This is a genomic window from Janibacter sp. HTCC2649 (assembly GCF_000152705.1).
Lineage (GTDB): Bacteria > Actinomycetota > Actinomycetes > Actinomycetales > Dermatophilaceae > Knoellia.
Map to the genome: position 1 here is coordinate 1,211,649 of NZ_CH672413.1, position 57,671 is coordinate 1,269,319.

Consider the following 57,671-nt stretch of genomic DNA (forward strand, 5'->3'; position numbering starts at 1 on the left):
CGGAGCTGGAGCACGCGGCATACCCGGATGCGCGGGAACGGGCGCGAGGGTTCCTCGACGTCGCCGACCCGGCCAGCCCACTCGTCGAGGCGGAGCAGCCCGACGTCGCCGCCGGCGAGCTGGCCGGCCGGATCCTGCTCGACGTCGCCGCCGACAATCGCCCCACCGGCGTCGTCGCGCAGTCAGATCTCTTGGCAGCAGGCGTGATTCGCGCCGCAGAGGGACTCGGACTGCGCGTCCCCGAGGACGTCTCCGTCACCGGGTTCGACGGCGTCGACCTCCCCTGGCTCGACCGTCAGCTGACGACGATCGACCAACCCGGCGAGGCCAAGGGCCGCCTCCTCGGCGACCTCACCCGTCGCGCCCTCGCCGGCGAGTCACCGCGGAGCGAGCCGTTCGACGTCTCGCTCCGCGTCGGTGACACGACCTCAGGACCCGCCTGACACCTCGGCCAGCTTGGCGAGCGTGTCGTCGAGCTGCGACTGCGAGACGAGCGGGAACTTCACCTTCTGCAGGATCTCCTTGTCGGTGACCTTGGACCAGTCGTAGGTGTGGGTCACGAGCGTCTGGTCGGGACCCTGCTGCTCCAGGCGCCAGACCCATTCCCAGCCGAACGGTTCGGTGCCGGCCGGGGTGGTCTGCCATGCCAGCAGCGAGTTCTCGTCGTAGCCGGTCACGTGGTTGTCGGTCTGGTAGTCGCCGCCCATGTGGTCGCCGGCCATGTTCATCGTGAACACCTCGCCGACCTTCTGGATGCGGTCGGCCTGTGCGACGGACCGGACGAAGCCCGAACCATCAAGGGCTGGGTGCCGCTCAGGGTTGCTGAGCACGTCGAAGATCGCCTGGGCAGGCGCGTCGATCGTGCGCGAAACAGTGATCTGCATGTCGTTGCTCATGCCTCCACCCTCATCACGGATCGCGCCCAGAAGCAAACCCTGACCTGCGAAAACGGCGTATGCCGGGTGCTCACCTCGCGGTGAGCACCCGGCATACGGGGTGGTTCTGGGGTGAAGCGTCAGGCCTTGGCGGGCTCTTCGGTCTCGGTCTCGACGGCCTCGTCGGAGAGCTCCTCGACGTCGGCCTCGTCCTCGAGCTCGGGCTCGACGACCTCGGCCTGGGGAACGAGCTCGTTGAGGTCGATCGACTTGCCGGCGGTGTCGGTGACGACCGCCTTCTCGAGAACGGCGGCCAGCGCCTTGCGGCGGGAGACCTCCTGGACCATGGCCGGGACCTGGCCCTGCTGGTCGATGGCCTGGGCGAACTGGTTCGGGTCCATGCCGTACTGCTGCGCGCTCATGATGAGGTACTCGATGAGTTCGGGCTGCTCGACCTCGATCTCGAGCTTCTCGGCGAGAGCGTCGAGCAGGAACTGGCCCTTGAGCGCCTTGCGGGTGCTCTCGTCGACCTCGGCGCGGTGGGTGTCGTCCTCGAGACGGCCCTCGCCCTCGAGGTGGCTGTTGACCTCGGCCTCGACGATGCCCTCGGGCACGGCGACCTCGGTGACCTCGAGAAGGTGCTCGAGGACCTTGTCACGGGCCTGGACGCCCTGCTCGAACTTCTTGGCCTGCTCGGCCTGCGTGACGATGTCGGCGCGAAGCTCCTCGAGCGTGTCGAACTGCGAGGCGAGCTGGGCGAAGTCGTCGTCGAGCTCGGGGAGCTCGCGGACCTTGACGGACTGGACGGTGACGGTGCAGTCGGCGTCCTGGCCCTCGTTGTCGCCACCGGCGAGCGGAGCGGTGAAGGTCTTGGTGTCGCCGGCGCTGGCGCCGATCACGGCGTCGTCGAGGCCCTCGAGCATGTTGCCCGAGCCAACCTCGTAGGTGACGCCCTCGACGCTGTCGATGTCCTCACCGTCGATGACGGCCTTGAGGTCGATGGACAGGACGTCGCCGGTCTCGACGGCGCGCTCGACGGCCGTGAGGGTGCCAAAGCGCTGACGGAGCGAGGTGAGGCGCTCCTCGATGTCCTCGTCCGTCGCCTTGACCTCGTCGACCTCCACGGCGATGCCGTCGAGCTCGGGGAGCTCGATCTCGGGGCGCACGTCGGTCTCGACGGTGAACTCGAGGTCCTGGCCGTCCTCGAGCGGGACTGCGGTGACGTCGACGTCGGGCGAGCCGATGGCCTTGATGCCCTCGTTGTCGACGGCCTCCGCGAAGAAGCGCGGGAGGGCCTCGTTGACGGCCTCCTGCACGACGGCGCCACGGCCGACGCGCTGGTCGATGATGCGAGCGGGAACCTTGCCCTTGCGGAATCCGGGGATCTGGATCTGCGATCCGATCGTCTGGTACGCCGCGTCGAGGTCAGACTTCAACTCGTCGAACGGCACCTCGACGATGAGCTTCACCCGGGTCGGGCTGAGGGTCTCGACGGCACTCTTCACTTCAGGCACTCCACAAGGTGTTGGGATCACGGGATGATTGCAAGGCCTGCGCCTCGCGGGTGAGATCAGGATCGGCGCGTCAGAACACGGCATACCGAAGAAATCACACTCGCGAACATGCTAACGGCACTCGCCACGTGGGCCGAATCGTCTCCTCGTAACGGCCCATGGCGACCTTTGCCGCAGGTAGCGTCCCCGGAGCGGCCCGAACGGGCCAGCGACCCTCGAGGAGATCATCCATGTCACGACGTCTCATCCGTCCTGCGCTCGGCGTCATCGCGCTCGCAGCGTCCACCTTTGCCGTTTCTGCTCCCGCCACCGTGAGCGCAGCCTCGGCTCCCTCCCCCGCCGTCGCCGCCTGCGACCCCGCCGGTTCGACCTCGGCTGCCCGCGTCCGCGATGACGCGAAGGGCGCCAAGGAGCCCGAGCTCTACAGCAAGAACGAGGCCAACGCGTACGGCGTCATCAAGGACAGCCCGACGATGGCCGACGGCTCGGTGACGATCCCGACCATCTTCCACGTCGTCTCCAAGGCCCAGCTCGACGCGGCCGGCGAGGCCCGGATGACGAAGATGATCACCGACCAGGTCCAGGTCCTCAACGACTCCTACTCGGGCGCCACGGCCGCCGACGCTGCCAACACCCCATTCCGCTTCGACCTCACGAAGACCACGTGGACGGTCAACCCGGTCTGGAACACGGTCACCCCGGGCAAGGTCGAGCGCGACATGAAGAAGGCGCTCTACGAAGGCGACTCCAAGACCCTCAACGTCTACGTCGCGGACATCGGTGACGGCCTCCTCGGTTGGGCCTACTTCCCCAAGGGCTACAACAACGGTCGCGACTTCATCGACGGCGTCGTCATGCTCGATGAGTCCATGCCCGGTGGCACCGCTGGCAAGTACTCCCTCGGCGACACCCTCACCCACGAGGTCGGCCACTGGCTGATGCTCGACCACACCTTCAACAAGGGCTGTTCGGCCGCTGGCGACTACGTGGCCGACACCCCCCGCGAGGCGCAGCCGCAGTTCAACTGCCCGGTCGGCGCCGACACGTGCACCGCTCCGGGCCTGGACCCGATCCACAACTTCATGGACTACTCGCAGGACTCGTGCATGAACATGTTCACGAAGGGTCAGGCCGAGCGCATGAGTGACGCCTGGCTCGCGTTCCGCGCCTGACGGCTCGGGAACACCCAGACACAGGAAAAGGTATGCCGCCCGCTCTCCGTGAGCGGGCGGCATACCTTTCGTTGGAGCGGGCGACGAGAATCGAACTCGCGTAGTCAGTTTGGAAGACTGGGGCTCTACCATTGAGCTACGCCCGCGCGCTCGTCAGCCGTCGACCTCGATCGACTGGTTCGGAGCAGGCACAAGACTAATGGCCTCGTCCGCGGGATCCGAAATCGGCCCGCATGTTCACGTGTCGCGGACGTTGATCCGCGGTCGGATACAGTGCGGACGAACGGGCTGTAGCGCAGCTTGGTAGCGCGCTTCGTTTGGGACGAAGATGTCGCAGGTTCAAATCCTGTCAGCCCGACTTCTGCCCGTCTCTCGGGCCGCTGGAACCCCCGAGCTCACCGGCTCGGGGGTTTCCTGCTCCCTACGCCTTGGTCAGGGCGAACTCGTGGATGCTGCGGCCGGCCCGAAGCCCCTTCGCCTCGAAGCCGTGTCGCGGTCGCCAGGACGGCCGCTCTCCCTCGGTGACCTGCCACCCACCGTGGTGAGCGACCTGCTGACGGACGTGGGCGGCATACACCTCGTGGTCCGTGGCGATGCGCAGCACGCCACCGGGCTCGAGCCGATCGGCGACCAGGGTGAGCGTGTGCTGCTGCACGAACCGGCGCTTGGCGTGCTTGCCCTTGGGCCACGGGTCCGGGAAGAACAGGTGCACGCCGGCGAGGGAGCCGCTCGGGATGCGGTCCTTGAGGAGCTCCATGGCGTCGTCGACCTCGACCCAGAGGTTGGTGAGCTCGAGGGATTCGGCGTCGGAGAGCATGCGGGCGACTCCGGGCACGTGCACCTCGGCAACGATGAGGTCGTGCTCCGGGTGGGAAGAGGCGTAGGCGACCGCCGCGGCGCCGTAGCCGGAACCGACTTCCAGCACCACCGGCGCGGTGCGGCCGAACCAGAGCTGCGGGTCCAGCGGTCCCTCCGCCGGGATGTCGTGCGCGGGCAGGAGTCGCTCCATCCGCTCCTCGGTCAGGGGCGTCTTGCGCCACCGAGGGGTGTATGAGCGGACGCCCTCACGGGGCGAGTGATCGAGGGTCGAGCGAGTGGGAGACACTCATTGAGGCTAACTCGGGTCGATCGAGGCCTTCGCCACGAACCTGCCAATCGGCTGATTTCGTCGGCGTGGTGCTGCTACGGTCCCGGATGGGTGTGCTATCCACCAACAACTTTGTCATGCCCTCGTGCACCCGGCGTGAAGGCGCCAGCCTCAGAAGGGAAGCCCCGTGACCGAGCCGGTGACGGCTGAGGAGACTCCGCCACACGACATCCCCTGGTACTCCATCGACGAGTGGTCGCTGCGACGCAAACTCGCGTTGGCCCTCGCGATCCCGGTCCTGTTGGCAGCGACCTTCGGTGGCCTGCGCGTCACCAGTGCCACGAGCGAGGCGCAGTCCTTCTCACGCCTGGAGTCCAAGGTCGCCGTGCTCCAACCGGCGGTCCGCCTCGTCGACAGCTCGTCGGCGGTCGCCGTCGCCGGACGATCCACGGACGAGGCAGCCGTCAACCGGGCCCGGGCCACCTTGGACACGGCCGTGAAGGACGTTCGCAGCGTCATGCGCACGGCGGGACTCTCCGACGAACAGGTGACCGCGCTCGACCAGGCGGTGGCATCAGCGCAGACAGTGCGCAACTCGACTGCCACCGTGCCCGCCGAAACCGTCGCTGACCAGTTCGCCGAGGTGGTGGCACCTGTGACGGTCGTGCTGGGCGAGCTCACCTCGGAGACCTCCGACACCCGACTCACCTCGGTGCGTGACGTCCTCGCCGGACAGCTGGCCCTGACGAAGCAGCGGCTCCTCACGGCGAAGACCGGTGCCACCGTTGATCAGATCGCCCTCGGCAACGCCATCGGCGAGGAGGCGACCGCGATTGCCTCCCTCGCAGGCAACCTCGGGGCCAATGACACGTTCGTGGATGCCCTCCTGACAGGCAACGAGCTCCGCCTCGCCGCCGCCCCCACCGTCTCGCAAGGCACGGCAGCGCTCCCCCGCGAACGGGAAGCCGTGAGCGTCTACACGACTCTCGCCAAGCAGATCAACGGCCAGGTCGTCGACACCATGCGTGAGAAGGCCAGCGAAGGTCGGCGGGCAGCCATCCGCGACGCCGTCGCCACGATCGGTCTGCTCGTCGCCGCGATCGCCCTGGCGCTCGCCGTCGCCCGCCTCCTGCTCGACCCCATCACCCGGGTGCGCCTCGGCGCCCTCGACGTGGCGCATGAACGCCTGCCGACCGCGCTGCGTCAGATCCGGGCCGGCGAGGAGCCAGCTGCGATCGAACCGCTGCCGGTCCACACCGGCGAAGAGGTCGGCCAGCTCGCCCGCGCCGTCGACGTCCTCCACGCCGAAGCCATCTTCCTCGCGACCCAGCAGGCACGACTGCGTGAGCAGGTGAGCGCCATGTTCGAGACGCTCTCCCGCCGCAGCACCTCCCTCATCAACCAGCAGCTCGGCCTCATCGAGAACCTCGAACGCGACGAGGACGACCCGCGTCGCCTCGAGAACCTCTTCCGACTCGACCACCTCGCCGCCCGGATCCGACGCAACGGCGAGAGCCTGCTCGTCCTCGCCGGAGCGGCGCCCCGCAGCGGCGCAGGGCAGGACCTCCCGCTCGGTGACGTCGTGCGCGCGGCGGTGTCCGAGGTGCAGGACTACCAGCGCGTGCGCCTGGCCGTCAGCGACCTCGTCATCCAGGCCGGCGCGGCGCCCAACCTCATCCACCTCTTCGCCGAGCTCATCGACAACGCCCTGTCCTACTCACCCCCGGACAGCACCGTCACCGTCGCCAGCGTCCGCGGCGTGGACGGCGGCACGCTCGTCGAGGTCAGCGACGACGGCCTGGGCATGACGCCCGAGGCAGTCGCGAGCGCCAACGAGTCACTCGTCACCGGTGGCGAGGTCACGACCGAGACCGCCCGACGCATGGGCCTTTACGTGGTCGGACAGCTGGCCATCCGCCACGACGTCACCGTCCGGATCCGGCCCAACCCCGAGTCCACCGGCACCATCGTCTCGGTCTTCCTCCCGGCAGCCCTGCTCGCGTCCGGCCGAGGAGCAACCACTGCGCCGGCAGCGAAGACGGGCGAGGTCAGCACGGCGGACGTGGCGGGCAGGGCGGGCGTGGAAGGCACCGCCGAGGGCGCCGACCCGGCATACACCGGGTCCGCGACGCCGATGGGTTCCGGTCTGCCACGGCTGGGGAACCTGACCGCCGTTCCCAACCTCGACTCGACGATCGATGAGCGCTCCCAGCAGGGCGGTCTGGGCGGGGCTGCTTCCACCGCGACCCCGACGACCCTCCCGCACATGAGCGTGGTTCCTCCGGTGGCCCCGCAGGCGCCGCGCGCAACGGGATCCGGGTTGCCCCGACGGCAGCCCGGTGCGGCCGGTGGACCCGGGTCCACCCCTCCGCGACCCGCCTGGGCCAACGGCTCCAGTGCTTCCTCGTCCGGCGCGCCGAGCGCGCCCGACGCGCCCACGCCCAGTGCCACTCCTGACCCCACGCGAGAGCCGGAGACGGCATCCCCCGCCGCCCTCCACGACCCGGCCGAGCAGCAGGAGACGAGCGGCGAACCCGTTGTGTCACGCCAGCCCCAGTCCATCCGTGACCTTGTCCCGGCACCGGTCGCGGAGACGCCGATCTTCCGCCAGCTGCAGACGAGCTGGCTGTCCGACACCGACAATGCCGACCTGCCCTGGGCTTCCGACGAGATCGACCAGGGGTGGCAGGCAGCCGAGCGCGCCGTCTCGGCCGAATCCGCCGGCCGGTCCCGATCCGGCCTGCCGATGCGCCGCCCGGGCTCGACGCTCGTGCCGGGTCAGGTCGGGCAGGGCGCCAACAGCGCCGTCGCCCGTGACCCCGAGGCGATCCGCGCCCACCTCAACCGCCATCTCGCGGGAGTGCGGCGCGGGCGGGCCAGCAGCGGCACCGGCGACGCCCAGGGCACGAACGAGTCCAGATCCGCGAGCAACTCCGGGTCAACACTGCTGGATGAGGAGAGGGACCGATCATGAGCGACTCCACCCCCGGAGCCCCGCGACGCAACCTCGACTGGGTCGTGTCCAAGTTCGTCGACGACGTCGCCGGTGCCACCCACGCGATCCTCGTCTCCGCAGACGGTCTCCTCGTTGCCGGAAGCGCCCGGCTCCCTGCCGACCGTGCCGAGCAGATGGCGGCCGTCTCGTCGGGACTCGCGAGCCTGGCGACGGGCGCCGCGCAGCTCTTCGACGGCGGGACGGTGATGCAGACGGTCATCGAGATGGAGCAGGGCTACCTCCTGCTCATGAGCGTCGGCGACGGGTCGAACCTCGCCGTCCTCACGTCCGGGGCCGCCGACATCGGCCAGATCGGCTACGAGATGGCCCTCCTGGTGCAGCGTGTCGGGCCGATGATCCAGGCCGAGGCCCGCGGCACCCGCACCTACTGATCGAACTGACCTGAGTGAACTGACCTGAGTGAACTGACGAGGATCTGAGATGGCCCACCACCGCGACGAGGACGAGCACGTGCCGACTGCCGGCATCGTGCGTCCCTATGCGCTGACCTCTGGACGGACGCAGTCATCGGTGCACCTGCCCGTCGAGGCGATGGTCCAGCAGCTGCCCCGTGCCCACCAGCGCGAGTGGGCCGGACACGACCAGCTCGACCGGATCGTCCTGGCCTGCGAGGAGCGCACGTCGGTGGCCGAGATCGCCGCGAAGGTCGGACTCCCCCTGGGCGTCGTCCGGGTCCTGCTGGGCGACCTCATCGAGGACGGTTACCTCGAGACCGCCGCCGTCACCCTCACGGACTCCTCGACTCTCAGCGAGCGCAAGGACCTCATCGAAAGGACCCTCCGTGGACTTCGGGCCATCTAGCGCGTCCACGGGCGCCGCCTCGACCAAGATCGTCGTCGCTGGCGGCTTCGGGGTCGGCAAGACCACCCTCGTCGGCGCCGTGTCCGAGATCGTGCCGCTGCGCACAGAGGCGCTGGTCACCAAGGAGTCCACTGGGGTCGACGACCTCGCGAACACGCCGCTGAAGTCGACGACCACGGTGGCCATGGACTTCGGTCGCATCACCCTCGGCGACGACCTGGTCCTCTATCTGTTCGGCACTCCGGGGCAGCGTCGGTTCTGGTTCATGTGGGACGACCTGGTGCGTGGCGCGATCGGCGCCGTCATCCTGGTGGACACCCAGCGGCTCGACGAGGCGTTCGCCGCCGTCGACTATTTCGAGGCCAAGGGGTTGCCGTTCATCGTCGCCGTCAACGAGTTCGACGGTGCGCAGCGCTTCCACGTCGAGGACGTGCGTGAGGCGCTGGCGCTGCCTCCCAGCATCCCCGTACTCGCCATCGACGCGCGCGATCGTGAGTCGGCGAAGGCTGCGTTGGTCCGAGTGACCGAGTACGCACTCGACCAGATCATCGGCGGCCGAGAGTCCGCACCCGCCTCGCACTACTGAGGCCCCAAACCACTTCGTGCCCCGCACGGACACACCCACATCCACTTCGTGCCCCGCACGGACACACCCACATCCACTTCGTGCCCCGCACGGACACACCCTCCGATGTCCGTGCGGGGCACGAAGACGCCCGACCCCCTCCACACCCAGACCGATGTCCGTGCGGGGCACGAAGACGCCCAACCCCCTCCACACCCAGACCGATGTCCGTGCGGGGCACGAAGACGCCCAACCCCCTCCACACCCAGACCGAGGTCCGTGCGGGGCACGAAGACGCCCAACCTCCCCCATACCCAGACCGAGGTCCGTGCGGGGCAGCAAGCCGGTTGAGGGTCCGTAGGCCTCAGGAGCGGACGATGACGAACACGGCGCGGTCGTCGGCCTCGCCGGAGCGAGCGGACGAGACGACGGCGTCGGCGACGGAGTCACCACGTCGGATCATCGCCTCGGAGGCTGCACCGAGCATGCGGTCGGTGCCCTCGGACAGGTCGTGACCGCGCGACTCGATGATGCCGTCGGAGTAGATCATCAGCGCGTCGCCCATGGACAACGTGCCGTGGGTGCGGGCGAAGGTGACTCCCTGCATGATGCCCAGCACCGGACCGCGGCCACCCTCGAGGATGTCCCAGTTCCCGGTGCCGAACGAGTAGCGCACGGGCGCGGGGTGGCCGGCGTTGCCAACCGAGAACTCGCCGGTGTCGAGGTTGATGTCGACGTGGACAGCGGTCGCGAAGCCTTCCTCCCAGCCCTGGCGCACCAGGTAGCGGTTGGCCTCGCACAGGAAGTTGACCGGGGACAGCGAGCCGAGGAGGGCGCCGAGCGCACCGGAGAGGAGCAGCGAGCGCGTCCCGGCCTCACGACCCTTGCCGCTGACATCGACCAGCGCAACCTCGAGGTGGCGGCCGCCATGGGTCCGCTCGGCCACCATGAAGTCGCCCGAGAAGCCCTCGCCATAGGCGGACCGCACGGCCGACTCCGCGGTCCAGCCGTCGGGCAGTCCGGGGAGACGGGCGGAGCGGGCGATCCGGTCGCGCAGCTCGACGAAGAGGTTCTCGCCGTGGAACCCGATGGAGCCGACCCGGACCCGGGAGGACGCGACGATGACCATCATGGCCATGATCGCGAACATCGACGAGACGATGAGGGTCCTGGCCATCGCGGTGCCCGACAGCCGCGGGATGGTCATCGCGATCCCGATGCCGATGACGATGTAGAGACCCACGAGATGGCGGTGCGGCAGGTAGAGCCCGCTGAGCAGGATCAGTGGCGCCAACGTCGCAATCGGAACTCGGGTCGGCCAGCTCATGACGAGCACCACGAAGGTCAGGGCGATGAGGGCGAGGACCGCGAAGACGATGCGGTCCCGACGTGGTCCCGACGCGGCGACAGTGCCGCCAAGGCGACGCGTGAGCGTCGTCGGAGCCCTGCGTGCGAGAACGTCCGTAGCCACCAGCTTTACTCCTGTCGTGGACTGCGTGCGAATCACACTAACCCACGAGTAGCCACCGGCGAAAGGAGTCGGGAGAAAGCGCGTCAGGGCAGATCAGGCAGGGTTTTGGTGTCCTCGTAGGCGCTCACCATGTCGATCCGGCGCTGGTGCCGTTCCTCACCCGAGAAGGGGGTCGCGAGGAAGGTGCGCACCATGGAGCGCGCCTCCTCGACGGTGTTCATGCGGCCCCCGATGGAGATGACCTGGGCGTTGTTGTGTTCGCGCGCAAGCTGGGCCAGCTCGTCGTTGTAGCAGAGCGCGGCCCGCACACCGGCGACCTTGTTGGCGGCCATCTGCTCACCGTTGCCCGAGCCGCCGAGGACGACACCGAGCGAGCCCTCGTCGGTGGCGACGGCCTCGGCCGCGCGCAGCACGAAGACGGGGTAGTCATCGAGCGGGTCGAGGTCGAAGGGACCGTGGTTGGTCACCTCGTGCCCTTCGGTCCCGAGGAACGCGATGAGGTCCTGCTGCAGCTCGTATGCCGCGTGGTCGCCGCCGATGTGAACGCGCATGTCTGGTCGTGCTCCTGTGTGTCGGTGGGTCAGTCGAACTGCGGGCCGGCGGTGCGGCTGCGCTTGATCTCGAAGAAGCCGGGCGTGCCCGCGACGAGCACGGTGCCGTCCCAGAGCTTGCCCGCGGCCTCACCCTTGGGTGCCGGGGTGACGACGGGGCCGAAGAAGGAGACGCCGTCGACGGAGATGACCGGCGTGCCGACGTCGTCACCGACGAGATCCAGAGCCTTCTGGGTCGAGGCGCGCATCTGCGGGTCGTACTCGTCCGTGGCGGCGAACTTCGCGAGGTCGGCGGGGAGCCCGGCCTTCTCGAGGCCCTTGGCGATCGCCTCGTCGAAGTCCTCGACACCACCGGGGTGGATCGCGGTCCCGATGGCGTCGTAGAGCGGCTTGACGACCTCTTGGCCGTGCAGCTCGCGCGCCGCGGTGACGACCCGGGCGGGACCCCACCCTCGGTCCATGAGCTCGCGGTACTGCGGCGGGAGCTCCCGGCCCTCGTTGAGCACCGCGAGGCTGAAGGGATGCCACGTCACATCGACGGGGCGGACCTGTTCGACCTCACCCATCCATCGGGACGTCATCCATGCCCACGGGCACAGCGGGTCGAACCAGAACTCGGCGGTGTGACGCTGCTCGTCGCTCATGCGCTCATCGTGCCACTCCCCCGGCGGCCTTCGAACGCCGAGTCCGCGTGCGAGGATGAACGCGATTCCACAACTGATTCTGTACCCCCGCACACCAGGAGATCCGCCGTGCCCGGCAAGAACCTCACCCGCGTCGAGGCCGAGGAGCGCGCCGCGCTCGTCTCGGTGCAGTCGTATGCCGTCGAGCTCGACCTCACGACGTCCGAGACGACCTTCGCGACGACGAGCACGATCACCTTCACCTCGACCGAGGGAGCCGCGACCTTCGTCGACTTCCTCGGTGAGTCGATCGACAAGGTGACCCTCAACGGCGAAGGGGTGGAGCCGGCATACGACGGGTCCCGTCTTTCGATCAGCGGGCTGGCGGCACAGAACGAACTGCGCATCGAGGCCACGGGCAAGTACATGAACACGGGCGAGGGCCTGCACCGCTTCGTCGACCCGGTCGATGACGAGGTCTACCTCTACAGCCAGTTCGAGGTCCCGGACTCGCGTCGCATGTATCCCGTGTTCGAGCAGCCCGACCTCAAGGCGCGCTTCACGTTCACGGTGACGGCCCCGAGCCACTGGCAGGTGCTGTCCAACTCCCCCACGCCGGAGTCGACGCCGACCGACCGCGACGGTGTCGCGACGTGGGCCTTCACGCCCACCGAGCCGATCTCGAGCTACATCACCGCACTCGTCGCCGGTCCCTACGACGTCGTGCGTGACTCGCTGACGAGCCGCCGTGGCGAGGTCCCCCTCGGCATCTTCTGCCGCAAGTCGCTCACGCAGTTCCTCGACGCCGACAACCTCTTCGACCTGACCAAGCGCGGATTCGCGTTCTTCGAGGCCGAGTTCGACCAGGAGTACCCGTTCGAGAAGTACGACCAGATCTTCACGCCCGAATACAACATGGGTGCGATGGAGAACGCCGGCTGCGTGACGTTCAACGAGATGTACGTCTTCCGCTCCAAGGTCAGCGACGCCCTCATCGAGCGCCGTGGCCTCACCGTCCTTCACGAGCTCGCCCACATGTGGTTCGGCAACCTCGTCACGATGAAGTGGTGGAACGACCTCTGGCTCAACGAGTCCTTCGCCGAGTGGGCGTCGACGACCGCCCAGTCCGAGGCCACCCAGTGGACCGAGGCCTGGACGACCTTCGGCACCCACGAGAAGGACTGGGCCTACCGCCAGGACCAGCTCTCCTCAACCCACCCGATCGTCGCGCCGATCCGCGACCTCGAGGACGTCGAGGTCAACTTCGACGGCATCACCTACGCCAAGGGCGCCTCCGTCCTCAAGCAGCTCGTCGCCTACGTCGGGCGCGAGCCGTTCCGCGACGGGCTGCGCGCCTACTTCGCCAAGCACAAGTGGAGCAACACGACCCTCGATGACCTCCTCGACGACCTCGAGGCGACGTCGGGTCGCGACCTGCGCACCTGGAGCAAGGCCTGGCTCGAGACCGCCGGCGTCAACACGCTGCGCCCGGTCATCGAGGTCGATGACCGTGGCCTCATCTCGGGTGCGGTCATCGAGCAGACCTTTGCCAAGGGCTTCGAGACGATCCGCCCCCACCGTCTTGCCATCGGCCTGTATGCCGTGGAGCTGGGTGGCAAGGGCGGCGCCCGTCTCGTGCGGACCGACCGTCTCGAGCTCGACCTCGTCGGCGAGCGCACCGAGGTCTCCGAGCTCATCGGTCGCAAGCAGCCCGACCTGGTCCTCGTCAACGACGACGACCTCACCTACGCCAAGATCCGTCTCGACGAGCGCTCCCTCTCGACCGCCATCGAGCACGTGCGTGGCTTCGAGAGCTCGCTCCCGAAGTCCCTCGTCCTCGCGTCGGCGTGGGACATGACCCGCGACGCCGAGATGAGCGCCCGGACCTTCGCCGACCTCGTGCTCGAGGTCCTGCCCGGCGAGTCCGACTCGACCCTCATCCGCACCCTGGTCGCTCAGCTCTCGAGGGCAGTCAACCTCTATGTGGCTCCCGAGAACCGTGACGAGACCCGGCGCTCGACACTCGCCAAGCTCTGGGATGCCGCGAAGTCGGCCGCGCCCGGCAGCGATGCCCAGCTCCAGCTCGTCACCACGGCAGCCGGCTTCACCACGACGGGTGACGACACGGCATACCTGCGTGGTCTTCTCTCGGGCACCGAGAGCCTCGACGGACTCACGCTCGACACGGACATGCGGTGGACGCTGCTCACCGGTCTCGCGGGGGCGAACGCCCTCGAGGACGGTGAGATCGATGTCGAGCTGACGCGCGACGCCACGGCCACAGGTCGCGAGCGGGCAGCCCGGGCACGCGCTTCGGTGCCCACGCCAGAGGCGAAGGAGGCGGCGTGGAAGGCCGCCATCGAGGACGACGGTCTGTCCAACTCGATGGTCGATGCCTACAGTCTCGGCTTCGGTCGCACGGGTGACGTGAGCGCGCTCCAGCCGTTCGTCGCTCGCTACCACGATGTGCTGAAGTCGTTGCAGGACAAGGGTTCCATGGCGCTCGTCGAGTCGATCGTCGTGGGCTTCTATCCGCGCGGTCTGGCCTCGGTCGAGCTGCGTGACGCCACGCAGGCCTGGCTCGATGCCAACACCGACTCCCCTGACGCGCTGCGCCGGATCGTCGCCGAGAACCGCGACCCCATGACGCGCGCCCTCGCGGCGCAGGAGCGTGACGCCCAGGCATGACCGAAGCCGACCTCGCCAAGACCCTGGTGACCGCCGACCGGATCCAGGAGTGGCTGCTCACGGACGGTCTGCGGATCCTGCTCACGCTGGCCCTCGCCGTCATCGTGCGCTGGCTGCTGCACCGGCTCATCGCGCGCGTCGTGAAGACGATGACGTCCAAGACGACCGCGCGCGACGACGAGGGGCGTGACCGCTCCCTGACCGGCAGGCTCTTCGCCGAGGCGTCGGCGACCGCGCGAGCGCGCCACCAGCAGCGGACGGCGACCCTTGGGTCGTTGCTGCGCAGCAGCGTGACGTTCGTCGTCGGGCTCGTCGCGATGCTGACGGTGATGGCGCTCGTCGGGATTCCCCTCGGCCCCTTGCTCGCCTCGGCCGGTGTCGGGGGTGTGGCTCTCGGGTTCGGTGCGCAGAGCCTCGTCAAGGACTTCCTGTCCGGGGTGTTCATGATCCTCGAGGACCAGTACGGCGTCGGTGATGTCATCGACACAGGTGAGGCCATCGGCACCGTCGAGGAGGTGTCGCTGCGGGTGACTCGCCTGCGCGACGCCAACGGCGTCACCTGGTACATCCGCAACGGCGAGATCATCCGGATCGGCAACCTCAGCCAGCACCGGGCCACGGCGATCGTCGACGTGCCCGTCGCCTATGACGAGGACGTCGCTCACGTCACCGCCGTCATCAGCGACGCGGCTGCGGCGATGGCCGCAGACAAGGCGTGGGAGGGGCGGCTGCTCGACACCCCCAAGGTCGCCGGCATCGAATCCATCGTCGGCCAGACGATGACGCTGCGGGTCCTGGCCGAGGCATCACCGAGCGACAAGGTCGACATCCAGCGCGAGCTGCGACAGCGCATCAAGTCGGCCCTCGACGTCGCTGGCGTCAAGGCACCGCCGATGAACCCCTTCGGAGGGCCCCGACCGTGAGCTTCTACGAAGAGGTCGGCGGCGCTGCGACGTTCGAGCGCCTCGTCCACGCGTTCTACGTCGGTGTCGCGGCAGACCCCGAGCTGCGGGCGCTCTACCCCGAGGAGGACCTCGCCCCGGCCGAGCGGCGGCTGCGGATGTTCCTCGAGCAGTACTTCGGTGGACCCAACGCCTACAGCCAGGAGCGCGGCCATCCGCGGTTGCGGATGCGGCACGCGCCCTACCCGGTGACGCTCGACATGCGCGACCGGTGGATGCGGCACATGATCTCGGCGATGGAGACGCTGGACCTGCCCGAGGCCCACGCCGAGGCCATGCGCGACTACTTCATGCGCGCGGCGCACATGCTCGTCAACACCGACGAGGCGCCGACGCTGGCGCCATCGGCCGGTGGCCCGTCCTCCTCCCCCGTAGACCCCGAGGGACGCCCGACCCTCTGACGATCAACTTCGTGCCCCCAACGGACACCTCGCCTGCGCTCCCCGCAGCAGGTTGCTGCCATGGGGTAGGACTGGTGGCATGACCGAAGAGTCGCTGCTCGCACCCCTCCCCGACCATGCGAAGTCCTTGCTCGAGCGCAATGCCTACCTGACGCTCGGAACTGTTGGGGCCGATGGACAACCGTGGACCTCGCCGGTCTACATGGCGGCCGACGGGCTCGCCGACTTCTACTGGGTGTCGAACCGGGCCTCGCTCCATTCGGTCAACGTCGAGGCTCACCCCGAGGTGAGCCTCGTCGTCTTCGACTCGACCGTTCCGGCGTACCACGGACGTGCGCTGTATGCCGTGGGCACGGCTGCCGTGGTCGACGAGACCGAGCTGGAGCACGGGTTGCGTGTCTATCCTGGTCCGCCGTCGCGTGGTGGCAGCGTCATGGCCCTCGAAGACGTGACTGGCGAGTCTCCCTACCGGCTCTATCGGATGCGGGCGAGCCAGGTCTGGGTGCTGTGCCCGCGTGGACCCCGACAGCCCTGCCCCCGCCACGGCCGCGCGGAGGACCACCGCGAGCTGGTGCACCCCTGAGCCGTCTTCGTGCCCGGCACGGACCACTCGCTGACGCTCGCCGTCCGTGCGGGGCACGAAGTCGAGGGGTGGGGATGTCGCGGGCGGACGGCATACGGAAGCATGGGGTAGGTGACTCAGAACACCACCGCCGCCGCCCAACTGCACCCCGCCGACCCGGCTGACGCGCCGTGGTGGCGCGACGCCGTGATCTATCAGATCTATCCGCGGTCGTGGGCCGACTCCGACGGCGACGGCATCGGCGACCTGCCCGGGATCACGGCCCGGCTCCCCTACCTGCGCGACCTCGGCGTCGACGCGATCTGGCTGTCACCGTTCTACGTCTCGCCGATGCACGACGCGGGCTACGACGTCGCGGACTACCGCAACATCGACCCGATCTTCGGCTCGCTCGACGACGCCGACGCCCTCATCGCCGGTGCCCACGACCTCGGGCTCAAGGTCATCGTCGACCTCGTGCCGAACCACTCCTCGAGTGCGCACGAGTGGTTCCAGGCGGCGCTGGCCGCGGAGCCCGGGAGCGCCGAGCGGGGTCGCTACATCTTCCGCGAGGGCAAGGGCGAGAACGGCGAGGAGCCGCCCAACAACTGGCCGTCCGTGTTCGGTGGCAACGGGTGGACCCGCGTCACGGAGGCTGATGGGACGCCCGGCCAGTGGTACCTCCACATCTTCGACACCACCCAGCCCGACTACGACTGGACCAACCCCGAGGTCGGCGACGAGTTCGCGTCGATCCTCGAGTTCTGGTGCGAGCGTGGCGTCGATGGCTTCCGGGTCGACGTCGCCCACGGCCTCGTCAAGGAAGAAGGTCTGCCCGACTGGGACGGCCCGCTCCAGATGCTCGACAACTCCGACGCCGCATTGCCTTCGGGCGAGGACGAGCCGATCCGCGTCCACGAGGCCGGCCCCGGCGCCAAGCCGCCGATGTGGGACCAAGAAGGCGTGCACGAGATCTATCGCCGTTGGCGGTCGCTGCTCGACAAGCAGCCCTCTCCCGAGCGGATTCTGTGCGCCGAGGCGTGGGTGAAGCCGGAGAGCCAGCTGGCCCGCTACGTCCGCAGCGACGAGATGCACCAGGCCTTCAACTTCGACTTCCTCGACACCCACTGGAACGCCGAACGGTTCCGCAACGTCATCACGACCTCCTTCGAGGAGAACGATGCGGTCGGCGCTCCGACGACGTGGGTGCTGTCCAACCACGACGTGGTCCGTCACGCGTCCCGGCTCGGCCTCGACCAGTCCCTGCCGCGCCCCAACGGCATCGCCGCCGACCAGGCCCAGCCCAATGCCGAGCTCGGCCTGCGCCGGGCCCGTGCGGCCACGATGTTGATGCTCGGCCTGCCCGGCAGCGCCTACATCTATCAGGGCGAGGAGCTCGGGCTCCCCGAGTCGACCGACATGCCGGACGAGTTCCGTCAGGACCCGACGTTCCACCGCACCGAGGGCAAGGAGATCGGGCGCGACGGTTGCCGGGTGCCGATCCCCTGGGTGCGCGATGCGCCCAGCCTGGGCTTCGGGCCGAGCGACAGGACGTGGCTGCCTCAGCCCGAGTCCTACGGCGCGTATGCCGTGGACCAGCAGGCCGGTGTCGCCGGCTCCACGCTCGAGCTCTATCGCTCGATGCTGGCGGCACGGCGAGAGGCCGGTCTCGGACTGGGCTCGGCCGCCTGGCACGAGCTCTCCGGTGGTGACGTCATCGCGTTCGTCAACGCGTCCGCCGACGACTCGCGCCGGACGCTCGTCCTCGTCAACCTCGGCGCGGAGCCACTGGTCCTGCCCGCAGGCACCGTCGTGACCCACCAGTCCGAGGACCTCACCACTGAAGGGCACGTTCCGACCGACGTCGCCGTCTGGGCAAGGATCTGACGCCATGGCACGGGCATCGGAGTTCGCCTACTTCGACCACGTCGGACCCATCGGGATGGCACATCGTGGCGGTGCGGCATACGGGCCGAATGTCGGTCTCGAGAACACGATGGGTGCCTTCCGTCGTGCCGTGGCGATGGGTTATGGCTACCTCGAGACGGACGTCCACGCCACCGCTGACGGGGAGCTCGTGGCCTTCCACGACACGCACCTCGACCGCACCACGGACAGCGTGGGAGCCATCATTGACCTCCCGTATGCCGCGGTGCGCGAGGCGCGGATCAACGGCACCGACCCCGTCCCCCTGCTGACGGAGCTGCTCGAGGAGTTCCCGACGACGCGCCTCAACATCGACATCAAGGCCGACGCCGCACTCGACCCGACGATCAGCACGATTCGGCGGCACAACGCCATCGACCGCGTGTGCATCGCGTCGTTCAGCGAGCTGCGGGTGCGCGCTGCTCGGCGGGCCCTCGGTCACTCTTTGGCGACGGCTGCGGGGCAGGTCGGAACGGGTGCGCTGCGCTACGCCCCCGGGCCGTTGTCGCGGTGGCTGCACACGCCCGCGCCGGTGCTCCAGATCCCGGTGGCTCACCGCATGCGCGGACGCGAGATCACGCTCGTGACACCGCAGCTGGTGTCGGTGGCCCATCGTCTGGGCAAGCAGGTGCATGTGTGGTTCCACTCGTGGAGCGACGAGTCCACGACCGAGATGCACCGCCTCCTCGACATGGGTGTCGATGGCATCGTCACCGATCACATCGCCAGGCTGCGCGACGTGCTGGCCGAACGCGGCCACCCACTGACCCCGGCCGCCTGACCCGGTGTCGGCGCCGAACAGCACAACCTCACCGACCCGCGGAGGCGTCTTCGGACCGGAGTATGCCGCTCTCACCCTGGCACTTCTTTCACTCATCTCGGTCATCGCCTTTGAGGGCATGGCTGTCTCGACGGCGATGCCCGAGGTCGCTCTCGAGCTCGATGCCGTCCGGTCGTACGGGTTGGCGTTCTCGGTCATGCTCACCACCCAGCTGCTCGGCATCGTTCTGGCAGGGGTGTGGTGCGACCGCTCCGGGTCCCTGCCGTCGTTGCTGACGGGGCAGGGTCTGTTTGCGGTGGGCTGTGCGATCTGTGGGGCATCGACGGACTTCGCGCCGTTCCTCGTGGGGCGAGCGGTGGCGGGGCTCGGGGCTGGGTTGACCTTCGTCGCCGCCTTCGTCCTCATTGGGCGGACCTATCCCGAAGCGTTGCGGCCCAAGGTGTTCAGCGTCATCAGCGCTGCGTGGGTTCTCCCCTCCCTGATCGGCCCGGTGATCGCCGGATGGGTGACGAGCACGTGGTCGTGGCGCTGGGTCTTCTGGATGGTCATCGCACCGGTGGCCGTGGCCCTGGTCGTGCTGCTCATCCGGAGGAGCCAGATCCGCGCCGCTGACTCAACCGTCGACGCCTCGAGCCGTGACCACGGCACGCACGTGCGCGCGGCCTGGCTGGGGCTCGGCATCGCGGTGTCCGCCGGCGTCATGCAGTGGGGCACGCACGAACTCGAGCTGACGTGGTCGGCCCAGACGGTCGCGGCGCTCGTCGGGCTCGTGGGGGTGTTCCTATGCGCACCTCGGCTGCTGCCTCCGGGGACGTTCACAATGCGACGCGGGCTGTCGTCCGTGATGATCAGCCGCTTCTTCCTGCCGTGTGCGTTCTTCGGCACGATCACCTACATCCCGCTCATGCTCACCGGCGAACGCGGACTTTCACTGGCCCAGGCCGGGTCCGTCTTGGCGATCGGCTCCATCGGCTGGTCGCTGGGGTCGTGGATCCAGGGGCGTGACCGCTTCTCCGGGGTGCGCGATCGGCTCGTGAGCCTCGGTGGTGGTGCGCTGGCCGTTGGGCTGGCCGGGGTCGTGCTCGTGACCTGGGCCGGCTGGTGGCCGTGGTTCATCGCGGCGCCGCTCGCCGTCGCTGGAATGGGGATGGGCATGGGTACGGCGAGCCTGTCGGTCCTCGCCCTGTCACTCACCGCTCCGTCCGATCACGGGTCGGCGTCATCCAACCTCCAGTTGTCGGACGTGCTCGGCTCGGTGATCGGCATCGCCGCCACGGGTGCCGTGTTCGCCGCGCTGCACACGCGCGCCGGCGAGGACGTGCCCGCCTTTGTCGCGATGTGGCTCGGCACATCGGTCGTCGCCACCCTCGTCATCGTCGCCGGCCGCCGCATCCGCACCTGACGCAACGTGATGGAGCCAAAGGCGCGGTATGTCGCGCCTTTGGCCCCATCAATCACGTCAGGAACGCGTAAGGGCGTGACCGGCCGGAGTGGTGAGGCGGGTCCAGCGGCCGCTTGTGGCCACGGTTGCCTCCGCGCCCGGCGTGAGGAATCCGAGAGCGTATGCCGCGAACGCCAGCGCCGCAGGTACCGGCGCCTCGTCCGTCGTGCCAGCGATCGGTCGGCGCCACACCTGTTCGCGCAAAGCAGCAAGAGCGGGAGCACCTGCACCGGCAGGAGTTCCGTCGGCGACCTCGGCAATACCTTCAGATGCGCTGCGCTGCAACGCTTCTGAGTCGATCACACCGAGCGGCTGCCACCCGGAACGAGGCGGCGACACGGCCGCCCACGCAGCCGACACCGTCATCGGCGGGACGGGCAGCACGGCCCGCTCCCCCGGCCGCGCGACCCGGTCACTCACCGACGCGAGCGGGACCAACACGTCGAGCTGAGCCGGCTCAGCCAGCGACGACGTGCGCAGCCCGATCGTCACCCCGGTGCTGAGCAGACCCGACCCGGGCAACACCCCGACCCACGACGCGAGGACCAGCCCGACAGCCTGAAGTCGCACGGCACCGTCGGCGTCGAGCGCACGGGCGCGGGCGGCATACCGGCCAAGGTCCTGGAGGGATTCAGCATCGGCGAGCACGAGCTCGGAGGCGACCACCGTGCTCACCGGCGCGACCAACGGAAGGCCACGGCATCGCCGGCGTGCGTCGCGAGGACCGCCCGGTCGTCTTTGGTGAGGCGACGCGGACTCGCGGTCTTGAAGTCGTAGAGGACGAGGCCAGTCTCGGCGAGCGCATAGACGGTCTCGCCGAGAGACTCGGGATCGCGTACGGCATACCCAAGATTGAATCCGGCACCGTGGACGCTCGTGACCCACATGTCGACCTCGATCGGCTGCGGTCGGTAGGTCAGCGGTGCGAGGTACTCGATCTCGTGGCGCGACACGACGACCCCAGCGTCGAGGAGCGAACGGTCCTCCCCGAACCACTCGCGGAAGCCGATGACGCGGGCGTCCTCGAGGAGCCGGAGATATTGCACGTTGTTGACGTGGCCGTACGCATCCATGTCGGACCACCGGAGCGGGACCTCGGTGCGATATGGACGCGTGGTTTCGGGGACGGGCTCGACCTGCGACATGCCCCCAGTCTGGCAGCAGATCTAGGGTGGGCGGATGCCCCTCTCAACGTCGTCTTCTGCACGCCTGCACCACATCCTCGCAGCCGGTCAGCGCAAGCACCGGTTGCCCTCTGTCGCAGCGGGACTCGTGCGCGGCGGGGAGCTCGTCTGGTCCGGTGCGGTTGGCACGGTGGATGGTCGCGCGGACGGGGCGGCCGTCGATGCGGACACGCAGTTCCGGATGGGGTCGATCACCAAGACGTTCGTCGCGGTGGCGGTGCTGCGGCTGCGCGACGCCGGCCGGCTCGACCTGTCGGACCGCTTCGGGGCACACGTGCCCGGCAGCGCCCTCGACGACGTCAGCATCGAGCAGCTCCTCACCCACGCCGGCGGGGTCCAGGCCGAGTCGTCGGGTGACTGGTGGGAGCGCACGCCCGGCGATGACTGGGAGGCGCTCGTTGCGTCCGGCGTCGGGACACGGTTCCGCTCCGGCCGCCGCTTCCACTACTCCAACACGGGGTATGCCGCCCTCGGTCGCCTTCTCGAGGTGGTCCAGGAACGGCCGTGGTTCGACGTCGTGCGTGACGAGCTGCTCGAGCCGTTGGGCATGACGCGGACGACGCTGCGGCCCTCGGGTGCGGCGGCCCAGGGGTTGGCGGTGCATCCGTTCGCGGATGTGCTGCTCGCCGAGCCCGAGCATGATGCTGGCGCGATGGCACCCGCCGGACAGCTCTGGACGACCGTGAACGACTTGGCCAAGTGGGCGGCACTTTTGGGTGGACGGACCGAAGGCTTGGTGTCGGCGGAGACTCTGGCCGAGATGGTCGAACCGCACCACGTCGTCGACGAGCCCGGACAGGCGTGGACCGGCGCGCACGGACTCGGCTGGCAGGTGTGGAACGAGTTGGGTGCGCGGTCTGCGGGACACGGGGGCTCGATGCCCGGCTTCCTCGCGACGCTGAGGGTGCGCCTCGACGCCGATGCAGGTGAGGGTCCTGCGGGTGAGGCCGGCGATGGGGTGGTGCTCTTCAGCAACACGACCGCGAGCGCCGGACTCAGGCCGATGCACACGGAGCTGTTGCGGACGATGCGCGAGCTCGAGGCGCCTGCGGTGACGCCGTGGGTTGCTTCTGGTTCGGCGGACGGGCTCGGGCTGGCGGGGATGTGGCACTGGGGACCGGCCGCAGTGACCGCAAGCTTCGTGGAAGAGCACCTGGTGCTGGGGACCCCTGGGGCGGGTCGCGGATCGCGCTTCCGACGAGTGGGCGATGGCTGGGACGAATGGGTGGGGCTCGACGGCTACTACACGGGCGAGCCGTTGCGCGTGCTGCGTCGCGGCGACGGGTCGGTGTCGCACCTCGACCTGGCGACGTTCCGGTTCACTCGTACTCCCTATGACCCGGAGGCCGACGTGCCCGGTGGGGTCGACGAGCAGGGCTGGAGCTGAGGGCAGTTGTCCACAGGGGGCTGAGTCCGTGTCGGGAGACCCGCCTACGGTGGGGTGACCATGACGAACGCATCTGAGACCACCTCCCTCGCCACCGACGCCACGACCGCCCTGCGGCGACTCGTCGGTCGCGACGACGTCGACTTCCGCGACGGGCAGCTCGAGGCAATCACCGCACTCGTGGCTGATCGTTCGCGTGTCCTCGTCGTCCAGCGCACGGGCTGGGGCAAGTCGGCGGTCTACTTCGTCGCCACGGCACTCCGTCGGGCCCAGGGTGCCGGACCAACGGTGATCATCTCGCCCCTGTTGGCGCTCATGCGCGACCAGATCGCGGCGGCCCAGCGAGCCGGCATCCACGCGGTGACCATGAACTCCGCCAATGCGCAGGACTGGGACGAGGTGCGCCAGGCCCTCGCCTCCGACTCGGTCGACGTCCTGCTCGTGAGCCCCGAACGACTCAACAACCCGCGCTTTCGCGACGAGCAGCTCCCCGACCTCGCACGCCGCTGCGGACTGCTCGTCGTCGACGAGGCGCACTGTGTCTCCGACTGGGGCCACGACTTCCGCCCCGACTACCGACGCATCCGAGACCTGCTCACCGAACTCCCTGCCGACGTGCCCGTGCTCGCGACGACCGCGACCGCCAACGCCCGCGTCGTCACCGATGTCGTCGAGCAGCTGGGTGTCGGTGGACGTGATGTCCTGACCGTGCGGGGCGGCCTGGCGCGTGACTCGTTGCGACTCGGAGTGCTGAGCTCGATGTCGCCCGAGCAGCGGCTCGGCTGGCTCCTCGCGCACCTCGATGAGCTGCCGGGCAGCGGCATCGTCTACGCGTTGACCGTGGCCGCTGCCGAGGAGGTGGCGGCTGCGCTCACCGAAGCCGGCCACCGCGTCTCGTCCTACACCGGCCGCACCGACCCCGCCGACCGTGAGCGCCTCGAAGGTCAACTGCGCGACAACCAGGTCAAGGCGCTCGTGGCGACCTCTGCGCTCGGCATGGGCTTCGACAAGCCCGACCTCGGATTCGTCGTGCACCTGGGTGCGCCGTCGTCGCCCGTCGCCTACTACCAGCAGGTCGGTCGTGCGGGACGCGCCACCGACCGGGCCGACGTCCTGCTCCTACCCGGGCCCGAGGACAAGGACATCTGGCTCTACTTCGCGTCGGTGTCGATGCCGCGCCAGGAGCAGGCCGACGCCGTGCTCACCGCCCTCGCCGAAGCGGGACGGCCCCTGTCGACGGCAGCGATCGAGACGATCGTCGACGTTCGCCGCACTCGCCTGGAGCTCCTGCTCAAGGTGCTCGACGTCGATGGAGCCGTGACTCGGGTCCAGGGCGGCTGGACCGGAACCGGGCAGCCGTGGACCTATGACGCCGAGCGCTACGCCCGGGTCGCTCAGAGTCGCAGCGACGAGCAGCAGCTCATGCTCGACTACGAGCTCACCACCGAGTGCCGCATGGCCTTTCTCCAGCGCACCCTTGATGACGACACGGCCGTTCCCTGCGGCAAGTGCGACGGCTGCGCCGGACCCTGGTACGCAACCGACGTGCCCGACAACGTCATCGGTGCCGCGCGCAAGCGGCTGGCTCGGGTGGGCGTCGACCTCGACTCGCGTGCGCAGTGGCCAACCGGAATGGACCGGCTCGGCGTGCCGGTCAAGGGCAAGATCTCGCCGGACGAGGCGATGTCGGGTGGTCGTGCACTGGCCCGACTGAGCGATCTCGGTTGGGGCAATCGCCTGCGACAGGTCCTGCGGGAGGACGCTCCCGCCACACCGGAGCTGCTCCGCGCCTGCGTCGGCGTCCTCGCCGAGTGGGGCTGGTCCGAACGTCCTGCCGGCATCGTCGCGATGCCCTCACGCAGCCATCCTCAGCTCGTGCAGTCCCTTGCCGCGGGCCTCGCCGAGATCGGGCGCCTGCCCTTGCTCGGCACCCTGGATCTCGAGCACGGCGGCCCCACGGGTGAGCCGGGCGGCAACAGTGCCTTCCGCCTGGCTGGGGTGTGGGAGCGCGTTGTCGTCGGGCCCGAGCTGGGGCAGACACTGGCCGGGGTTCGTGGCCCGGTGCTCCTCGTCGACGACCTCGTCAGCTCACGCTGGACGCTGACCGTGGCGGCTCGCGCCCTGCGGCGTGCGGGGGCCGACGCGGTCCTGCCGTTCGCGCTGGCCGTGGACGGCTGAGCCACCCGCTCGGGACCATCGACCGGGCTGGCCCCTGGCACACCTAGCGCGCGGTGGCTCGGACCAGCTGTGCGGCCGTTGCCGACCTCACGGTCTCGAAGGCTGCGGCATCAACCGTGACGCCGGCATCGCGCAGTCCGAGGACCGAGGCGCCGACGAGCCCATCTGCGGCATCGATCACCGGCAAGGACAGGCCCGCGGCGGTCAGGGCAGCCATGGTGCGCTCGCGCAGGCGCGGTTGCCCGGCCATCACACCACCCCCGAGGACGAGTGGTCCTTGGACGTCATCGGAGTGGACGTCGATGACGGCCTGCGCCAGACCGTGTGCCGCAGCCTCGACGATCCCGGAGCTCACCTCATCGTGGTCGTCGAGGAAGGCGACCGGAGCCAGCGCCGCCAGGACGAACGGTGACTGCGTATAGACGACCCTGATCAGTTCGTGGCTCGCCACCGGGCGACTGGCCCGCAGCGCCAGGTCGGGCTCGATCCCGAGCACCTCAAGGGCGGGCCCGACCATCGAGGTCGAAGTCCTGCCATCCAGAGCCGACGCCACGGCCCGCGCCACCTGGTGCCCGATCCAGAAGCCGGATCCGGTGTCCCCCAGCAGCCAGCCGAGACCGTCGATCGTCTGCACCTCGACGTTGCCGACGATCCGCACGGCCGTGGCACCGGTCCCGGCGACGAGGCTGTAGCCCGAGGTCTCGTGAGTGCCGGAGGCGAACAGTGCCGCCAGATCGCCCTTGCGCGCACACGGTGCCGTGATCCCGATCCCGGCCAATGCCTGGGCAAGGAAGCCCTCCTCGAACGCGGCCCCACCGGCACTGGCCAGGGTGACGGCGTCAACTTCCGCGAGCGAGACGCCAGCCGCAGCGGCAGCCCTTCCGATGGCGGCAGCGATCTCCGCGAAGGCCGCGTCTGCGCCACCGGACACCGGGTTCCCCCGGCCCGCGAGACCAACCCCCGTGCTCTCGAAGGAGTTCTGCACGATGGAGGCCCGGGTGCGGGTCCCTCCGGCGTCGACGGCAACAAGGATCACGGGCTCATCTTGCCGCCTCATGCCGCCATGGCAGCATCAGTGTGCAGAGGTCCCTACGACGAGAGAGCGCATCCATGCCAGCCAGCACTCCGCACACAGCCCAGGCCGATCTCGCGAAGGAGATCAACAGTCGGCTCACCCGACTTCAGGAGCTCGTCGCGGCCGGGGGCCTGCAGGGGGCCATCGACCTGCTCACCGAGTGCGTGCGCTCCAACGGCGTGATCCAGGCGTTCGGGACCGGCCACTCCGAAGGGTTCTCGATGGAGATCGCCGGACGGGCCGGTGGGCTCATCCCAACCCGACGGATCACCCTGCGCGAAGTGGTCCTCGTCGGCGGCCGCGATCGTGAGGATCTCTTCAAGCCCGAGCTCGAGCGTGACCCCACTGTGGTCGAGGAACTCCTCGCGCACACCGAGATCCACCCACAGGACGTCTTCATCATTGCCAGCAACTCCGGGGTGAACTCCTCGATCGTCGGCATGGCCCTGGCGCTCAAGGAGCGCGGTCACCAGGTCATCGCCGTGACCAGCCTCGAACACACCCGGGCCGTCGAGCCGAAGCACGCGAGCGGCAAGCGCCTGTCGGAGATCGCGGATGTCGTCATCGACAACCTTGCCCCGTTCGGCGACGCCACCCTCGAGCTGGCCGAGGGCATCAAGGTCGGTGCCGTTTCCTCCCTCACCGCGACCTACATCGGCCAGGCCCTGACGGTCGGCGTCGTCAGCAAGATGGTCGAGGCCGGCGAAGTGCCGCCGGTCTTCCTCTCGGCCAACATCCCCGGAGGCGACGAACACAACCGAGTGCTGCAGGACCTCTACGGCTCGCGGATCAAGTCCTTCTGAGGAGCTAGTGACCCAACTCCTCCGGAGCCAAGTCCTGCTGATCGTCCACCGTTGAAGGTGAGGATGACCCCGACGGCGCCAACGGTGGCGTCGCCAGTCGCACGGTGAGCAGCGGCAGGAAGGCCTGGACCGCGGGACCGATGAGCAGGGCATACAGCACGGTCCCAAGCCCGACGACGCCACCGAGCAGCCAACCGATGGCCAGCACCGAGACCTCGAGAGCGGTGCGCACCAACCGGATGGACAGACCGGTCCGATGGGCCAGCCCGGTCATGAGCCCGTCACGCGGGCCGGGGCCGTACTGGCTGCCGATGTACATCGCTCCCCCGATGCCGTTGACGACGATCCCGCCGAGCAGGAACACCCACCGCAGCCAGAGCTCGGACGGCGCGTCCAGCACCGCGAGCATGACGTCGGTGGCGATGCCGATGACGAAGACGTTGGCGATGGTTCCCAGGCCGGGCCACTGCTTGAGCGGGATCCACAGGAGCAGGACGAACCCACCGACGATGACGACGATGGTCCCGAAGCTCAGCCCGAGGTGCTGCTGCACGCCGTAGTGGAAGACGTCCCACGGATCCAGCCCCAGCTCCGCCCGGATGAACATCGCCATCGCCGTGCCATAGAGCCACAGCCCGACGAGGAGCTGGCTCACTCGCCGCACGGTCCGGCCGGCACGCAGCTGTTGCATCGGGCTCATAGGGACGAGCTCCACGCGGCGTCGGGCGCCGGCACGGAGGGTCTGGATCGGGCTCATGGCTCCATCGTGCTCCACAAGTGGCCCTTTGATCCATGGCCACTTGTGGGACAGTGGCCTCATGGTTGCTCCCGTGCTCTCCGCCGTCCGCACCGCGGAACTCATCGGTCCCACGTCTGGTGACGGCCCGGCATACCAAGTGGTTGCCGACTCACTCAGGCTCCTCATCGCGGACGGCCGCATCGCGGTCGGGACGCGACTTCCGAGCGAACGTGACCTCACGAGTGCGCTGGCCCTCAGTCGCACAACGGTGAGCAGCGCGTATGCCGTGTTGCGCGATCGCGGCTATCTCACCTCCCGCCGCGGTTCCGGCAGCGTGGCCAGCCTCCCGGCCGGGGCGATGCGGCGGGACACCGGGCTGCACATGTCGGCCCAGGTCCCGGCAGGCACCATCGACCTCACCTGCGCCGCGCAGCGCGCGCCGGTCGGGATGACCCAGGCGGCGGAGGCAGCGATCGCTGCGTCGCCCGGCTACCTCAGCGGCAGCGGCTACCTGCTCAACGGAGTGCCCGAGCTGCGCGAGGCGATCGCGGCCCGCTACACCGAGCGCGGCCTGCCCACGAGCGCCGACGAGGTCATCGTGACGACCGGTGCCGTCGTGGGCACGGCGATCGCGGCACGGGCCCTCCTCTCCCCCGGCGACGCCGTCGTCATGGAGACGCCGACCTATCCCAACATCTTCCCGACCCTCACCCAGCTGCGGTCGAGGATCGCCGCCGTCCCCGTCGAGCCGACCGGTTGGGACGTCGCGACCATGGCGTCGACCATCCGTGCCTCGGGGGCGCGGGCGGCGATCCTGCTTCCCGACTTCCACAACCCGACGGGCAACCTCATGTCCGACCAGCAGCGTGCCGTCATCGCAAAAGCGCTGGCACGAGAGCGAATCACCGCCATCGTCGACGAGACCGTCGTCGAGATCTCACTGGACCACGAGGGTCCGATGCCCTTGCCTTTCGGAGCCCACCACGCCGACACGATCTCCATCGGCAGCGCCTCCAAGTCGCACTGGGGCGGCCTGCGGATCGGGTGGATTCGCGCATCCGGGTCGATGCTCGAACGCCTGACGGCCGCTCGGGTCCCGTTCGACATCGGCGCTCCCGTCATCGACCAGCTCGTCCTCCTGCAACTCATGCAGGTGGCCGCTGGCATCACGGACGACCGTCGCCACGACCTCGTGTCCAGCCGTGACGCCCTCGCCGGAGCCCTGCGTGAGCGCCTGCCGCACCTGCGGTTCGTGCTGCCGAGCGGCGGACTGTCGCTGTGGATCGAGCTGCCCGACCCGATCGCGGCCGAGGTGACGCTCGCCGCCGAGGACGAAGGACTGCTCATCGCCAGCGGCCCGCGGTTCGCTGCTGCCGGCGGCCTCGACCGGTGGATCCGGTTGCCCTATGTGCTCCCACCCGACGAGTTGGTCGAGGCCGTGGCCCGCCTCGAACGCGCGCTGGGTCGAGTTGCCTCAGGCACCGCGATGGGTCGCCGCGGGCGGGCCGAACACCCCCACGGCCCGTTGGTGGCCTGAGAGTGGACGAAGCGCCCCACGTCGTTAGGGTGACGCCTGTGAGTGATGCCGCGAACGACCAGATCCCGCCCGCGCTGGCCGAGTTGCTCCGGGTGCTCGACCTCGAAGAGATCGGGACCGCCGACGTCACGGTCACGAGCAGTCAGACCAGTGGCGGCGGGACGCTCCCTGCCCCCGCGACCTTCGCCGAGGAGACGACCCTCTTCCTCGGCCAGAGCCAGAAGATGCCCCACGGGCGGGTGTTCGGCGGCCAGGTCCTCGCCCAGGGGCTGGTGGCGTGCGGCCGGACCGTCACACCCTCAGAGGGCGACCCGCCGCGCCCCATCCACTCGCTGCACGCCTACTTCATGCGCCCGGGTGACGACACCCAGCCGATCCACTTCTCCGTCGAGAAGATGCGCGACGGCCGCTCGTTCTCGACCCGCCGCGCGCACGCCATCCAGAACGGCAAGCCCATCCTGTCGATGAGCTGCTCGTTCCAGGAGCCGTCCGGCGGCCTCGACCACCAGGACGACATGCCGGACGTGCCCGGGCCCGAGGGCATCCCCTCGCTCGCCGACACCTTCGGCGGCATCGACCACCCGGGCGCCAAGCACATGGTCGACGGCCGGCCGATCGAGCAGCGCCACGTCGAGGGCAACCTCTTCCTGGCACCGGGCGAGGAGGAGGTGGCGCACCAGAACGTCTGGATCCGCGCGATCGGGCAACTGCCCGACGACCCGCTGCTGCACGCGGCCGTCCTCGCCTACGCGTCGGACTACGCCCTGCTCGAGCCGGTCCTGCGACGCCACGGCCGCCAGTGGGTTGGCGGCGGTCTCAACGTCGCCAGCCTCGACCACGCCATGTGGTTCCACCGCCCGGTCCGAGCCGACGAGTGGGTGCTCTACTCGCAGCAGTCACCCTCGGCCCAGGGTGGGCGAGGTCTGGGCATGGGCCGGATGTTCGCCGCTGACGGCACCCTTGTCGCATCGGTCGCACAGGAAGGCATGCTCCGCGTCCGCGACGACCTCGGCTGACCCACACCTCGGATCAGCTGGTGAGGGCTCCGTCGGCGATCTCCACGACTCGATCGGCCAGGGACAACAGGACCGGGTCGTGGGTCGTGACGATCGTGGTCATCGCTGACTCCTTGGCCAGCCGGACGATGAGCTCCATGATCTCGCGTGAGGTCTCCGAGTCGAGCTGGCCCGTGGGCTCGTCGGCGAGCAACAGCCCGGGCCGGGACGCCAGGGCGCGCGCAAGCGCCACCCGCTGCTGCTGACCGCCCGACAGCTGCCCGGGTCGCTGTCGTGCGTGTTTCGTGAGGCCCACGTGTTCCAGCGCCTCCGTCACGCGTGCCTCACGCTCCACCGTGTCAACTGCCCTGAGCCGCAACGGAATCTCGACGTTCTCGTGCGCCGTGAGGATGGGCACGAGACCAAACGACTGGAACACGTAGGCGACCGAGGTGCGCCGCAGTGCCAACACCTCGTCGTCGTCCAGACCGGTCACGTCGACCCCATTGATGTGCACCGTTCCGGAGTCCGGCCGGTCCAGTCCGCCGATGATGTTGAGCAGGCTGGTCTTGCCCGATCCCGAACGCCCGCGGACGGCCACGACCTCACCCGGCTCCGCGGTCAGGGACACTCCACGCAGTGCGTGCACGGTGGTCGCGCCAGACCCGAACGTCCGCTTCACGTCGGCAACATCGAGGTATGCCGTTGTCATGACTTGTCCCCTGTCCGGCCCTCACTGGGCGACTCGGGCCAGATGCTGATGTGGTCCCCTTCGAGTTCGAGCCGAACGCGCTCGCGCATCCCCAACGCGGCGACGAACGACTTCGGCAGCTGGAGCCGACCGGCCCGGTCGAGCACGGCGTACTCCTGACTGACGACCAGCTCTCCGCCATCGGCGTCGCGGGTCACGTGGCGGCGCACCTCGGAGGCCGTGCGACCGTCCCGGATGGCGACGGTCCGGGTCACCTGGTCACTCACCTGGGTGTCGTGGGTGACGACGATGACCGTTGTCCCCAGCTCTTCGTTGGCGCTGCGAATCGCACTGAAGACCTCATCACTGCTGCGCGAATCCAGCTCTCCCGTGGGCTCATCGGCGAGCAGCACCCTCGGACGATTGGCCAGCGCCACCCCCAGCGCCACCCGCTGCTGCTGCCCGCCGGAGAGCTCGCCCAGCTTGCGGTCCGCGCACTCCCCTATCCCGAGGACGTCGAGGATCTCGCGGGCACGCGTGGCGCGCTCGCCCTTCTGGCTCGACGCGAAGACCATCGGCAGCTCGATGTTCTCGATGGCCGACAAGTAGGGCAGGAGGTTGGCCGTCGCCTGCTGGTAGAGGAAGCCCACGGTGGTGCGCCGATAGCGCAGTCGTTCGGCCCGACCCATGGTGAGCAGGTCGTGCCCGGCCACGGAGGCCGAGCCAGCGCTGGGCACGTCGAGCCCGCTGAGGATGTTGAGCAGGGTCGACTTGCCGGATCCCGACGCACCGACGACGGCGATGAGCTCACCACGTCGGACCTCGAGGTCGAGTCCCTGCAGCGCGACGACCTCCACCCCCTCGGACGTGAAGATGCGCACGAGCCCATCGCACACGACATCGAGTTCCACTGCGTCGCCGGCATCAGCAACCGGCCTCGTTCCGGGGAGGGTCATGCGTTCTCTCCTGCGCGTAGGTGCTCGGCGAGCGAGGCACGGCGGGTTCGGATCTCTTCGACGACAAGGGCAAGGACGGCGAGCAGGAACGCACTCAGTGCTGCGAGTCCACCCACAGCCCAGCTGGGCGTGAGGTCGGGCCGAGGACCGGCCGTGTAGCCACCGAGGTCGATCGCGCGGGACACGAGCAGCGGTGCTGCGACGCCAACTGCGGCACCGACGAGAACCGCCGTGAGCAGGAGCGGCAGGGTCTCGACGGCGAGCAGCCGCGCTTCGGCGCGACGCGGCATACCCATCGTCCGCAGTCGGAGGAGCAACTGGCGACGCTCCGGACGACCGGCCACGAGCAGCAGCAGCACCGCGAGGAAGGTGAGCAGTCCAGCCAGTGCGGCGGCGACGCCATAGCTGCGGGCGACGAAGGACGGGAGCGAACGTGTCGCCGATGCTGCCGCGAAGGAATGCGCCGACGTCGCTCCCGTGACGAGTTCACCGATCGCGGCTCGGTCGTCGCTGACCGCCGCCACGAGAGCGGCACTCCCCTTCGGGGACGCCTTGACGTATGCCGTGTTGCGCTGCGCCAACGGCACTGCGGCCTGCAGCGCGTCGAGGGGCAGGAGTGCGGTCGCCGTGAGCCGACCGGAGCTGATCCGAGCCAGCCCGGGGTCGACTGCGGTCACCGTGACCGGCACGTGGATGCCACGCACCACGAGCTCGATCTCGTCGCCCACCGATCCACCTGCACTGAGCCGCACCGGGATTCGCCCCTCACTGGCCTCAGCGCCAACGCGCGACACGGCGATGGGCGACCCAGCCAGGACCGTGGCGAACTGCGCCGGGTCGACGCCGATGACGGTGACATCTTGAGCCTCCCGTCCCGTCGAGACGATGGCTCCGGCGATCTGCGCGTCGCGGTCGACGTAGGCACCGGCAACCGCGGTCACGCCGGGGCGTTGGCGCAGTCCGGCCAGGTCGGCGTCATCGATGCGCACACCGTCGACGCGCACGTCGGCACCCACCGTGCGGTAGGCGGCCACGGAGCGCTCCTCACCGATGGTGGCCGCAATCGTGGCGACAACCGTGATGACGGTGGCTCCGACCACGAGTGCCAGCAACGGCAGACCCGCCGTGGCACTCGCCCGCGACGAACGCGCGAGGCCAAGGAAGTTCACGTAGCCGCGACCGCGACCGGCCAACCGCGAAAGCACCCGGATCGGCACGGGGAGAACCCGGAACGCGACCACGGCGGCAGCGCCGGCGAGGAGCACGGGCGACAGGGCGGCATACCAGTCGGTCTGTCCGCCGGAGATGACGTCGCCACGGGCACGCACCGTCGAGATGGCAAGGACCGCCAGGACGACGAGCCCGAGCTCCGCAACGATGCGCTGCGCCGACCGGACCCGCCTCGTCGTGGCAGCAACTCGCGTGTTGACCGCAGAGCGCACCGTCGCCAGCACCAACATCGTGATGGCCACGGCCGGCGCAGCCAGGACGAACGCCACCTGCGCCCACGACACAAGGGGCGTGACCCCATCCACGAGAATCATGGTGAGGGCAGCCGCGGCAACGGCTGCGAGGACGCCCCAGGCCATCGGACCGGCAAGGGCCATCACGAGGACGCGCTGCGTCGACGCTCCGCGCGCCGCCAGCAGGGTGAGCTCTCGCAGCCGACTGGCGGTCGCGACGAGGGCTGTGAGCATGAGGACGATCGCCGCGAGAGCCGTGATTCCCGCCGTCGCGAACGACGTCACGACACTTGTGCTCGCGAGAGAGCGCTGGTAGCGATCCACGAGCGAGGGGATGTCCGTCGTGAGGCGGACACGCTCCGGGAGGCGCGTCATGTTGGGGTCGATGTCGAGCCGTGAGGCCATCCGCGAGACGCGCGCGGCATCGGCCTGCCCCAGGTCCTCGCGCACGGTGTAGCGCCAGGAGTGCGTGAGGAGCGGACTGCCCATCGGCGCAACATCAGGGGTCTCACCTCGGCGCAGGCTGTCCGTGAGGGCGGGGTAGCTCTCGACCGGCATGACCAGCGCACCCTGGCGCACGGCGCCGCCTTGGGGCGACGGGATCGATGCGACTCCGAGCATGCGGCCCTCGGGGTCCCAGAAGGGATCCCGGCGATTGACGGGCTCGAACGTGCCGGCGATGACGACGAAGATCGGTTCGCGTCCGACCTGGCTCGACTCGCCGGTGGGGAACAGCTCATACGCCGCGCCGACCTTGATCCCCAAGCTGGTGGCGACGGCCTGCGCCACGCCCACGGGCAGGAGGTGCACGGGTCGGGTCACCTTCCCGACCGTGAGAGTGCGGGTCTCGCTCGGCTTCCCCGGGGCCGCGCCCGATGTCCACGTCACGTGCTCGTCCAGCCGATCCTGCACTCGCACAACGGTTTCGGGAGGCCCTGGGAGCTTCCCGCCACCCTCGGGCGAGACGGCGAACGGTTCGGTCTGGGCGGCGACCACCGCCTCGTCCACCAGGCCGGCGTCCGCACCCATGGCTCCCTCTGCCGAGGACTCGACCAGGCCGAACGGAGCCGTCAAGCCGTCCCCGGGACCTTCGGGTTCCACTTCAGGGACGAACGCGCCCAGGTCGCGAGGGTTGAGGAACAGGCTGATGTCACGCTGGAGCTGGCCCGCCGCCCGCAGCTCGTCGCCGAGAGCCTTGTCGTATGCCGTGTCCTGCAGGCGCGGTGCCGCCACCAGGTAGGCCGTGGTGGTCGCCGTGAGAAGCGCGAAGAGCACGGTGGCGAGCGCGGTCGTCCGCGCTCCCCGCCACACGAGCGACAGCGCTTTGAGCGTGCGCACTCTCGAGGCCTCGTGCCGGCCGGTCATCGCGACTCCCCCATCCGCAGTTCCGTGGCCAGGTCAGAACCGGTGCGTCGCAACACCAGGACGCCGATCGCCGAGAGGACAGCCGTGACCGCGCCGGCCAGCAGGGCGATCCTCCCCCACGGGATGACGACGAGGACTTCGGGCACCTGGGCGTGTCCGTCACCGCCCACGAGATAGGGCACGACGACGTATGCGGCCGCCGCACCCATGGCGACGCCCACGAGCACGGTGAGCACGACGACGCTGATGCGCTCGAGGGTGAGGACACGACGGATTCGTGCGGGCGGCATACCCAACGCCAGAAGAATGGCGTTCTCGTGGTGGCGGGTTCGCGCGAGCGACGCTGTGGTCGCGGCGAAGCCGACCGCGGCGAGCACGAGCGCGGCACCGGTCACGAGCAGCATCGCGCCCTGCATGCCGGCGTTCACGGGATTGGTCCGTCGGGAGGCCTCGACCTCGGCGCGCACCACCACCGCGTCGGGCCGAACCCCCACTCCGCGGAGCTCCTTGGCCGCCGCTGCGGAGTCCGAGGGCGCGAGCCACCACTCCCGAGGCGGTGGCACGATCGTCGGCCAGCCCTGATCGACCCCTGGGCGGTCGGTCGTGGCATAGAGGGTGGGCAGGTCAAAGAGGACGGCACTCGTGGGATCGGCCGCTGTCGGGACCGAGTCCATGAGGCCCGTGACCCGGGCAGGCACCGACCGGCCCCGGATCGGCAGGGTCAAGGTCCCACCGACGCGAACGTCCAGCGCAGCGGCCAGAGCCCGGGTCATCACGACCGGAAGGTGGGTGGCCTTCGACGCAGCCGTGGTGAGTCTCAGGTCGGCGGACTGGGACTGGTCGGTGAGCTGGTCGGTCCCCGCCACGGTGCGACCATCGGCACGCAGGTCGGTGACCTCAAGCCCCAGGACGATGTTGGTGGGTCCCAGATCGCCCAGGCCGAAGGGCGTGGTGGAGAACCCGATGATCGACACGGGTTCGGCGAGGGCCAGATCGCCCTGGGGGAGGTCGATCTGGGTCGCGGTCGACACCCGGGTGATCTGCCCTGCGGCCACGCTCGTCACCATCCCTCGGCCGTCGCGCAGGAGAAGCTGACCCGTGCCGCTCAAGGTCCTGATGAAGTCGGCGTCACCAGCCCTGGCAACGATCCTGATCCTGAACGTCAACGCCTTGGTGTCCGCGGGCAGGGCCACGGTCGCCGGCGTCGGACGCTCACGCGCCAGGGCCGTCATGAGCTCAGGCCACGTGCCTCCTGCCAGCGTGTCGGGCCGCGGCTCGACGATGCGACCGGCCCGCGAGGCGTCCACTCCAAGAACGGTGAAACCTTCGACGGTCCGCAGGTCCTCGCTCTCACGCAGCACCGGCATGGCCCTGGCCGCTCCGCCTGCAGCCTGCTCGGCCAGGACGCGGCCCACCATCGTGTCGATCCGGACCGGGGCACCTGTCTCGAAGGCCGACTGGTCGGCGAGCGCGCGGTTGGCCGTCGCGACGTGCGCCAGTGCCAGCCCGCCCATCGCCACGCACAACAGGATGAGCAGGATGGTGCCTCCCTGGGCAGCGAGCCGTCGCGACAGCTGCCACGCGCCCCACGCCCGGTCGAGTCCGACGTGGCTCACCGAGACCCGCTCGACCTGGCGGGTGGCCCCGGGCAGCAGTCGCAGGCAGAGGACAGCCAGCCCGGCGATGACGCACGCCGGCGCCGCAATCGTCAGGGGGTCGACGGTCGTGGATCCCGCGACGTCATAGCGGCGCAGCTGCAGGACGGCGAGCACGCCGATGCCCACGAGGGCGAGATCGAGGCCGGACCCCGAGGCGAACTGCAGCGCCGCCGGAGTGCGACCGCCCGCACCGGAGGGCCCCCGACCCGGGTCGGTGCTCGTGCCCGAGCGTGCGCTGGTCACGACCACGACGAGGGTGGCCAGCAGCGCCATGGTCACGAGGGCGACCCAGAGTTGTCCGTTGCGCAGGGCGTCGGTGTAGGTCCCGGCGCTCAGCTCGACCTCCGCAGCTCGCCCGATGGCACGGGTCAACAGGGGCGCCAGGACGAGCGCACCCACAGCCCCTGTCCCGACGATGAGTCCGGAGTCAGCACACGCCAACAACGCGACCTGGCTCGTCGACATCCCTCGGGTGCGCATGAGCCGGGTCTCCTCCGCTCGCAACGACGCGAGCAGCCGCGCCGCCATGACCAGGGAGGCGGCACCGAGAAGGATGAGGAGGACAGTGGGTGTGAGCAGGGACGCCCGGATACGGGCGGCGACGAGCGAGGCGGCATCGAGGCGTGCGGTCAGACCAGTCTCGACGCGACCGCCGCTGATGACGGCCGACGCCGGAGCAGCTGACCCGGGCGCCGCGTCACGGTTGTCCCCGACGTCAACCCGCAGCTGCCTGAGGGTTTCGGTGACCGAGGCGCGCACATCCGAGACCGAGGCCGCCGTCGCCTCCTGGAAGCGGGTCGCGCCGCGCCAGGTGATCTGGGTCTTGCCCACCAGCCCCGTCTCGAACACGCCCGGCGCGAGCACCAAGGGGCCGTAGGTCGTGTAGTCGGTCGCGCTCACACCGACGGGACTGAGGGGGTCATCGAGCCAGATCGCCGCCAAGTGGTCCCGCACCCGGTAGGTGCCGACGATGGTGACGGTGAGGTCGGGGTCGGCCTCGTTCGTGAGGCTTCGGAGCACGAGGGTCTTGCCCGGGGCGAGCCCGAGCGCCGACGCCGCCTGTTCGGGTAGGGCCACCTCGATCACGGAGTCCGAGGCGGTGCGCCTGGCCCATCGCCCCTCGACGAGGTCCGTGTGCTCCTGCAACCCGGTGATGTCGGCGAGCTGGACGCGGGCCCGCGCGTCACCGCCACGGATGCCCCGGGCTGTCGGATAGGCCACGCGACTCACCGTCACGTCATCGGCCAGCGACTCCAGCCGGGGACGGACCACGGCATCGGCCGCAGGCAGGGACGCGGGGGTGATGGACGCATTGACGCTCACCGTGCTGTCGGCGAGAACCGTGCCCGATGGTCCGGCACCGAGGCTCGACCGCGCCCCCGCATCGGAGATCGCCCCGGACAGCAGCTGCAGGGTGGCGACGACGACCATCGACATCAGTGCCGCGACGACGACGGCAGTGAGGGCGAGCGGGTGGGTACGCAGGCGTCGGCGCAGCAGCGTCAGCACACCCATCCCCCGGCCTCCTTGCCGCCCTGGCCGCCCTACCGGCCGATCCCCGTCAACCTACTTCTGCGCAACGCCCGTGAAGGCTCACGCCGTCGATCGATTCCGGTTCGTGACGTTCTGCCGTTGGAGGCCGGTCAGGGGAAAACGAGATCGGGTATGCCGGGTGCAGACACGGTGACCGTGTCCCGTTCGAGGTTGGCCGAGACCGTGATGCCGCGGTGTCGCATCTCGAAGGTGGCGCCGCCGTCGGTGATCGCGCACGAGACGTCCGCGAACCGGGTCTCGCCCGCGCCGAGGACCTCGCGACGCAGCTGGATGAGCTGGCGGTACCACTCGAGCACCGTGGCGTGGGGCTGCGATGCGAGCTCCTCCCATCGGAGCACGCTGACGTCGCGGGTCGCTCGGGACTGGGGGTCGGGCACGTCAACCGCGGCCCAGCCGTGGCCTCCGAACTCCGCGCGACGTCCGGCCCGCACGGCCTCGGCCATGCCCTCGTCGGTGAAGTCGGTGAAGAACTGCCACGGCGACGATGCCGCGAACTCCTCGCCCATGAAGATCATCGGCGTGCCCGGTCCGAGGAGATAGAGCGCAGCTCCGATGGCGACCCGGCCGGGCGTGATGCTGGCCCCGATGCGGTCGCCGGTCGCGCGGTTGCCGACCTGGTCGTGGGTCTGGAGGTAGGTGACGAGGCGGCGGCCGTCGAGCGCATCGACGTCGACCGGCTTGCCCCACGCCCGGTCACGGAACGTCGACCAGCTGCCGTCGTGGAGGAAGCCGCGGGTGAGCACGTGTGCCAGCACGTCGAGTGGTCCACCGTCCGGCAGGGTGCGAGTTCCACCACCGAAGTCCTCGTAATAGCCCTGCGTCTCACCGGTGAGGGCGACGTGCAGCCCGTGGTGGACGTCATCGGCCCACTGCGCTGTCATGCCCAGACCTCCCTCGGGCGTCGAGGTGACCATCGTCGTGTTGTTGAGGTCGCTCTCGGCGATGAGGTCGAGCGGTCGGCCGAGCTGATCAGCCAGTGCTGCAACGGAATCCGAGAGCTCGACGAGCAGGTGGCGCTCACCCTCATCGATGAGCGCATGCACGGCGTCCAGCCGCAGCGCGTCGACGTGGAAGTCGCGCAACCAGCGCAGTGCGTTGTCGATGATGAACGCGCGCACCTCGTCGGAGCCCGGGGCGTCGAGATTGACCGCCGGCCCCCACGGTGTCTGGTGGCTCTGGGTGAAGTAGGGGCCGAACCGGCCGAGGTAGTTGCCGCTCGGCCCGAGGTGGTTGTAGACGACGTCGAGGCAGACCCCGAGCCCACGAGCGTGGCAGGCGTCGACGAACCGCTGGAAGGCGGCCGGCCCACCGAGGGCGTCTTGGACGGCATACAGGTCCACGCCGTCGTAGCCCCAGCCCCACCGCCCCGGAATCGCCGCGACGGGCAACACCTCGACGACGTCGACACCGAGCTCGACGAGGTGGTCGAGCCGCTCGACTGCCGCGTCGAACGTGCCTTCATGGGTGAACGTGCCGATGTGGCACTCATAGATGACTCCGCCGAGGGTGCCGGCGCCGTCGCGGGGGCCTCGCCAGTCGGTGTCGGTCCAGTCGTGGGCGGTGACCTCGAACTGGCGGCTCGGCCCGTCGACACCGTGTGGCTGCCAGGCGCTGCGCGGGTCCGGGAGCGCGGGCTCCTCGCCATCGAGCACGAAGGCATAGTCAAAGGCCGGGTATGCCGTGTGGTCGCCGTCCCAGCGCCACCAGCCTCCGTCGCCACGCAACATGGGTTCGCGGGTCGGGGTGTCACCAGGAGCGCCGAAGTCGATCTCGACACTGGTCGCGTCGGGAGCCCACACCTCGATCATGACGCCCTCACCAACAGGGCAACGGGCAGGTCGGAGAGGAGGTCAGCCAAGGATGCGCTGCCAGAGAACGCGCCAGTTCCGCTGTCGGACAGCAGGTTTCGCCATTCACCCTCTGGCAGGGACAGGGTGGCATCGCCCCAGCCGCCCGAGGCAGCAAGCCGGTCGGCTTCTCGTGTGATGACGGCGACCACGTTCGAGCCCGACGCATCACCGCGAGCGAGTGCCAGGGCGTGGTCCGTGGAGCCGGCGAGACCTGAGTAGGTCGCGTCCTCGCCGACGAACGAGTCAGCATTCTCGAGCCGGAGCCGGAGGGCCGCCGCGGTGACGAGCAGCTTCTCGTCGTCGAGGTCCCGCGGTCGCTCCCCTGCATCAAGTCGTGCCAGACGAGCAACTCGGTCGGGATAGTCGACAGCACCCCGGTTGTCGGGGTCCACGAGGGTGAGCACCTGCAGCTCGGCCCCCTGGTAGACGTCCGGCACCCCGACGGTGACGAGCTGGAGCAGCTTCTGTGCGAGGACGTTGGCCCGCACCGATGCAGTGTGCGCCGACAGCCAGGTCTCGACGTGCGTGGCAACGGCCGGGTCCGCGACGACGGAGCATGCGAAGCTCACGACTGCGGCCTCGTAGTTGGCATCACCGTCAACCCACGCCGTGTGATCCTTGGCCTCCCGGATCGCCTTGAGGACATAGCCCTCGATGCGGTCCGGTGTGATGGGCCAGGTGCCGAGGACGGTCTGCCAGACAAGGTACTCCGTCGCAGGATCGAGCTCCGAGCCACGCTGTGCCGCAGTGAGATTCGACGCCTCGTGGACCCACGCCGACCACTCGACCGCACTCTCGGCAATCGTCATGAGACGAGCCCGGACGTCCTCGGAGCGCTTGGTGTCGTGCGTCGTGAGGGTCGTCATCGTCGTCGGCCAGGTGACCTGCTGCTGGCCGGCGAACGCATGGAACTCCTCGGCGCCGATGGACAGGTGAGACGGATGACCACCGACCTCGTTGGCCCCGGTCATCCGCGACCACCGATAGAACGCCGTGTCTTCGATGCCCTTGGCCATGACCGGACCACACGTCTGCTGGAACCGCACCATGAAGTCATTCACGATCGAGGAGTCGCCGCCAGCAGGCACCTCCCCGCGAGCCAGGGCGAGGACCTGGTCGAGGTCGCCATGCACCGCAGGTTGAAGTCGCGCCCGCGCCCGCTCGCCAGCGGCGTCGAGGACGGCGAGCTGTTCAGGGTCCTGCACTCCATCGGGCACCAGGTAGGCACGGTAGCGATCCATCGACACGAGGACGGCCTCGAGGGCGCTCCGCATCCCGACTGGATCACGTTCAGGGACAACCGCTTCGACGAGGCGCATGAGCCGGTTGACCTCAGCAGCCTGAACCGTTTCGACGACGAGCTGCTTGGACTCGAGCACGACGTCGTCGAGGGACGTGCGGCCCGCCGGCGAGTGCTCGGACCAGAGACGGTCCAGTTCCGCGTCCCCCGCCCCAGAGGTCAGCACCTGCTGCACGCGCAGCATCGTGTCGTAGCCCGTGGTCCCGGCGCACCGCCACGACTGCGGCAGCTGCTCCTCGCCCTCGAGAATCTTCTCGGCGACGACCCACGCGCCATCGGTGGCGTCGGCGAGCCGGGCGAGATAGCTCCCCGGGTCGGCCAAGCCGTCGGGGTGGTCGATCCGGAAACCGTCGATCGACCCGTCGCGGAACAGGGTCAACAACAGTTCGTGGGTGGCGTCGAACACGGCTGGGTCCTCGACCCGCACGGCCTTGAGCGAGGTCACGTCGAAGAAGCGGCGATAGTTCAGCTCGGCCGCACCATCACGCCAGTCAGTGAGCCGATAGTGCTGTGCTGCAACCAGATCGGCGAGGTCCAGGTGCTCGGTTCCGGGGGCCACGGGGTACTCGTGGTCGTAGTAGCGCAGCACGGTCTCGTCCTCGTTCGCCCCGCCATCCGACGCCACGGTCAACGCCCCTGCCGCCAGGACCGCTTCGAGCGGCTCACCCAGCACGGGCATGAGGATCCGCCCGTCGTGGACGTCCCAGTCGACGTCGAACCAGTTCGCCGTCGCCGACTCCCGACCGCCCCGCAAGAACGTCCACAACGCGGCGTTGAGGTACGCCGCGTCCGGCACAGTCATGTGGTTGGGGACGACGTCGACGATGATCCCGAGCCCCTCGCGGTGTGCTGCCGCGACCAGCCGGTCGAACGCCTCTCGTCCACCCGCCTCCGCGTTCAACGAGGAATGGTCGACGACGTCATAGCCGTGCGTCGAGCCCGGCGCCGGTTGCAGGATCGGAGACAGATAGAGGTGCGAGACACCCAACGACGCGATGTGTGCCGCCTGCTCGGCTGCCGCGTCGAACCCGAACCCACCGTGGATCTGGAGTCGGTAGGTGGAGGTCGGCACAGCGCGACGGGAGTCGCGCACGACAACGGGGGCGGACGGCATACGCATCAGGCCTGGCGCTCGGAGGTGGCCGCTCCGACCGTGTGGATGACCTTCTCGCGCGGGGCGCGAAGGACCACGACGGCGCGGGATCCAACGACGACCTGCGAGCCGGCCTCGTGCCAGCCCGGATCGACCACATCAGCGCACGTGTCGATCTCGGTGACCCAGCGCTCGCCCCACTCGGTCGCGGGGATGGTGAAGGACGCCTGTTCGTCGTCGGCGTTGAAGAAGACGAGGAAGTCGTCGTCGGTGATGATCTGACCGCGCGTGTCGGGTTCGTGGATGGCACCACCGTTGAGCCACATCGCGACCTGCAGGGTGTCGCCGTCCCAGCCGAACTCGTCCATGGGCTCACCCGAGGGCTGCAACCAGTAGATGTCGCCCAACGTCGACTGCCCGCCATGGTCGGCCGATCCGGCGAAGAAGCGCCGGCGGCGGAAGACCGGGTGGGTTTGCCGGAGCTTGACGACGGCCTTGGTGAACTCCAGCAGCTGGAGCTGGTCGTCGTCGAGCTCCCAGTCGACCCACGCGGTCTCGTTGTCCTGGCAGTAGACGTTGTTGTTGCCGCCCTGGGTGCGCCCGATCTCGTCGCCGTGGCTGATCATCGGCACTCCCTGGGAGAGCAGCAGCGTGGTGGTGAAGTTGCGCAGCTGACGCAGTCGGAGCGCTCGGATCTCGGGGTCGTCGGTGGGACCCTCGACGCCGTGGTTCCACGAGCGGTTGTGGCCCTCGCCGTCGTTGCCGTCCTCGCCGTTGGCCTCGTTGTGCTTCTCGTCGTAGGACACGACGTCGCGCAGCGTGAACCCGTCGTGGGCGGTGATGAAGTTGATCGACGCGATCGGCTTGCGGCCGCTGTGCTCATAGAGGTCGCTCGACCCGGTGATGCGAGAAGCGAACTCTCCCAACGTTGCTGGCACACCGCGCCAGAAGTCGCGGACCGTGTCGCGGTACTTGCCGTTCCACTCCGTCCACAGCGGCGGGAAGTTGCCGACCTGGTAGCCGCCGTCGCCGACGTCCCACGGCTCGGCGATGAGCTTCACCTGGGAGATCACCGGGTCCTGCTGGATGATGTCGAAGAAGGCCGAGAGCTTGTCCACCTCGTGGAACTGGCGGGCCAGGGTCGCTGCGAGGTCGAAGCGGAAGCCGTCGACGTGCATCTCGGTGACCCAGTAGCGCAGCGAATCCATGATCAGCTGGAGGACGTGCGGGCTGCGCATGAGCAGGCTGTTGCCGGTCCCGGTGGTGTCGTAATAGTGCTGCTTGTCGGAGTCGACCAGCCGGTAGTAGCTCGCGTTGTCGATCCCCCGGAAGCAGATCGTCGGGCCGAACTCGTTGCCCTCGGCCGTGTGGTTGTAGACCACGTCGAGGATGACCTCGATGTCGACCTCGTGGAGAGCCTTGACCATCGCCTTGAACTCGGTGACCTGCTGGCCCTGCTGCCCCTGCGCGTAGGAGTTGTGCGGCGCGAGGAACCCGATCGTGTTGTAGCCCCAGTAGTTCGTCAGACCCTTGGCCTGGAGCGAGGTGTCCTGGACGAACTGGTGCACGGGCATGAGCTCGATGGCGTTGATGCCGAGCGACTTGAGGTGGTCGGTGATGACCGGGTGACCGATCGCGGCATACGTCCCACGGATCTCCTCGGGCAGGTCCGGGTGCGTCATCGTGAGGCCCTTGACGTGCGCCTCGTAGATGACGGTGTCGTGGTACTCGTGGCGCGGCGGACGGTCGTGGCCCCAGTCGAAGTAGGGGTTGATGACGACGCTGAGCATCGTCTTGCCGAGGGAGTCCTCGGTGTTGCGCGTCGCGGGCTCCATGAAGTCGTACGAGAAGATCGCCTGGTCGTCCGAGACCTGCCCCTCGATCGCCTTGGCGTAGGGGTCGAGCAGCAGCTTGCTCGGGTCGCACCGGTGCCCGGCCTCGGGCTCGTAGGGCCCGTGCACCCGGTAGCCGTAGCGCTGCCCCGGTTGAAGGCTCGGGAGGTAGCAGTGCCAGACGAAGTGGTCGACCTCCGGCACCTCGATGCGCGTCTCCACCCCCTCGTCGTCGATCAGGCACAGCTCGACGCGCTCGGCGATTTCGCTGAAGAGGGCGAAGTTCACCCCACTGCCGTCGTACGTTGCACCCAGGGGGTATGCCGTTCCGGGCCAGATCTCCATGGCCACCTTCCGCGTTGCGTCTTCTGTCATGACTCCTCACACAGGACAACGGCGGCCCACGTGGCGCGAGCGGCAGCAGTCCGAGGACGCCGCTGGGTAGGGTTCGCGCAGTGATCCAACCTACCGAACTCCACGACCCCCGGAGGACCACCGTGAGCAACACCCGCACCGCCGTCGTCACCGGAGCCGCCCGCGGGATCGGCGCCGCGACCGCGCACCGCCTCGCCAAGGACGGATATGCCGTCGCCGTGGTCGACCTCGACGAGGCCGCCTGTGAGGTGGTGGCCGCGTCCATCCGCGAGGCCGGAGGGTCGGCACTGGGCGTGGGCATCGACGTGACCGACGGCGAGCAGGTCGCCGCCGGAGTGGCCCGCATCGCGGACGAGCTCGGCGCACCGGTCGTCCTCGTCAACAACGCCGGCATCATCCGCGACAACCTGCTCTTCAAGATGACCGAGTCCGACTGGGACTCCGTCATCAACGTCCACCTGCGTGGGGCGTTCCTCATGGCGAAGGCCTGCCAGGCCCACATGACCGCCGAGAAGTTCGGGCGCATCGTCAACCTCTCGTCGTCCTCCGCCCAGGGCAACCGGGGCCAAGCCAACTACTCCGCGGCCAAGGCTGGGCTCCAGGGCTTCACCAAGACCCTCGCCATCGAGCTGGGCAAGTTCGGCGTCACGGCCAACGCCGTCGCGCCCGGCTTCATCCAGACCGACATGACGGCCGCCACGGCCGAGCGCATGGGCGTCTCGTTCGAGGACTTCCTCGCGCACGCCGCCTCGCAGACCCCGGTGCAGCGGGTCGGGCAGCCCGAGGACATCGCGGCGACGATCTCGTTCCTGTGCTCCGAGGAGGCCGGCTTCGTGTCCGGTCAGGTCATCTACGTGGCTGGTGGACCCCTCGACTGACGCGGCGCCCCAGGCCCAGCTCCGCGAGCGCGACGACACTGGACGGGACCGATCGCTCGACGTCGCCAAGGGCCTCGCGATCACGGCCATCGTCGTGTCGCACGTCCTGCGGGGCCTCGCTGCGGGTGACGACCTGCCGCGCACGTCCGCGGCGTTCCTCGAGATGGACGACGGGCTCTACTCGTGGCACGTCGCCGTGTTCGCGCTGGTGGCCGGGGTGTTCCTGCGCCCGAGTGTGGAGAAGCGTGGGCGGCTCGCCTACCTGCGGCCGCGGGTCGTCCTCTTCGCCTACCTCTACGTCGTCTGGACCGTGATCCAGGCGGGGATCCAGTTCCTCACCGGCGCCGCGAAGAACGGCACCGAGGACGTCGACGGGTTCTTCACCGCGTTTCCCGTCGCCTACGGGCAGCTCTGGTGGCTCGGGTTCATGGTCATGGCGACCCTCGCGGGAACGCTCGTGCGTCCTTGGCTCACCCGTGCGCGAGCGCTGGCGTCGACCCTCACGGTCCTTGCCGTCTCCCTCGTCGCATGGGGGTGGACGGGACCGTGGCTCTTCGAGGAGGGCGTGGCCCTGCTCATCTTCTTCTGGGTGGGAGTGCTCGCCGGTCGGATGGGCCTGTCCCGCCTCACGACATCGAGCTGGACTCCGTGGGTCGCCGGGGTGGGCGTGGCCGTGGGTGTTGGGCTGCTCGTCCTCACCGACCCCATGCCGCCCAGCTCGTGGATCGGACCGCGGACCGCCAGTGCCGTCGCTCTCGGTGTCGTGACGTCGGGCGCACTGTGTGCGGGTGCCCTCGGCCTCTCGGGCCTGTTGTCGCGCACCCCTCTCGTCCGACCCTTGAGCCTGCTCGGTGAGCGTTCGCTCGAGATCTTCCTGGGACACCTCGTGGCCCTCACCGTTGCCCGCTCGGTCCTGGGTCAGCTCGGTGTGGAGAGCATGGTCACGCAGATCGCTGTGGGCATCGCCGCCGGACTCTCACTGCCCCTCGGCCTCTGGTGGCTGGGTCGTCGCATCGGATTCCCGTGGCTGTTCGCGAGCCCCTGGAAGTGACCCCTTCCGAAAGTACTTGACCACTTGGTTAATTATCCGTTAGGTTAACAACGTGATCGACGCCCTCAGCACCACGTTCGCGGCCCTGGCCGACCCGACGAGACGGGCCATCCTGGCTCGCCTCTCCTCGGGAGACGCCACGGTCGGTGAGCTCGCTGAGCCGTTCGCCATGTCACTGCCGGCAATCTCGAAGCACCTCACGGTCCTCGAGCGCGCCGGTCTCATCACCAAGAGCCGAGATGGGCAGCGGCGCCACTGCCGCATCTCGGTCGCCCCACTCAAGGACGCGACGTCGTGGCTCGAGCTCTACCGCCAGCACTGGGAAGAGCAGTTCGACAACCTCGGCAGCTACCTCGCCACCATCCAGCAGCCCTCCGACGAGGGCACCACTCGAAGGACATCCGAATGAGCAGCACTGAGTCCGTTCAGCAGGCCACGGCCGCCCACGAGCGCGCCACCATCACCACCGAGGGATCGGAGATGGTCATCACCCGCACCTTCCCCGCACCTGCGGACCTCGTCTTCGAGGCCATGACCAACCCCGAGCACATTCGCAAGTGGTGGGGAGCCGGCCACGGCACCATGACCGTCTGCGAGGTGGACCTTCGTGAAGGCGGGGCCTGGCACTTCGCCCAGACCGCCGGATCCAGCGGCGACGAGGTCTCGTTCTCCGGCCACTACACGACCATCGACCGCCCGGGCCACCTCGTGCACACGGAGCGCTTCGACAACATCGACAGCCCCTACTCCCTCATCGACACGACCTACACCGAAGAGGCAGGGAAGACGACACTGCGGGCAACCATCACCTACGACTCCCCCGAGACGGTCCAGATGGTCCTCGACTCCGGCATGGAGTCCGGGATGCAGAGCTCCTACGACGCCATCGACGACGTGGTGCTCGCGCTGGCCGGCGAAGCCGCCTAGGCAGAGCGAGTCGAGAGGAGAGAACACGCCGTATGCCGGCCGGCATACGCAGCGTGTTCTCTCCTCTCGACCGGGCCTGTGGATGACGCCACGGCCAGTTTCCCGATTTTGGCCATCCTCGGTGGATGCAGGTGTCACCCCTCCCCGAGGAAGTCGCGGCCGGACCGTTCAGCACGGCCCGGGCCCGCGAGCTCGGCGTGGGGGCGCCACGCCTGCGTCGACGTGATCTCGAGCATCCGACGCGGGGCGCCCATGTCCTCAGCATGCCGAACACCCTCAGCGCGCGCCGCGGCACACGCGGTGGGTATGCCGTCCGATCGGGCCTATTCGCACGTCACCTCTGCCGTGCTGCAGTCCCTGCCGCTTCCCAGTTTCCTCGAGGAGGAGGCCGCGACCGGACCGCTCCACGTGATCGCACGAACGAGCGACGGGCGGGTGGTACGCAAGGGCTGTGTGGGACACCGAGGCCTCGAACTCCGCTCGACCATCGACGTCGACGGCGTGCGAGCCGTGGGCCCAGCCGATACCTGGGTGGATCTTGGCGAATTGCGCCGAGGGCGACTGACGCTCGACGACCTCGTCGTGGTCGGAGATGCTGTGGTCGCCCGCATCGATCACGAGTCAGGGGTCGAGGTGCCGTCCGGATCACACACCTCATCTGGAACGCGCGCTCTCCTCCAAGCCCTTCACGCACGCGTGCGACCGCGCGGCAAGGTGCTGTTGAGTCAGGCCCTGGAACTCATTCGCCCCAGGGTCCGCTCGCCCATGGAGAGCCGGGCCAGGCTGATGTTCGTGCACGCGGGCGTGCGTGAGTTGTTCGCCGAGGACGTCTACCGACGACCGCGCCGAGTCGGGACCATGGAGGCGGTGGCCCTGATGCTCGGGCTCGACCCCTCAACCCTGATGATCACCTGACCCACAGCAGTCGAGAGGAGAGAACGCGCCGTATGCCGGCCGGCATACGCAGCGTGTTCTCTCCTCTCGACTGGCGGGGCGCCAGGTCAGAGGCCGAACTCATGCCGGCCCTTCGTCACCTCCGCCACGGCCGAGGACTCATCCTTCGCCCTCAACCTGCGCTGCGCTTTCCTCAGAGGCCGAGGTCGCGGCCGATGAGTTCCTTCATGATCTCGTTCGTGCCGGCCCAGATCTTGTTGATGCGGGCGTCGCGCCAGGCGCGAGCGACGCGGTACTCGTTCATGTAGCCATAGCCACCGTGCAGCTGGACGCACTCGTCGAGGACCTTGCTCTGGGTCTCGGCGGCCCACCACTTGGCCTTGGCGGCATCCACGGCGGTGAGCTTGCCCTCAGCGTGCGCCACGACACAGTCATCGATGTAGGCCTGGGCGACCTCGATCATCGTCACGAGCTCGGCAATCTTGAACTTGTTGTGCTGGAACGAGCCGATGGGCTGGCCGAAGGCCTTGCGCTCCTTGGCGTACTCGATCGTCTCCTCGAGGATCTGGCCCGCGTGCGCGATGCAGCCGATGGCGTTGCCCAGACGCTCCTGGGGGAGCTTCTGCATCATCGTGATGAAGCCCATGCCCTCGGGGCCGAGCAGGCGGTCGGCGGGCAGCCGGACGTTCTCGAAGAAGAGCTCGGACGTGTCGGACTCGGGCTGACCCACCTTGTCGAGCGGCTTGCCCTTGGAGAAGCCCTCGTCGGTGGCCTCGAGGACGAACAGCGAGATGCCCTTGGCGCCCTTGGTCGGGTCCGTGCGGGCCGCAACCACGGCGAGGTCGCACTGGTAGCCGTTTGTGATGAAGGTCTTGGAGCCGTTGAGGATCCAGTCACCACTGCCGTCGTCAGCCTTGACGGCGTTCGACTTGAGGGCTGCGAGGTCGGAGCCACCCGAAGGCTCGGTCATGCCGATGGACATGATCGTCTCGCCGGTCGCGACCTGCGGAAGCCAGCGAGCCTTCTGCTCCTGCGTTCCCATGGCGACGAGGTAGGGGGCCGTGATGTCCGCGTGGATGCCGAAGCAGGACGAGACAGCGACGTTGAACTTCGCCAGCTCCTCGGCCAGGACGGCGTTGAAGCGGTAGTCGTCGATGCCCGCTCCGCCGAACTCCTCGGGGATGGTGAGACCGAAGAAGCCCTGCTTGCCGGCCTCGATCCAGATGTCACGCGCAATGGTGTGGTCGCGAATCATCTCCTCGGCACGGGGCTTGAGGGTCCGCTCGACGAACTCACGGGCAGAGCTCCGGAAGGCCTCGTGATCGTCGTCGTAGATGTTGCGGGGCATGACACTCCTCGAAAGAAATCCAGTTGACTAAGCGCTTGCTTAGTCAACCGGGCCTCAGGCATGCTGTCAACATGTCGGCCACCACAGGAGCTCCGCTGTCGGAGCAGAGCATCCTCGCGACCCTCGAAGACTCCGGCGACACGGCCGGCGCCACCGTGCTGCGGCTCATGATGGCCGCCGCCGACGCGTTCTCGCAGAGGGGATTCCACGCGACGACAACCCGCGACATCGCCTCGCGTGCGGGCTTGTCGCCCGCCGGGGTCTATGTGCACTTCTCGTCCAAGGAAGACCTGCTCTTCCAGCTGAGTCGCCGCGGACACCAGACAGCTCGCGACCAGCTCGTGGCCGCCGCCGATGCCGCCGCCTCTCCGACCGACGCCCTGCGCTCGATCATCGCGGGCTTCTCGAAATGGCATGCAGAGCACCACCAGCTCGGGCGGATCGTCCAGTACGAGTTCCGCCACCTCACCCCCGAGCACCGCGACACGGTGCTCACCCTGCGCAAGGAGATCGACGAGGTCGTGCGCGGAGTGCTCCGGGACGGTGTGGCACGCGGAGAGTTCGAGGTCGAGGACGTCTCGGCGACCGCCCTGGCCCTGCTCTCGCTCGCGGTGGACGTGGCCCGGTGGTACTCCCCCGAGATCCGGCGCACCCCCGACGACATTGCCCGCACCAACGGGGACCTTGCAGTCCGGCTCGTCACCCGCCGATAGGCTCTCCCACCATGACCGACGCAGGAGGACACGGGGGCTCCCCGTCGATCGAACAGCCCGACTACTGGTGGTACCTCGCGCGCACCGAGTTGCTCCATGCCGCGCTGAGTGAGTACGCAGTCGGCCGCACGACCGTGCTCGACATCGGCAGCGCCGACGGACCCAGCGCCAGCTGGCTTCACGACGGCACCCGGCACCTCGCGTCGCTCGACATCGACCCACGCGGACTCGGCTCCAACGGCGTCTGCGGCTCGGCCCTGTCGCTCCCCTTCGCCGACGCGAGCTTCGACATGGTGTCGGCGTTCGACGTCATCGAGCACTGCGACCCCGAGGCTGGAGCCCTGGCCGAGGTCAACCGCGTTCTCCAGCCCGGCGGCACCTTCCTCATGGCCGTTCCGGCGTACCAGTGGGCCTGGACCGACTTCGATGTCGCGAACGGGCACTTCCGTCGCTACACCAAGCGACGCGCCGTTGCCGCCGCCGAGGCAGCCGGCTTCCGGGTCGAGCGCGCGACCTACGCGTTCACGTCCGTCTTCCCCGGGTTCCTGGCGGAGCGAGTTGCCCGCAAGCTGCGCGAACGCAAGCACACCCGCCCCGCCGACGTCGTCGACGTCCCTCAGGTCCCACGAGCGCTCCACCACGTACTCATGGGGCTCACAAAGATCGACCACGCCGTGCTCCAGCGCGCCAACCTGCCCTTCGGCAGCTCGGTCTTCCTCGCCGCGACGAAGGTCAGCGACCCGCGCTGACGCTGCGCGTCACCAGGGTGCGGCCGTGACCGGCTCAAGCTGCCGCACGAGCTCACCGACCAGTGCGTATGCCGTGTCGTCCGTGTCGTTGCCCATCGACAGGATGACGTGGTCGAGTCCGACCTCGGCGAGGGTGCCGTAGTGGTCCACGGCCTCGTCGACCGATTGGATCTGCTCACCACGCGGTGAGGTGCCACCTGTGGTCCCCAGAGTCAGCCGCGACAAGGCAGTCACCTCGATCTCGCGCGGGTCGCGACCCACGTCGTCGCAGTGGCCACGCAGGATCGCGAGCCTGGCCGCCATCGCTTCGGGACCTGCGTCAAAGAGGTTGCATGCGTCGGCGTACTTCGCCACGAGTCTCAGTGTCTTCTTCGGCCCGCTGCCGCCGATGAGGATCGGGGTGCGACGCAACGGTGCGGGCACGTTGAGGGGACGTTCGAGCGAATAGTGCTGGCCGGCATACGCCGTCTGGTCGCCGTCAAACATCTGCCGCGCGATCTGCAGAGTCTCCTCGAGACGCTCAAAGCGCTCCGAGACAACGGGATACGGCACACCCAACCCCTTGTGCTCCTCCTCGTTCCATGCCGCGCCGATGCCGAGCCACGCCCGCCCGCCGGAGAGGACATCGAGCGTCGTGACGGTCTTGGCGAGCAGCCCGGGATGGCGGTAGGTCACCCCGGTCACGAGCGTGCCGAGCTCGATCCGCTCGGTCGCGGCGGCGGCATAGGCGAGCGCCGAGTAGCCCTCGAGCATGTCGAGCTCGGGCGGCCCGATCATGTCGATCTGGAAGAAGTGGTCCATGACCCAGAGCGAGGCCATGCCAGCACCCTCGGCGTTCTGGGCGATCCGCTTGAAGGTGGGGCCGATGGACGCCGGGGCGTCGGGCCAGGAGAAGTAGGAGACCTGCAGTCCACAGCGCATGACCTGATCCTGCGCACATTCCCGGCGTGTGGCAAGCACAATGGCGCAGTGCGAGTCTTTGCTGCCGTCGTGCCACCGCCCGTTGCCCACGCGGACCTCGAGTCGTTCGTCGAGGTTCGCCGCGAGGTCCAGTCCGAGTTGCGGTGGACGCCTGCCCATCTGTGGCACGTCACCTTGGCGTTCATGGGCGACGTGGCCGACCACGCAGTCGACGACGTCATGGAGGCGGTGGCCGAAGCCTCGGCCGGTCACGCGCCAATTCCGTTGCAGCTCAGCGGTGCTGGCGTCTTCCCTTCGCCAGATCAGGCGCGGGTGGTGTGGATGGACGTGCTCTCGAGCGCCCCCGATGGACTCGCCGAGCTCGAGTCGCTGGCGCTGGGTGTGCGCCGAGCCGTCGGCCGCGTGGGTGCCGCACCCGCCGGCGGCGACTACCGCCCCCACCTCACGCTGGCGCGCTCACGTCACCCTTTCGAAGCGACGCACTGGCTGCGCGTCATGGATGCGTATGCCGGCCCCTCCTGGATCGCTGAGGAGGTGACGGTCTTCGTGTCGCACTTGGGTGAAGGAAGGGGCAGACCGCACTACGAACCCGTAGCGGTCTGCCCCCTCGGTGCAACGATCAGTCGCGGGTGAGCTTGCGGTAGGTGACGCGGTGCGGACGGGCCGCATCCTCACCCAGACGCTCGATCTTGTTGGCCTCGTAGGCTTCGAAGTTGCCCTCGAACCAATACCAGTTGCCCGGGTTCTCCTCGGTGCCTTCGTAGGCGAGGATGTGCGACGCCACGCGGTCGAGGAACCACCGGTCGTGGCTGATGACCACGGCACAGCCGGGGAACTCGAGCAGGGCGTTCTCGAGTGAACCGAGGGTCTCGACGTCGAGGTCGTTGGTCGGCTCGTCGAGGAGCAGCAGGTTGCCGCCCTCCTTGAGAGTCAGCGCGAGGTTGAGGCGGTTGCGCTCGCCACCGGAGAGGACACCGGCCTTCTTCTGCTGGTCGGGACCCTTGAAGCCGAACTGCGACACGTAGGCGCGGGACGGGATCTCGACCTGACCGACCTGGATGTAGTCGTGCCCGCCGGACACGGTCTCCCAGAGGTTCTTGTTGGGGTCGAGGCCACCACGGCTCTGGTCGACGTAGGAGATCTTGACCGTCTCACCGACGTCAACGAGCCCACCGTCGGCCGACTCGAGTCCGACGATCGTCTTGAAGAGCGTGGTCTTGCCGACACCGTTGGCGCCGATGACGCCCACGATTCCGTTGCGCGGCAACGAGAACGTCAGGCCGTCGATGAGGACGCGGTCGCCGAAGCCCTTCTTGAGGTCCTTGACCTCGATGACCTTGCTGCCCAGACGCGGGCCCGGCGGGATCTGGATCTCGTCGAAGTCCAGCTTGCGAGTGCGATCGGCCTCGGCGGCCATCTCCTCGTAGCGGGCCAGGCGAGCCTTGGACTTGGTCTGGCGGGCCTTGGCGTTGGAGCGCACCCACTCGAGCTCCTCGGCGAGACGCTTGGAGAGCTTCTGGTCCTTCTTGCCCTGGATCTGGAGTCGAGCCTGCTTCTTCTCGAGGTAGGTCGAGTAGTTGCCCTCATACGGGTAGGCGCGGCCACGGTCGAGCTCGAGGATCCACTCGGCCACGTTGTCCATGAAGTACCGGTCGTGAGTCACGGCCACGACGGCACCGTGGTACGCGGCGAGGTGCTGCTCGAGCCAGAGGACCGACTCGGCGTCGAGGTGGTTGGTGGGCTCGTCGAGGAGCAGGAGGTCCGGCTTCTGCAGGAGGAGCTTGCACAGGGCGACGCGGCGGCGCTCACCACCGGAGAGGACGGTGACGTCGGCGTCCGGCGGCGGGCAGCGCAGGGCATCCATCGCCTGCTCGAGCTGGGAGTCGAGGTCCCATGCGTCGGCGGCGTCGATGTCTTCCTGGAGCTTGCCCATCTCGACCATGAGGGAGTCGAAGTCGGCGTCGGGCTCACCCATCTCCTCGGAGATGGCGTTGTAGCGGTCGAGCTTGGCCTTGATCTCGCCCGCACCCTCCTCCACGTTGCCGAGGACAGTTTTCTCCTCGTTGAGCTCGGGCTCCTGCATGAGGATGCCGACGCTGTAGCCCGGGGTCAGTCGCGCCTCACCGTTGGAGGGCTGGTCGAGACCGGCCATGATCTTGAGGACGGACGACTTGCCCGCACCGTTGGGACCCACGACGCCGATCTTGGCGCCGGGCAGGAACGACAGGGTGACGTCATCAAGGATGACCTTCTCGGCGTGCGCCTTGCGGGCGCGCGACATGACATAAATGAACTCGGGCATGGGGCAAGGCTATCGACTGCCTGCCCCATCCCCGAATCGGTTTGCGCTCAGGCAGCAACCTCGGTCGAATCCGCTGAGCTGGTCACCTCACCCGTCTCCGGATCGACCGTCAGGTAGTCGACCCGCTCCGCGTCGCCGTAACTTCCCGACTCCTCCTCCGCCCCGAACGCGTCATCCATGCGGTCGCCTGATCCGTAAGACGGTTTGGCGACCTTCTCGTAGACCGCCTGTCCCCAGCTCAGGTCGTGGCCGGCGACGTTCGCGTCGATGTTGACCGACGTGCCGTAGGACTTGTCCTCACGCTGGAACTCGCGCACCCGCAGGCGCCCGTGGACGACGACCGGCTCGCCCTTCGTGAAGGACTTCACGATGTTGGCACCGAGGTTGCGGAAGGCATAGACGGTGTAGAACGCCGTGTCGCCATCCTCGAACGCACCCGGTTGGCCGGAGACCGGTCGACGCGGGGTCGAGGCGACCCGGAACTTTGCGTACGGCTGACCGCTACGCCCCACGCAGACCTCGGGGTCGGCGACGAGGCGTCCGTGGACGGTCACGATGGTGTCCTGCATGGCTGCTCCTCTGCTGATCAGGCACCGCTCGTGCGGTGCGCTGGGATCAGCCTCAGGAGGTTCGGACGTGCGGACAACGGCGATCCGGCAATCTGTGGACAGCGAGACGCCGACCCCTGCCCTGTGGACAGCGGCTCGTGCTCAGGTCGTCAGATCGGTTCAGACCTTGGCGGCGGCTTCGAGATGCTTCCGCGTGTCGCGGTGCCGCTCGAGGATGGCCGTCACCGGCGCGAGGATCCGCTCGTCGGCCACGACCGAGATGGAGTCGCGCAGTCGGCCGTTGATGACCGCTCCCCGACGTCGGGCTCCGATACCCGCGAGGAACCGCGACACGAGCGCGAGGAGCAGCCCAGTCACGACCCCGCCGAAGAGCAGGACGAACGGCCACGGCAGCGGCCCCCACATCGGCGTCTCGATGCTCGGGAACTGGAGCCAGCCCAGCACCCAGAGGACGACGAACCACAGGGCGCCGGACAGCACGGCCAGGGCGAGCAGGATCTGGATGATGCCGACAACGCGCCACCACACTGGCGTGCGCGAGCGCAGCGACGTGTGGATCACGGCTTGGTCGAGGGCGTCCGACATCGCGTTCCCGGAGGGTGCGGCAGCATCGTCGACCGCGTCACCCCATCGCGTGGGCAGCGCCGAGCCAGCCTTGTCGGCCAGGCGCCTGGTGGCGAGGTCGACGGCAGCCCGGGCCGCCGGGGTGGGCGGCGGCAGGGACGAGCGACCGAGCACGGAGCGCACATCGGCCTGGGTCACGCTGATGTCGCCACGACCGGCGTCCAGACGCAGGCGACGCAACGGCTTCGGGCGGAGTTTCTGCACCCAACGCGTCATCGGCCACCCGGTGTGCGTGACCGCCTGCATCGAGTAGTCACGTTCGACGGCCCGCACGACCGTGGGGACGCCCGCAGCACGAGCGAGGGCGTCGACGAGCTCGTTCTCACCCTTGGCGGCGATGGTCGGTTCGGCGTCGGCGACGGCCGGGCGCAGGGCAGCAGCCGACTGACGCACGTCGGCGGCGAGCCGGGCCCGGGCCGCGTTGGAGCCGGAGACCGCGTTGCTGAGTCGCTGCCCGAGGACGTCCATGCCGCGACCGGTGCGAGCCGAGGTCGGGATGACCGTGGCCTTGGAGATGCCGTCACGGGTCATGAGCCGGGTGAGGTCGGCGACGCACTCCTTGATCTCCGAGTCACTGAGGCGGTCGACCTGGTTGAGGACGACGATCGTCACCGCGTCGTGGGTCGCGAGCGCCGAGACGTAGTCGTCGTGCAGGCGAGCATCTGCGTACTTCTGTGGGTCGGTGACCCACACGAAGACGTCCACGAGCTCGAGGACGCGTTCGGCCTCGACCCGGTTCGACGTCTCGCGGGAGTCGAAGTCGGGCAGGTCGAGCAGCACGAGGCCGTCGAGCGAGCCCACGGCGGCAACTCCGCCCTTGTCCCCCTCGACGTGGTGACGCGTCGCGACACCGAGCCAGTCGAGCAGCGGTCCGGCCGGTTCGTCGCCCCACACGCCAGCGGTGGGCTTGGAAGTCGTGGGTCGACGCGCGCCGACGGTGGCGACGTCCGTGCCGACGAGCTGGTTGAAGAGTGAGGACTTGCCGCTACCCGTGGCGCCCGCGAGCGCGACCACGGTGTGGCCACCGACGAGAGCGGTCCGCTCCGCCACCTTGGTCACGACGGCAGTCGCCTTGGACACCGGTGCCGGGGGCAGCTCGGAGCCGCCGGTATCGATCGCGGCCTGCAGGGAGGACGAGGCAGCAGTGAGGGACTCGGCAGACACACCCTTGATCGTGGCGCTGCCCATACGCAGTGGGCTCATGCGGAGACCTCGCGCACGCGCTTCGCAGCCGCGTGGAGGGCGGCGGACTGCTCGGCCGTGTCACCCACGGAGGCGACCACAGCGGCATACCTCTCGCGTTCCGTGTCATAGAGCTCGGTGACGTGCGTCAGCAAGCTGGCACGCGCCTTGGCCGCCATCTCGCGCACGGCCTGGTCGCCGAAGATCGCTTCGAGAACGCGCTGGGCCAGGACGGACGTGCCGCCGGCGATGCCGACCTCGGCCCCGGTGAGGCCGCCGGTCGCCGCGAATGACACGAGCATGAGGAACAAACCAATGCCATTGACCCCGTATGCCGCGATGCGGGCGTTCGTGCGTCGGTTGCCTCCTTCGCTGCGAACGATGTCGAACACCTCGCCCTGCCACTGGCGCACCATGGCCTCGACGCGCGGGTTGAAGTCGGCAGAGGGCTTGGCCAGCTGGGGGTGGCCAGCGAGCAAAGCGTCACCGCCGGGCAGACGACGCCACTCGCGAGCGGTGTCGGCGGAGGCCGCGGAGGCGTGAGCGACGAGGAGGTTGGCCACGCCCGACTGGAGCGCTTCGCCGAGGTCCTCGGAGGGAGCGGGCTGACCCTTAAGGGCGGCCGTCACCTTGTCACGCCACCGGGACAGGGTGGACTCGATCTGGCGGAAGAACTCGCCGGTGCCGACGAACTCCTGCCAGCGAGCGAGGACTTCGCCCCGCAGGAGGGTCCCGTCGGTCATGCCGTCCTTGACGCCGTCGGTCGCATGCTCGTAGTTGCTGTCCGCCGCGGCCGTGAGCGCGTCGGCGGCATTCGCCTGCTCATCGGAAGCGTCGGCCAGTGAGGAGGTGCGCCCATCCAGCGAGCCCATGGCGCCCTTGAGCGTCTGGCTGACGACGACGGAGCGGGCTCGGGCGTCTCCGGCGAGCGCATCGAGCCAGGCCTTGAGACGGCCCATCGACTCCGCAGGCAGGAAGCCCTCTTTGGTGAGCGTCGACTCGGGGACGGTGAAGATCGGTGCGGTCGGGAGCCCCTGTTCGC

49 protein-coding genes and 2 tRNA genes (2 of these 51 cut by a window edge) are annotated in these 57,671 nt (G+C 68.9%); 27 read left to right on the top strand and 24 right to left on the bottom strand.

Annotated elements, in window-relative coordinates:
* Positions 1-443: the 3' end of a LacI family DNA-binding transcriptional regulator gene (locus tag JNB_RS05760; RefSeq protein WP_040883624.1), read on the top strand. Its footprint begins 619 nt before the window's first position; only the last 443 of its 1,062 coding nucleotides appear in the window; its start codon lies off the left edge, out of view; the stop codon is at positions 441-443.
* Here JNB_RS05760 and JNB_RS05765 read toward each other — a convergent pair.
* Both JNB_RS05765 and tig read right to left on the bottom strand, forming a co-directional pair.
* Positions 429-896: an SRPBCC family protein gene (locus JNB_RS05765; RefSeq protein ID WP_009775482.1), complete on the bottom strand. Its 468-nt coding sequence runs from the start codon at positions 894-896 to the stop codon at positions 429-431. The genes JNB_RS05760 and JNB_RS05765 overlap by 15 nt on opposite strands.
* A 119-nt stretch (positions 897-1,015) precedes the next feature.
* Positions 1,016-2,380: a trigger factor gene (gene tig / locus JNB_RS05770; RefSeq protein ID WP_009775483.1), complete on the bottom strand. Its 1,365-nt coding sequence runs from the start codon at positions 2,378-2,380 to the stop codon at positions 1,016-1,018.
* A gap of 239 nt (positions 2,381-2,619) precedes the next feature.
* Here tig and JNB_RS05775 point away from each other — a divergent pair, with 239 nt between their 5' ends.
* On the top strand, positions 2,620-3,561 hold the full coding sequence (locus tag JNB_RS05775) for a zinc metalloprotease (RefSeq protein ID WP_009775484.1): 942 nt from the start codon (positions 2,620-2,622) through the stop codon (positions 3,559-3,561).
* A 72-nt stretch (positions 3,562-3,633) separates the two neighbouring features.
* On the opposite strand, the gene JNB_RS05780 is transcribed toward JNB_RS05775, so the two are convergent.
* Positions 3,634-3,707: transfer RNA gene (locus tag JNB_RS05780), tRNA-Gly, on the bottom strand.
* Positions 3,708-3,845: 138 nt separating this feature from the next.
* On the opposite strand from JNB_RS05780, the gene JNB_RS05785 reads away from it, so the two are divergent.
* Positions 3,846-3,919 (top strand) — tRNA-Pro (locus tag JNB_RS05785).
* Positions 3,920-3,982: 63 nt separating this feature from the next.
* Here the strand turns inward: JNB_RS05785 and trmB are convergent.
* Positions 3,983-4,666 carry a tRNA (guanosine(46)-N7)-methyltransferase TrmB gene (trmB, locus tag JNB_RS05790; protein ID WP_009775485.1) on the bottom strand — a complete coding sequence of 228 codons (684 nt, stop codon included), beginning with the start codon at positions 4,664-4,666 and terminating at the stop codon, positions 3,983-3,985.
* Positions 4,667-4,835: 169 nt separating this feature from the next.
* On the opposite strand from trmB, the gene JNB_RS05795 reads away from it, so the two are divergent.
* Genes JNB_RS05795 through JNB_RS05810 form a run of 4 tightly spaced genes read left to right on the top strand, consistent with a single transcriptional unit; the run spans position 4,836 to position 9,051 of the window.
* Positions 4,836-7,622, top strand: coding sequence for a sensor histidine kinase (locus JNB_RS05795; protein ID WP_009775486.1), 2,787 nt, complete (start codon positions 4,836-4,838; stop codon positions 7,620-7,622).
* Positions 7,619-8,035, top strand: coding sequence for a roadblock/LC7 domain-containing protein (locus tag JNB_RS05800; protein WP_009775487.1), 417 nt, complete (start codon positions 7,619-7,621; stop codon positions 8,033-8,035). Before JNB_RS05795 ends, JNB_RS05800 begins: the two co-directional genes overlap by 4 nt.
* Positions 8,036-8,084: 49 nt before the next feature.
* A complete protein-coding gene (locus JNB_RS05805) occupies positions 8,085-8,465 on the top strand; it encodes a DUF742 domain-containing protein (protein WP_009775488.1) in 381 nt (126 codons plus the stop codon).
* A complete protein-coding gene (locus JNB_RS05810; protein WP_009775489.1) occupies positions 8,446-9,051 on the top strand; it encodes an ATP/GTP-binding protein in 606 nt (201 codons plus the stop codon). The genes JNB_RS05805 and JNB_RS05810 overlap by 20 nt, the downstream gene beginning before the upstream one ends.
* Before the next feature lie 343 nt (positions 9,052-9,394).
* Here the strand turns inward: JNB_RS05810 and JNB_RS05815 are convergent, their stop codons facing one another.
* The 3 genes from JNB_RS05815 to JNB_RS05825 form a co-directional block, all read right to left on the bottom strand.
* A complete protein-coding gene (locus JNB_RS05815) occupies positions 9,395-10,501 on the bottom strand; it encodes a PP2C family protein-serine/threonine phosphatase (protein ID WP_009775490.1) in 1,107 nt (368 codons plus the stop codon).
* A gap of 83 nt (positions 10,502-10,584) precedes the next feature.
* Positions 10,585-11,052: a ribose-5-phosphate isomerase gene (locus tag JNB_RS05820; RefSeq protein ID WP_009775491.1), complete on the bottom strand. Its 468-nt coding sequence runs from the start codon at positions 11,050-11,052 to the stop codon at positions 10,585-10,587.
* Positions 11,053-11,081: 29 nt separating this feature from the next.
* On the bottom strand, positions 11,082-11,696 hold the full coding sequence (locus JNB_RS05825; RefSeq protein WP_009775492.1) for a DsbA family protein: 615 nt from the start codon (positions 11,694-11,696) through the stop codon (positions 11,082-11,084).
* A 108-nt stretch (positions 11,697-11,804) separates the two neighbouring features.
* On the opposite strand from JNB_RS05825, the gene pepN reads away from it, so the two are divergent.
* The 7 genes from pepN (at position 11,805) to JNB_RS05860 (ending at position 20,397) form a co-directional block, all read left to right on the top strand.
* On the top strand, positions 11,805-14,363 hold the full coding sequence (pepN, locus tag JNB_RS05830) for an aminopeptidase N (RefSeq protein WP_009775493.1): 2,559 nt from the start codon (positions 11,805-11,807) through the stop codon (positions 14,361-14,363).
* The gene (locus JNB_RS05835; protein WP_009775494.1) at positions 14,360-15,286 is read left to right on the top strand and encodes a mechanosensitive ion channel family protein; all 927 of its coding nucleotides are present in this window, start codon (positions 14,360-14,362) and stop codon (positions 15,284-15,286) included. Before pepN ends, JNB_RS05835 begins: the two co-directional genes overlap by 4 nt.
* Entirely contained in the window at positions 15,283-15,726 is a 444-nt protein-coding gene (locus tag JNB_RS05840; RefSeq protein WP_009775495.1) for a globin, read from the top strand. Before JNB_RS05835 ends, JNB_RS05840 begins: the two co-directional genes overlap by 4 nt.
* 79 nt (positions 15,727-15,805) lie before the next feature.
* Positions 15,806-16,309, top strand: coding sequence for a pyridoxamine 5'-phosphate oxidase family protein (locus tag JNB_RS20330; protein ID WP_009775496.1), 504 nt, complete (start codon positions 15,806-15,808; stop codon positions 16,307-16,309).
* 111 nt (positions 16,310-16,420) lie between these two features.
* Positions 16,421-18,175, top strand: a complete 1,755-nt coding sequence (locus JNB_RS05850) for a glycoside hydrolase family 13 protein (protein ID WP_009775497.1) — start codon at positions 16,421-16,423, stop codon at positions 18,173-18,175.
* Positions 18,176-18,179: 4 nt separating this feature from the next.
* A complete protein-coding gene (locus JNB_RS05855) occupies positions 18,180-18,995 on the top strand; it encodes a glycerophosphodiester phosphodiesterase family protein (RefSeq protein ID WP_009775498.1) in 816 nt (271 codons plus the stop codon).
* A gap of 4 nt (positions 18,996-18,999) precedes the next feature.
* Complete coding sequence (locus JNB_RS05860; RefSeq protein ID WP_009775499.1) at positions 19,000-20,397, top strand: MFS transporter; 1,398 nt, start codon at positions 19,000-19,002, stop codon at positions 20,395-20,397.
* 57 nt (positions 20,398-20,454) lie between these two features.
* On the opposite strand, the gene JNB_RS05865 is transcribed toward JNB_RS05860, so the two are convergent.
* Positions 20,455-21,111: a hypothetical protein gene (locus JNB_RS05865; protein ID WP_009775500.1), complete on the bottom strand. Its 657-nt coding sequence runs from the start codon at positions 21,109-21,111 to the stop codon at positions 20,455-20,457.
* Positions 21,108-21,581, bottom strand: a complete 474-nt coding sequence (locus tag JNB_RS05870) for a thioesterase family protein (RefSeq protein WP_009775501.1) — start codon at positions 21,579-21,581, stop codon at positions 21,108-21,110. Before JNB_RS05870 ends, JNB_RS05865 begins: the two co-directional genes overlap by 4 nt.
* Positions 21,582-21,615: 34 nt before the next feature.
* On the opposite strand from JNB_RS05870, the gene JNB_RS05875 reads away from it, so the two are divergent.
* Both JNB_RS05875 and JNB_RS05880 read left to right on the top strand, forming a co-directional pair.
* Complete coding sequence (locus JNB_RS05875) at positions 21,616-23,007, top strand: serine hydrolase (protein WP_009775502.1); 1,392 nt, start codon at positions 21,616-21,618, stop codon at positions 23,005-23,007.
* 60 nt (positions 23,008-23,067) lie between these two features.
* Positions 23,068-25,185, top strand: coding sequence for an ATP-dependent DNA helicase RecQ (locus tag JNB_RS05880; RefSeq protein WP_040884284.1), 2,118 nt, complete (start codon positions 23,068-23,070; stop codon positions 25,183-25,185).
* Between the two features lie 43 nt (positions 25,186-25,228).
* Here JNB_RS05880 and JNB_RS05885 read toward each other — a convergent pair whose 3' ends face one another.
* On the bottom strand, positions 25,229-26,221 hold the full coding sequence (locus tag JNB_RS05885) for an N-acetylglucosamine kinase (protein WP_009775504.1): 993 nt from the start codon (positions 26,219-26,221) through the stop codon (positions 25,229-25,231).
* A gap of 74 nt (positions 26,222-26,295) precedes the next feature.
* Between JNB_RS05885 and JNB_RS05890 the strand changes: the two genes are divergently transcribed.
* Positions 26,296-27,063 carry a sugar isomerase domain-containing protein gene (locus JNB_RS05890; RefSeq protein ID WP_009775505.1) on the top strand — a complete coding sequence of 256 codons (768 nt, stop codon included), beginning with the start codon at positions 26,296-26,298 and terminating at the stop codon, positions 27,061-27,063.
* A gap of 4 nt (positions 27,064-27,067) precedes the next feature.
* Here the strand turns inward: JNB_RS05890 and JNB_RS05895 are convergent, their stop codons facing one another.
* Positions 27,068-27,820 (bottom strand): YitT family protein, encoded by a 753-nt coding sequence (locus tag JNB_RS05895; RefSeq protein ID WP_040883625.1) that lies wholly within the window; start codon positions 27,818-27,820, stop codon positions 27,068-27,070.
* 61 nt (positions 27,821-27,881) lie between these two features.
* On the opposite strand from JNB_RS05895, the gene JNB_RS05900 reads away from it, so the two are divergent.
* A complete protein-coding gene (locus JNB_RS05900; RefSeq protein ID WP_009775507.1) occupies positions 27,882-29,339 on the top strand; it encodes a PLP-dependent aminotransferase family protein in 1,458 nt (485 codons plus the stop codon).
* A 38-nt stretch (positions 29,340-29,377) separates the two neighbouring features.
* The gene (locus JNB_RS05905; protein ID WP_009775508.1) at positions 29,378-30,355 is read left to right on the top strand and encodes an acyl-CoA thioesterase II; all 978 of its coding nucleotides are present in this window, start codon (positions 29,378-29,380) and stop codon (positions 30,353-30,355) included.
* A gap of 13 nt (positions 30,356-30,368) precedes the next feature.
* On the opposite strand, the gene JNB_RS05910 is transcribed toward JNB_RS05905, so the two are convergent.
* From JNB_RS05910 to glgX, 7 genes are all read right to left on the bottom strand, one after another.
* Positions 30,369-31,046, bottom strand: coding sequence for an ABC transporter ATP-binding protein (locus tag JNB_RS05910; protein WP_009775509.1), 678 nt, complete (start codon positions 31,044-31,046; stop codon positions 30,369-30,371).
* Positions 31,043-31,981 (bottom strand): ABC transporter ATP-binding protein, encoded by a 939-nt coding sequence (locus JNB_RS05915; protein ID WP_009775510.1) that lies wholly within the window; start codon positions 31,979-31,981, stop codon positions 31,043-31,045. The genes JNB_RS05910 and JNB_RS05915 overlap by 4 nt, the downstream gene beginning before the upstream one ends.
* Complete coding sequence (locus JNB_RS05920) at positions 31,978-34,782, bottom strand: FtsX-like permease family protein (RefSeq protein ID WP_158306123.1); 2,805 nt, start codon at positions 34,780-34,782, stop codon at positions 31,978-31,980. The genes JNB_RS05915 and JNB_RS05920 overlap by 4 nt, the downstream gene beginning before the upstream one ends.
* Positions 34,783-34,805: 23 nt before the next feature.
* Positions 34,806-37,982, bottom strand: a complete 3,177-nt coding sequence (locus JNB_RS05925) for an FtsX-like permease family protein (protein ID WP_009775512.1) — start codon at positions 37,980-37,982, stop codon at positions 34,806-34,808.
* 128 nt (positions 37,983-38,110) lie between these two features.
* The gene (treZ, locus tag JNB_RS05930) at positions 38,111-39,829 is read right to left on the bottom strand and encodes a malto-oligosyltrehalose trehalohydrolase (RefSeq protein WP_009775513.1); all 1,719 of its coding nucleotides are present in this window, start codon (positions 39,827-39,829) and stop codon (positions 38,111-38,113) included.
* Positions 39,826-42,285 carry a malto-oligosyltrehalose synthase gene (treY, locus tag JNB_RS05935; protein WP_009775514.1) on the bottom strand — a complete coding sequence of 820 codons (2,460 nt, stop codon included), beginning with the start codon at positions 42,283-42,285 and terminating at the stop codon, positions 39,826-39,828. The genes treZ and treY overlap by 4 nt, the downstream gene beginning before the upstream one ends.
* Positions 42,286-42,290: 5 nt before the next feature.
* Entirely contained in the window at positions 42,291-44,441 is a 2,151-nt protein-coding gene (glgX, locus tag JNB_RS05940; RefSeq protein WP_009775515.1) for a glycogen debranching protein GlgX, read from the bottom strand.
* 152 nt (positions 44,442-44,593) lie between these two features.
* Here glgX and fabG point away from each other — a divergent pair, with 152 nt between their 5' ends.
* The 5 genes from fabG (at position 44,594) to JNB_RS20335 (ending at position 48,242) form a co-directional block, all read left to right on the top strand.
* Positions 44,594-45,349, top strand: a complete 756-nt coding sequence (gene fabG / locus JNB_RS05945; RefSeq protein ID WP_009775516.1) for a 3-oxoacyl-ACP reductase FabG — start codon at positions 44,594-44,596, stop codon at positions 45,347-45,349.
* A complete protein-coding gene (locus JNB_RS05950) occupies positions 45,333-46,400 on the top strand; it encodes an acyltransferase (RefSeq protein WP_009775517.1) in 1,068 nt (355 codons plus the stop codon). Before fabG ends, JNB_RS05950 begins: the two co-directional genes overlap by 17 nt.
* Positions 46,401-46,452: 52 nt before the next feature.
* Complete coding sequence (locus JNB_RS05955; protein WP_009775518.1) at positions 46,453-46,809, top strand: helix-turn-helix transcriptional regulator; 357 nt, start codon at positions 46,453-46,455, stop codon at positions 46,807-46,809.
* Complete coding sequence (locus JNB_RS05960) at positions 46,806-47,327, top strand: SRPBCC family protein (RefSeq protein WP_009775519.1); 522 nt, start codon at positions 46,806-46,808, stop codon at positions 47,325-47,327. Before JNB_RS05955 ends, JNB_RS05960 begins: the two co-directional genes overlap by 4 nt.
* 306 nt (positions 47,328-47,633) lie before the next feature.
* Positions 47,634-48,242, top strand: a complete 609-nt coding sequence (locus tag JNB_RS20335; RefSeq protein ID WP_009775521.1) for a hypothetical protein — start codon at positions 47,634-47,636, stop codon at positions 48,240-48,242.
* A 172-nt stretch (positions 48,243-48,414) separates the two neighbouring features.
* Here JNB_RS20335 and JNB_RS05970 read toward each other — a convergent pair whose 3' ends face one another.
* Positions 48,415-49,569, bottom strand: coding sequence for an acyl-CoA dehydrogenase family protein (locus JNB_RS05970; RefSeq protein WP_009775522.1), 1,155 nt, complete (start codon positions 49,567-49,569; stop codon positions 48,415-48,417).
* Between the two features lie 71 nt (positions 49,570-49,640).
* Here JNB_RS05970 and JNB_RS05975 point away from each other — a divergent pair, with 71 nt between their 5' ends.
* Positions 49,641-50,282: a TetR/AcrR family transcriptional regulator gene (locus JNB_RS05975; protein ID WP_009775523.1), complete on the top strand. Its 642-nt coding sequence runs from the start codon at positions 49,641-49,643 to the stop codon at positions 50,280-50,282.
* Positions 50,283-50,293: 11 nt separating this feature from the next.
* The gene (locus tag JNB_RS05980) at positions 50,294-51,031 is read left to right on the top strand and encodes a class I SAM-dependent methyltransferase (RefSeq protein ID WP_009775524.1); all 738 of its coding nucleotides are present in this window, start codon (positions 50,294-50,296) and stop codon (positions 51,029-51,031) included.
* A 9-nt stretch (positions 51,032-51,040) separates the two neighbouring features.
* Here the strand turns inward: JNB_RS05980 and JNB_RS05985 are convergent, their stop codons facing one another.
* Entirely contained in the window at positions 51,041-51,952 is a 912-nt protein-coding gene (locus tag JNB_RS05985) for an LLM class F420-dependent oxidoreductase (RefSeq protein ID WP_009775525.1), read from the bottom strand.
* Positions 51,953-52,000: 48 nt separating this feature from the next.
* On the opposite strand from JNB_RS05985, the gene thpR reads away from it, so the two are divergent.
* Positions 52,001-52,585: an RNA 2',3'-cyclic phosphodiesterase gene (gene thpR, locus JNB_RS05990; protein ID WP_009775526.1), complete on the top strand. Its 585-nt coding sequence runs from the start codon at positions 52,001-52,003 to the stop codon at positions 52,583-52,585.
* On the opposite strand, the gene ettA is transcribed toward thpR, so the two are convergent.
* The 4 genes from ettA to JNB_RS06010 all read right to left on the bottom strand — a co-directional run.
* Positions 52,572-54,254, bottom strand: coding sequence for an energy-dependent translational throttle protein EttA (gene ettA, locus JNB_RS05995; protein WP_009775527.1), 1,683 nt, complete (start codon positions 54,252-54,254; stop codon positions 52,572-52,574). The genes thpR and ettA overlap by 14 nt on opposite strands.
* Positions 54,255-54,301: 47 nt before the next feature.
* Positions 54,302-54,823: a single-stranded DNA-binding protein gene (locus JNB_RS06000; RefSeq protein WP_009775528.1), complete on the bottom strand. Its 522-nt coding sequence runs from the start codon at positions 54,821-54,823 to the stop codon at positions 54,302-54,304.
* Positions 54,824-54,982: 159 nt separating this feature from the next.
* Positions 54,983-56,650 carry a YfjP family GTPase gene (locus JNB_RS06005; protein ID WP_050766584.1) on the bottom strand — a complete coding sequence of 556 codons (1,668 nt, stop codon included), beginning with the start codon at positions 56,648-56,650 and terminating at the stop codon, positions 54,983-54,985.
* Positions 56,647-57,671: the 3' portion of a GTPase domain-containing protein gene (locus tag JNB_RS06010; RefSeq protein ID WP_009775530.1), read on the bottom strand. 691 nt of this gene lie beyond the right edge of the window; 1,025 of the gene's 1,716 nt are visible here — the last part of the coding sequence; its start codon lies beyond the right edge, outside the window; the stop codon is at positions 56,647-56,649. The genes JNB_RS06005 and JNB_RS06010 overlap by 4 nt, the downstream gene beginning before the upstream one ends.

Coding starts and splice junctions, on each gene's coding strand:
- JNB_RS05765 (WP_009775482.1), bottom strand. CDS start 896: ATGAGCAACGACATGCAGATCACTGTTTCGCGCACGATCGACGCGCCT.
- JNB_RS05775 (WP_009775484.1), top strand. CDS start 2,620: ATGTCACGACGTCTCATCCGTCCTGCGCTCGGCGTCATCGCGCTCGCA.
- JNB_RS05800 (WP_009775487.1), top strand. CDS start 7,619: ATGAGCGACTCCACCCCCGGAGCCCCGCGACGCAACCTCGACTGGGTC.
- JNB_RS05805 (WP_009775488.1), top strand. CDS start 8,085: ATGGCCCACCACCGCGACGAGGACGAGCACGTGCCGACTGCCGGCATC.
- JNB_RS05820 (WP_009775491.1), bottom strand. CDS start 11,052: ATGCGCGTTCACATCGGCGGCGACCACGCGGCATACGAGCTGCAGCAG.
- JNB_RS05825 (WP_009775492.1), bottom strand. CDS start 11,696: ATGAGCGACGAGCAGCGTCACACCGCCGAGTTCTGGTTCGACCCGCTG.
- JNB_RS05835 (WP_009775494.1), top strand. CDS start 14,360: ATGACCGAAGCCGACCTCGCCAAGACCCTGGTGACCGCCGACCGGATC.
- JNB_RS20330 (WP_009775496.1), top strand. CDS start 15,806: ATGACCGAAGAGTCGCTGCTCGCACCCCTCCCCGACCATGCGAAGTCC.
- JNB_RS05855 (WP_009775498.1), top strand. CDS start 18,180: ATGGCACGGGCATCGGAGTTCGCCTACTTCGACCACGTCGGACCCATC.
- JNB_RS05870 (WP_009775501.1), bottom strand. CDS start 21,581: ATGTCGCAGGTCGAGCCCGTCCCCGAAACCACGCGTCCATATCGCACC.
- JNB_RS05875 (WP_009775502.1), top strand. CDS start 21,616: ATGCCCCTCTCAACGTCGTCTTCTGCACGCCTGCACCACATCCTCGCA.
- JNB_RS05880 (WP_040884284.1), top strand. CDS start 23,068: ATGACGAACGCATCTGAGACCACCTCCCTCGCCACCGACGCCACGACC.
- JNB_RS05890 (WP_009775505.1), top strand. CDS start 26,296: ATGCCAGCCAGCACTCCGCACACAGCCCAGGCCGATCTCGCGAAGGAG.
- JNB_RS05895 (WP_040883625.1), bottom strand. CDS start 27,820: ATGAGCCCGATCCAGACCCTCCGTGCCGGCGCCCGACGCCGCGTGGAG.
- JNB_RS05900 (WP_009775507.1), top strand. CDS start 27,882: ATGGTTGCTCCCGTGCTCTCCGCCGTCCGCACCGCGGAACTCATCGGT.
- JNB_RS05910 (WP_009775509.1), bottom strand. CDS start 31,046: ATGACAACGGCATACCTCGATGTTGCCGACGTGAAGCGGACGTTCGGG.
- JNB_RS05915 (WP_009775510.1), bottom strand. CDS start 31,981: ATGACCCTCCCCGGAACGAGGCCGGTTGCTGATGCCGGCGACGCAGTG.
- JNB_RS05925 (WP_009775512.1), bottom strand. CDS start 37,982: ATGGGTGTGCTGACGCTGCTGCGCCGACGCCTGCGTACCCACCCGCTC.
- treZ (WP_009775513.1), bottom strand. CDS start 39,829: ATGATCGAGGTGTGGGCTCCCGACGCGACCAGTGTCGAGATCGACTTC.
- treY (WP_009775514.1), bottom strand. CDS start 42,285: ATGCCGTCCGCCCCCGTTGTCGTGCGCGACTCCCGTCGCGCTGTGCCG.
- glgX (WP_009775515.1), bottom strand. CDS start 44,441: ATGGAGATCTGGCCCGGAACGGCATACCCCCTGGGTGCAACGTACGAC.
- JNB_RS05960 (WP_009775519.1), top strand. CDS start 46,806: ATGAGCAGCACTGAGTCCGTTCAGCAGGCCACGGCCGCCCACGAGCGC.
- JNB_RS20335 (WP_009775521.1), top strand. CDS start 47,634: ATGCCGTCCGATCGGGCCTATTCGCACGTCACCTCTGCCGTGCTGCAG.
- JNB_RS05970 (WP_009775522.1), bottom strand. CDS start 49,569: ATGCCCCGCAACATCTACGACGACGATCACGAGGCCTTCCGGAGCTCT.
- JNB_RS05975 (WP_009775523.1), top strand. CDS start 49,641: ATGTCGGCCACCACAGGAGCTCCGCTGTCGGAGCAGAGCATCCTCGCG.
- JNB_RS05980 (WP_009775524.1), top strand. CDS start 50,294: ATGACCGACGCAGGAGGACACGGGGGCTCCCCGTCGATCGAACAGCCC.
- JNB_RS05985 (WP_009775525.1), bottom strand. CDS start 51,952: ATGCGCTGTGGACTGCAGGTCTCCTACTTCTCCTGGCCCGACGCCCCG.
- ettA (WP_009775527.1), bottom strand. CDS start 54,254: ATGCCCGAGTTCATTTATGTCATGTCGCGCGCCCGCAAGGCGCACGCC.
- JNB_RS06000 (WP_009775528.1), bottom strand. CDS start 54,823: ATGCAGGACACCATCGTGACCGTCCACGGACGCCTCGTCGCCGACCCC.
- JNB_RS06005 (WP_050766584.1), bottom strand. CDS start 56,650: ATGAGCCCACTGCGTATGGGCAGCGCCACGATCAAGGGTGTGTCTGCC.